This is a genomic window from Holophagales bacterium, assembly GCA_016699405.1.
Taxonomy (GTDB): Bacteria; Acidobacteriota; Thermoanaerobaculia; order Multivoradales; family JAGPDF01; genus JAAYLR01.
The window spans coordinates 2,834,622-2,892,292 of the sequence record CP064972.1 but is presented as its reverse complement, the minus strand read 5'-3'; the positions used below and the strand labels follow the sequence as shown (position 1 = coordinate 2,892,292).

44 protein-coding genes and 1 pseudogene (2 of these 45 cut by a window edge) are annotated in these 57,671 nt (G+C 70.1%); 24 read left to right on the top strand and 21 right to left on the bottom strand.

What is annotated here, in order from left to right; genetic code table 11:
- The 6 genes from IPJ17_11930 to IPJ17_11905 all read left to right on the top strand — a co-directional run.
- Window positions 1–1,355, top strand: the 3' portion of a protein-coding gene (locus tag IPJ17_11930; GenBank protein QQR72235.1) for an aminotransferase class V-fold PLP-dependent enzyme. Its footprint begins 106 nt before the window's first position; only the last 1,355 of its 1,461 coding nucleotides appear in the window; its start codon lies off the left edge, out of view; its stop codon occupies window positions 1,353–1,355.
- A gap of 112 nt (window positions 1,356–1,467) precedes the next feature.
- On the top strand, window positions 1,468–1,761 hold the full coding sequence (locus IPJ17_11925) for a rhodanese-like domain-containing protein (protein ID QQR72234.1): 294 nt from the start codon (window positions 1,468–1,470) through the stop codon (window positions 1,759–1,761).
- A 326-nt stretch (window positions 1,762–2,087) separates the two neighbouring features.
- The gene (locus IPJ17_11920) at window positions 2,088–5,048 is read left to right on the top strand and encodes a DUF11 domain-containing protein (GenBank protein QQR72233.1); all 2,961 of its coding nucleotides are present in this window, start codon (window positions 2,088–2,090) and stop codon (window positions 5,046–5,048) included.
- An 86-nt stretch (window positions 5,049–5,134) separates the two neighbouring features.
- Window positions 5,135–5,767, top strand: coding sequence for a 2-dehydro-3-deoxyphosphogluconate aldolase (locus tag IPJ17_11915; protein ID QQR72232.1), 633 nt, complete (start codon window positions 5,135–5,137; stop codon window positions 5,765–5,767).
- A 79-nt stretch (window positions 5,768–5,846) separates the two neighbouring features.
- Window positions 5,847–6,401 carry a MarR family transcriptional regulator gene (locus IPJ17_11910; protein QQR72231.1) on the top strand — a complete coding sequence of 185 codons (555 nt, stop codon included), beginning with the start codon at window positions 5,847–5,849 and terminating at the stop codon, window positions 6,399–6,401.
- Window positions 6,398–6,988 carry a YceI family protein gene (locus tag IPJ17_11905; GenBank protein QQR72230.1) on the top strand — a complete coding sequence of 197 codons (591 nt, stop codon included), beginning with the start codon at window positions 6,398–6,400 and terminating at the stop codon, window positions 6,986–6,988. Before IPJ17_11910 ends, IPJ17_11905 begins: the two co-directional genes overlap by 4 nt.
- A 65-nt stretch (window positions 6,989–7,053) precedes the next feature.
- On the opposite strand, the gene IPJ17_11900 is transcribed toward IPJ17_11905, so the two are convergent.
- Window positions 7,054–7,749: a Crp/Fnr family transcriptional regulator gene (locus IPJ17_11900; GenBank protein ID QQR72229.1), complete on the bottom strand. Its 696-nt coding sequence runs from the start codon at window positions 7,747–7,749 to the stop codon at window positions 7,054–7,056.
- A 188-nt stretch (window positions 7,750–7,937) separates the two neighbouring features.
- Between IPJ17_11900 and IPJ17_11895 the strand changes: the two genes are divergently transcribed.
- Window positions 7,938–8,330, top strand: coding sequence for a hypothetical protein (locus IPJ17_11895; protein QQR72228.1), 393 nt, complete (start codon window positions 7,938–7,940; stop codon window positions 8,328–8,330).
- 10 nt (window positions 8,331–8,340) lie between these two features.
- Here IPJ17_11895 and IPJ17_11890 read toward each other — a convergent pair whose 3' ends face one another.
- The 3 genes from IPJ17_11890 to IPJ17_11880 form a co-directional block, all read right to left on the bottom strand.
- The gene (locus IPJ17_11890) at window positions 8,341–11,028 is read right to left on the bottom strand and encodes a protein kinase (GenBank protein QQR72227.1); all 2,688 of its coding nucleotides are present in this window, start codon (window positions 11,026–11,028) and stop codon (window positions 8,341–8,343) included.
- Between the two features lie 233 nt (window positions 11,029–11,261).
- Complete coding sequence (locus tag IPJ17_11885; protein QQR72226.1) at window positions 11,262–13,865, bottom strand: protein kinase; 2,604 nt, start codon at window positions 13,863–13,865, stop codon at window positions 11,262–11,264.
- A gap of 175 nt (window positions 13,866–14,040) precedes the next feature.
- The gene (locus tag IPJ17_11880) at window positions 14,041–16,650 is read right to left on the bottom strand and encodes a protein kinase (protein ID QQR72225.1); all 2,610 of its coding nucleotides are present in this window, start codon (window positions 16,648–16,650) and stop codon (window positions 14,041–14,043) included.
- 145 nt (window positions 16,651–16,795) lie between these two features.
- Between IPJ17_11880 and IPJ17_11875 the strand changes: the two genes are divergently transcribed.
- On the top strand, window positions 16,796–17,128 hold the full coding sequence (locus IPJ17_11875; protein QQR72224.1) for a YbjQ family protein: 333 nt from the start codon (window positions 16,796–16,798) through the stop codon (window positions 17,126–17,128).
- A gap of 15 nt (window positions 17,129–17,143) precedes the next feature.
- Here IPJ17_11875 and IPJ17_11870 read toward each other — a convergent pair whose 3' ends face one another.
- The 6 genes from IPJ17_11870 to IPJ17_11845 all read right to left on the bottom strand — a co-directional run bounded on the left by IPJ17_11870 (window position 17,144) and on the right by IPJ17_11845 (window position 24,904).
- Complete coding sequence (locus tag IPJ17_11870) at window positions 17,144–18,901, bottom strand: patatin-like phospholipase family protein (GenBank protein ID QQR72223.1); 1,758 nt, start codon at window positions 18,899–18,901, stop codon at window positions 17,144–17,146.
- 149 nt (window positions 18,902–19,050) lie between these two features.
- Window positions 19,051–21,222, bottom strand: a complete 2,172-nt coding sequence (locus IPJ17_11865; protein QQR72222.1) for an amidohydrolase family protein — start codon at window positions 21,220–21,222, stop codon at window positions 19,051–19,053.
- A gap of 143 nt (window positions 21,223–21,365) precedes the next feature.
- Entirely contained in the window at window positions 21,366–21,971 is a 606-nt protein-coding gene (locus tag IPJ17_11860) for a response regulator transcription factor (protein ID QQR72221.1), read from the bottom strand.
- Entirely contained in the window at window positions 21,968–23,065 is a 1,098-nt protein-coding gene (locus IPJ17_11855; GenBank protein ID QQR72220.1) for a sensor histidine kinase, read from the bottom strand. Before IPJ17_11855 ends, IPJ17_11860 begins: the two co-directional genes overlap by 4 nt.
- 85 nt (window positions 23,066–23,150) lie before the next feature.
- Window positions 23,151–23,945: an ABC transporter permease gene (locus tag IPJ17_11850; protein QQR72219.1), complete on the bottom strand. Its 795-nt coding sequence runs from the start codon at window positions 23,943–23,945 to the stop codon at window positions 23,151–23,153.
- 23 nt (window positions 23,946–23,968) lie between these two features.
- On the bottom strand, window positions 23,969–24,904 hold the full coding sequence (locus IPJ17_11845) for an ABC transporter ATP-binding protein (protein ID QQR76151.1): 936 nt from the start codon (window positions 24,902–24,904) through the stop codon (window positions 23,969–23,971).
- Window positions 24,905–25,080: 176 nt separating this feature from the next.
- Here IPJ17_11845 and IPJ17_11840 point away from each other — a divergent pair, with 176 nt between their 5' ends.
- Complete coding sequence (locus IPJ17_11840; GenBank protein ID QQR72218.1) at window positions 25,081–28,125, top strand: methyltransferase domain-containing protein; 3,045 nt, start codon at window positions 25,081–25,083, stop codon at window positions 28,123–28,125.
- A complete protein-coding gene (locus IPJ17_11835; protein ID QQR72217.1) occupies window positions 28,122–29,510 on the top strand; it encodes a glycosyltransferase in 1,389 nt (462 codons plus the stop codon). The genes IPJ17_11840 and IPJ17_11835 overlap by 4 nt, the downstream gene beginning before the upstream one ends.
- Here the strand turns inward: IPJ17_11835 and IPJ17_11830 are convergent.
- From IPJ17_11830 to IPJ17_11820, 3 genes are read right to left on the bottom strand one after another with little or no spacing between them, the layout of a single operon-like run.
- Window positions 29,507–30,835 carry a glycosyltransferase family 39 protein gene (locus tag IPJ17_11830; GenBank protein QQR72216.1) on the bottom strand — a complete coding sequence of 443 codons (1,329 nt, stop codon included), beginning with the start codon at window positions 30,833–30,835 and terminating at the stop codon, window positions 29,507–29,509. The genes IPJ17_11835 and IPJ17_11830 overlap by 4 nt on opposite strands.
- Window positions 30,832–31,296 (bottom strand): hypothetical protein, encoded by a 465-nt coding sequence (locus tag IPJ17_11825; protein QQR72215.1) that lies wholly within the window; start codon window positions 31,294–31,296, stop codon window positions 30,832–30,834. The genes IPJ17_11830 and IPJ17_11825 overlap by 4 nt, the downstream gene beginning before the upstream one ends.
- Window positions 31,289–33,964: a hypothetical protein gene (locus IPJ17_11820; protein ID QQR72214.1), complete on the bottom strand. Its 2,676-nt coding sequence runs from the start codon at window positions 33,962–33,964 to the stop codon at window positions 31,289–31,291. The genes IPJ17_11825 and IPJ17_11820 overlap by 8 nt, the downstream gene beginning before the upstream one ends.
- A gap of 74 nt (window positions 33,965–34,038) precedes the next feature.
- Here IPJ17_11820 and IPJ17_11815 point away from each other — a divergent pair, with 74 nt between their 5' ends.
- From IPJ17_11815 to IPJ17_11805, 3 genes are all read left to right on the top strand, one after another.
- Window positions 34,039–34,542, top strand: a complete 504-nt coding sequence (locus tag IPJ17_11815; GenBank protein ID QQR72213.1) for a hypothetical protein — start codon at window positions 34,039–34,041, stop codon at window positions 34,540–34,542.
- Complete coding sequence (locus IPJ17_11810; GenBank protein ID QQR72212.1) at window positions 34,539–35,957, top strand: hypothetical protein; 1,419 nt, start codon at window positions 34,539–34,541, stop codon at window positions 35,955–35,957. Before IPJ17_11815 ends, IPJ17_11810 begins: the two co-directional genes overlap by 4 nt.
- Window positions 35,958–36,107: 150 nt before the next feature.
- On the top strand, window positions 36,108–37,475 hold the full coding sequence (locus tag IPJ17_11805; protein QQR72211.1) for a glycosyltransferase: 1,368 nt from the start codon (window positions 36,108–36,110) through the stop codon (window positions 37,473–37,475).
- Window positions 37,476–37,490: 15 nt separating this feature from the next.
- On the opposite strand, the gene IPJ17_11800 is transcribed toward IPJ17_11805, so the two are convergent.
- The 3 genes from IPJ17_11800 to IPJ17_11790 form a co-directional block, all read right to left on the bottom strand.
- Window positions 37,491–38,729 (bottom strand): hypothetical protein, encoded by a 1,239-nt coding sequence (locus IPJ17_11800; protein ID QQR72210.1) that lies wholly within the window; start codon window positions 38,727–38,729, stop codon window positions 37,491–37,493.
- Between the two features lie 22 nt (window positions 38,730–38,751).
- The gene (locus tag IPJ17_11795; protein ID QQR72209.1) at window positions 38,752–39,240 is read right to left on the bottom strand and encodes an Rrf2 family transcriptional regulator; all 489 of its coding nucleotides are present in this window, start codon (window positions 39,238–39,240) and stop codon (window positions 38,752–38,754) included.
- Between the two features lie 71 nt (window positions 39,241–39,311).
- Entirely contained in the window at window positions 39,312–39,731 is a 420-nt protein-coding gene (locus IPJ17_11790; GenBank protein QQR72208.1) for a cytochrome c, read from the bottom strand.
- Window positions 39,732–39,815: 84 nt separating this feature from the next.
- Here IPJ17_11790 and IPJ17_11785 point away from each other — a divergent pair, with 84 nt between their 5' ends.
- Window positions 39,816–41,102 carry a cation:proton antiporter gene (locus IPJ17_11785; protein ID QQR72207.1) on the top strand — a complete coding sequence of 429 codons (1,287 nt, stop codon included), beginning with the start codon at window positions 39,816–39,818 and terminating at the stop codon, window positions 41,100–41,102.
- A 31-nt stretch (window positions 41,103–41,133) separates the two neighbouring features.
- Here the strand turns inward: IPJ17_11785 and IPJ17_11780 are convergent, their stop codons facing one another.
- From IPJ17_11780 to IPJ17_11770, 3 genes are all read right to left on the bottom strand, one after another.
- Window positions 41,134–42,945 carry an AMP-binding protein gene (locus tag IPJ17_11780; protein QQR72206.1) on the bottom strand — a complete coding sequence of 604 codons (1,812 nt, stop codon included), beginning with the start codon at window positions 42,943–42,945 and terminating at the stop codon, window positions 41,134–41,136.
- Between the two features lie 119 nt (window positions 42,946–43,064).
- A complete protein-coding gene (locus IPJ17_11775) occupies window positions 43,065–44,486 on the bottom strand; it encodes a 2-oxoacid:acceptor oxidoreductase family protein (protein ID QQR72205.1) in 1,422 nt (473 codons plus the stop codon).
- Window positions 44,483–45,883: a 4Fe-4S binding protein gene (locus IPJ17_11770; GenBank protein ID QQR72204.1), complete on the bottom strand. Its 1,401-nt coding sequence runs from the start codon at window positions 45,881–45,883 to the stop codon at window positions 44,483–44,485. The genes IPJ17_11775 and IPJ17_11770 overlap by 4 nt, the downstream gene beginning before the upstream one ends.
- Before the next feature lie 149 nt (window positions 45,884–46,032).
- Between IPJ17_11770 and IPJ17_11765 the strand changes: the two genes are divergently transcribed.
- Window positions 46,033–46,503: an Rrf2 family transcriptional regulator gene (locus IPJ17_11765; protein ID QQR72203.1), complete on the top strand. Its 471-nt coding sequence runs from the start codon at window positions 46,033–46,035 to the stop codon at window positions 46,501–46,503.
- 50 nt (window positions 46,504–46,553) lie between these two features.
- Here IPJ17_11765 and IPJ17_11760 read toward each other — a convergent pair whose 3' ends face one another.
- Together IPJ17_11760 and IPJ17_11755 are read right to left on the bottom strand one after the other, a co-directional pair.
- Complete coding sequence (locus IPJ17_11760; protein ID QQR72202.1) at window positions 46,554–47,696, bottom strand: site-2 protease family protein; 1,143 nt, start codon at window positions 47,694–47,696, stop codon at window positions 46,554–46,556.
- Between the two features lie 72 nt (window positions 47,697–47,768).
- A complete protein-coding gene (locus IPJ17_11755) occupies window positions 47,769–48,950 on the bottom strand; it encodes a pyridoxal phosphate-dependent aminotransferase (protein ID QQR72201.1) in 1,182 nt (393 codons plus the stop codon).
- 212 nt (window positions 48,951–49,162) lie between these two features.
- Here IPJ17_11755 and IPJ17_11750 point away from each other — a divergent pair, with 212 nt between their 5' ends.
- The 9 genes and pseudogenes from IPJ17_11750 to IPJ17_11710 all read left to right on the top strand — a co-directional run.
- Window positions 49,163–49,951 (top strand): thioredoxin family protein, encoded by a 789-nt coding sequence (locus tag IPJ17_11750; protein ID QQR72200.1) that lies wholly within the window; start codon window positions 49,163–49,165, stop codon window positions 49,949–49,951.
- A gap of 26 nt (window positions 49,952–49,977) precedes the next feature.
- Window positions 49,978–51,780 (top strand): thioredoxin family protein, encoded by a 1,803-nt coding sequence (locus IPJ17_11745; GenBank protein QQR72199.1) that lies wholly within the window; start codon window positions 49,978–49,980, stop codon window positions 51,778–51,780.
- 135 nt (window positions 51,781–51,915) lie between these two features.
- The gene (locus IPJ17_11740) at window positions 51,916–53,466 is read left to right on the top strand and encodes an acyl-CoA carboxylase subunit beta (GenBank protein ID QQR72198.1); all 1,551 of its coding nucleotides are present in this window, start codon (window positions 51,916–51,918) and stop codon (window positions 53,464–53,466) included.
- Between the two features lie 11 nt (window positions 53,467–53,477).
- The gene (locus tag IPJ17_11735) at window positions 53,478–53,828 is read left to right on the top strand and encodes a hypothetical protein (protein QQR72197.1); all 351 of its coding nucleotides are present in this window, start codon (window positions 53,478–53,480) and stop codon (window positions 53,826–53,828) included.
- Between the two features lie 24 nt (window positions 53,829–53,852).
- Window positions 53,853–54,248 carry an acetyl-CoA carboxylase biotin carboxyl carrier protein subunit gene (locus IPJ17_11730; GenBank protein QQR72196.1) on the top strand — a complete coding sequence of 132 codons (396 nt, stop codon included), beginning with the start codon at window positions 53,853–53,855 and terminating at the stop codon, window positions 54,246–54,248.
- A 162-nt stretch (window positions 54,249–54,410) separates the two neighbouring features.
- Window positions 54,411–55,628: a sodium ion-translocating decarboxylase subunit beta gene (locus tag IPJ17_11725; GenBank protein QQR72195.1), complete on the top strand. Its 1,218-nt coding sequence runs from the start codon at window positions 54,411–54,413 to the stop codon at window positions 55,626–55,628.
- Window positions 55,625–55,822, top strand: a complete 198-nt coding sequence (locus IPJ17_11720) for a hypothetical protein (GenBank protein QQR72194.1) — start codon at window positions 55,625–55,627, stop codon at window positions 55,820–55,822. Before IPJ17_11725 ends, IPJ17_11720 begins: the two co-directional genes overlap by 4 nt.
- Before the next feature lie 58 nt (window positions 55,823–55,880).
- On the top strand, window positions 55,881–56,753 hold the full coding sequence (locus tag IPJ17_11715; protein ID QQR72193.1) for a hypothetical protein: 873 nt from the start codon (window positions 55,881–55,883) through the stop codon (window positions 56,751–56,753).
- A 73-nt stretch (window positions 56,754–56,826) separates the two neighbouring features.
- Window positions 56,827–57,671, top strand: a pseudogene (locus IPJ17_11710) (heavy metal translocating P-type ATPase) (it continues 1,672 nt past the right edge of the window).

The window sequence follows — 57,671 nt, the reverse complement described above, 5'->3', positions numbered from 1 at the left end:
TCGACCGCGAGCAGCACGTCTATCTCGACTACACCGGAGGCGGCCTCTACGCCGACTCGCAGATCCGCCGGCACATGGAGCTGCTCCTCACGCAGGTGCTCGGCAACCCGCACTCGTCGAACCCGACGTCCGCCGCGGCGACCATGCTGATCGAGAGCTGCCGGGCCCGCATCCTGCGCTTTTTCAACGCACCCGAAGAGGAGTACGCGGTGGTGTTCACCGCCAACGCCAGCCACGCGCTCAAGCTGGTCGGCGAGTCCTACCCGTTCCAGCCCGGCGACCGCTTCCTGCTGACCTTCGACAACCACAACTCGGTCAACGGCATCCGGGAGTTCGACCGCGCCCGCGGAGCCCACACCACCTACATCCCGGTGCTGCCTCCCGATCTGCGCGCCGACGACGCCGCGGTCGCCGACGCGCTCGAACGCCACCGCACGGGCCGACATCACCTCTTCGCCTTCCCGGCGCAGAGCAACTTCTCCGGCGTGCAGCATCCTCTCGAGTGGGTCGGGCTCGCCAAGAGCCTGGGGTGGGACGTGCTGCTCGACGCCGCAGCGTTCGTGCCGAGCAACCGGCTCGATCTGACCGCGATCAAGCCCGACTTCGTCGCCATGTCGTTCTACAAGATGTTCGGCTATCCGACCGGTGTCGGCGCCCTGATCGCTCGCCGCGAAGCGCTTGCCAAGCTTCACCGTCCCTGGTTCGCCGGCGGCACGATCACCGTCGTGTCGGTGCAGGCCGACCGCTTCACTCCGGCGACCGGCGAGGCGGCGTTCGAGGACGGCACGCTCAACTACGCCATCCTGCCAGCCGTCGAGCACGGGCTCGAGCTGCTCGAACAGGTCGGGGTCGAACGGATCCACCAGCGCGTCGCCTGCCTCACCGGCTGGCTGATCGAGGAGCTTGTCGCCCTTCGCCACCGCAATGGCGAGCCGCTCGTCCATCTCTACGGGCCGACGACCACCGAGCGCCGCGGCGGCACGGTGACGATGAACTTCTACGACCCGGCAGGGCACTTCATCGATCACGCGCTGATCGAGGAGGAGGCGAACCGGCGCCGGATCTCGCTGCGCACCGGCTGCTTCTGCAACCCCGGCGCCGGCGAGCTGGCACTGGGACTGTCGAAGGGCGAGATCGTCAGCTGCTTCCGTCGCACCCACCAGGCGATGACCTACGAGGAGTTCCGGCGCTGCATCGACGACAAGTCGACCGGCGCGGTCCGCGTTTCGCTCGGACTCGCCAGCACCTTCGCCGATGTCGAGGCCTTCCTCGACTTCGCCCGCGGCTTCTGCGACTGCCCGCGAGCCGACGAGCTCAGCCGGCGCCTGGCCGAGTCGGCGGCGGCGGCCGGCTGAGCCGCACGCTCGGCGAGAGCGATTCGCGTCCGCCTCGGCGACCGGCTAGGATCGCCGCTCAGAACGGGACGGACCGGCCCCCGCCGACTCCACCGTCCCCACGGAGGTGTCGATGACGCGAAGGTTTGCCGTTGCCGCGATGCTGTCGCTCTTGGGGGCGACTGTCGCGCTGGCCCAGGATGCACCTCGCCCGCGACCGAAGAGCCCGGACGACATCGAACGGCTCTCGACCGACCAGGTCAAGCAGGCGCTCGCTTCCGGCGATGCGGTCCTCGTCGACGTGCGCGACCCCGGGGTCTACGACCAGGAGCACGCCAAGGGAGCCCTCTCCTACTATCGGTACAACAGCGGGAAGGCCGGCCCCGAGCTTCCGAAGTCGAAGCTCATCATTACCTACTGCACTTGACCCGCCGAGAACTCGAGCGCCCGGGTGGCGCTCCTGCTGCTCGACCAGGGTTTCCCGCGTGTCGCCGCCCTCCGCGGCGGGCTCGCCGCATGGAAGAGTGCCGGTCTCGCCGTCGAGGCGAGTCCGCCGGCCAACCCGTAGCGGCCTCGTTCGTCCTCGGGACGGCGGCACCGCATCGGCGGTCGCTGCCGTCCTGAGTCCTCCCCTCCCGCGAAATGACGTGAGTTCCGATGAACGGCTCATCCAGCCGGCCAGGGTGACTCGCGTCGGCGACCACGCGCACCAGTCCCTCGAGGTCCGGCTCAACGTCGAGGGAGGAACACCTCATGCCGGGTGCTCGCAGGGTCTTGCTTGGTCTCGCTGCTTGGCTCCTCGCCGCCGGATCGACACGCGCCGCCGCACCGCCGGTCGAGCTCGCTCCGGGAATCGACCTCCTCGTCCCGGCAGGCTGGAGCGTCGCCCCCCGCTTCTACTCCAACGCGGTCGAGCTCCTCGGGCTGCCCGAGCAGCGAGCCTCCGAATACCGCTCCGCCTGGGACACTCCGGGGCTCGACACCTGGACCGCGCGTGCCGTGGCGATGGTCGAAGTCCGGCGCGATGCCGCCGACGCCGAGAGCCGCCTTCTCGCCCTGGCCGGGAGCGGCCGCGGCGAGGTCGTCTGGAGCAGCGTCGGCGGCTGGCCCGCGATGCAGCGGACGACCGACGGCACGCTCTCGCCGAAGCCTCGCCTCGAGCGCGTCCGCGAGGTGCCAGCCACCTTCGTGAGCGTCGCCGTGGCCGTCGGCGCGCGGATCGTCCATCTCGAGATCACCCTCCCGCGGGGCGACGCGGAGCGGCTCGCCGATGCCCAGGCGATCGCCGCCGGCCTGCGCTTCGCCGCGCCGGGATCCGGTGACGCCACAGCGGCCGCTCTCGAGCGTCTGCGCCGCGCGCCGGTCGACGACGGACCGCGACCCGCCGGCTTCGCCGCCTCGGCGGCCCCGCAGCAGGCGTCGTCGGACCTGGGCACCAACGTCTACGCCCAAGGCGGCGCCGAAACGGAGATCGTCGCCTCGGCCGACGGCGTCCACGTCGTCGTCGCCTCGCAGAACAACCTGCGCACCTCGCACGACGGCGGGCAGAGCTTCACCGTCTCGAATTCCATGCCGTTCTCGAACTTCGGCGACCCGTCGCTCGCGCTCGGCCAGAGCGGCGCTTTCTACCTCGCCGGCATCAACAACACGGCCGGCTGCGGCAATTTCGGCTGCGCCACCGGGATCGCCCGCTCCACCGACAATGGCCAGTCGTTCCCTTTTCGCGCCAACGCCGTCACCTGCCCGACGTCCGGCGGCGGCGCCTGCTTCCCCGATCAGGAGCACCTCGCCGCCGACCGGTGGAACGCCGCACCGGGCGGCGACCAGGTCTATTCCGTCTGGCGCAACTTCACCAGCGGCGAGTTGCCGACGATCGTCTGCTCGCAGGACGGCGGCCTCAACTGGACCGCACCGGCCACCGTCGACGCCGCCGGAAAGTGGGCGCGCGTGGCGGTGGGCGGGGACGGATTCGTCTACGTCGTCTACGCCGACGACCCCAACGGCTCCGGCGACATCCGCCTGCACAAGTACAGCTCGTGCGCCAGCGGCCTCGTGCCGCAGGCCGGCTTTCCGGTGACGGTCTTCGCCAACTACGACGGCGTCGCCTGCCCCGTCCCCGGCCTCGACCGCTGCAACCGCCGCAACACGCTCGCCAGCTATACGCTCGCGGCCGACGACACCAACCCCTCCCACCTCTATCTCGCCTTCGCCGAGAACGACGGCTCCGGCGAGGACGTGCTGGTGCTGGACTCGACCGACGGCGGCGCCACCTGGCCGCGCTCGGTCGCTGTCAACGCCGCATCCAACGCGCCGCGGTTCATGCCCTGGCTCTGCGCGATGAACGGCACGGCGCACGTCGGCTGGTACGACCGGCGGAGCGCGACGGTCGCCAACAACGACCTCACCGCCTACTTCCGCGGCAGCGCCTCGGTGATCGGCGGCAACCTCGTCGCCGGAGCGGAGGTCAACGTCTCCGGGGTCGGCGACGCCTCGTGCGGAGCCGGCTGGCCCTGCGCCACCGACCAACAGAGCGACGCGGAGAGCTGTTCGATCCAGCCGCAGCTCGCCGGGATCTGCCAGGACGGCTCGGGCGTCAGCTCGACCAACCAGCGTTGCGACTTCACCACCGGCCCGGCCTGTCCCTCCGGAGAGTCGTGCAGCATTCGCCGCGGCTGCCCCAAGTACGGCGACTACACCGGCATCGCCTGCGGCGGCGGCTACGTCTTCGTGACCTGGGCATCCGCGACGCCACCGGCCGGCGTCACGGCGCCGGGAGGGATCAACACCTTCGTCGGCGTCGACCGCATCGGGGCCGCTCCCGACCTGCAGCTCACGCTGACCGACGCTCCCGATCCGGTGATCGCGTTGCAGACCTACGCTTACACCCTGTCGGCGAACAACCTCGGCCCGACGCTCGCCGCGGGCGTCACCCTGGCCGATCCGCTGCCGCCCGGCGTGACCTTCGTGTCGATCGCCGCGCCGGGTTGGAGCTGCAACACACCGGCGGTCGGCGCCAACGGCCTGGTGAGCTGCTCGCTCGGCGCCCTGGCCAGCAACACCGCCGCCTCGCCGATCACGCTGACGGTGCGCGCACCGGATGCCATCACCACCGTCTCCAACACGGCCACGCTGGCCGCGTCGACGACCGACCCGACACCGGCCGACAACGTCCGCAACGTCACCACCACCGTGATCTCACCCGCCGTGCTTTCGGCGACCAAGGAGCTGACCAGCTCGGGTCCCTATGCGCAGTACGCGGCGGTCCGCTACCTCGTCACGATGAGCAACGCCGGACCCGGGGCGCAGTTCGACAACCCCGGCGACGAGTTCGTCGACACCCTGCCGGGGACCCTCGACCTGCTCGCCGCCAACGCATCCGCCGGCACGGCATCGACCGGCGGCGGCACGGTCCACTGGAACGGCAAGATTCCGGCGGGTGGGTCGGTGGCGATCACCATCGATGCGGCCGTTGCCGTGGCCTCGCACCAGACGATCGCCAACCAGGGACAGGTCTCCTTCGACGCGACCGGCGACGGGGCCAACGACAGCACGGCACCTTCCGACGACCCGACCGTGGGTGGGACGAGCGATCCCACCGTCTTCGAGTCGCTCTCCGTCATCGAAGTCCCGACACTCGGCGGCGCCGGGCGCCTGCTGCTGGGAATGCTCCTGCTCGCCGGAGCGGCCTGGGTCCTGGCGCGACAGCGGGGCTGAGCCCGCCGCGACGATCCGGGAGCTCGCTGCCGTGCGAGCTCCCGGATCGCTATGATCGCCGGCGGACCGACCGACGGGAGCGCACCGTGAACCCAGACGACTTTCTCGCCGACCTCGCCGTCGAACGTTCGGTGGCCATCCTCCGCACCGGCGATCGCGACGTCGCCGCCGAGGCGATGGAAGCCGCCGTCCGCGGCGGTTTCCGGATCCTCGAGTTCACGCTCGGCATCCCCGGCGCGTTCGACCTCGTGCGCCGTTTCTCGCAGCGTCCCGGGCTCGTCGTCGGAGTCGGCACCGTGCTGACGGTCGCCGAGGTCGCCGAGGCCGCGGGCGCCGGCGCACGCTTCGTCGTCTCGCCGGTGGTCGACCCGGCGGTCGTGCGCTCAGCGGTCGAGCGTGGCCTCGCGGCGATGCCGGGGACGCAGACGCCCACCGAGATGCTCACCGCCTATCGCGCCGGTGCACCGCTGCAGAAGCTCTTCCCGGCTCCCGGGACCGGTCCGGCCTACGTCAGCGCCTGCCTCGCACCGCTGCCGTTCCTGCGACTGGTGCCGACGAACGGCGCCGACCGCGACAACTGCGCCGCCTACCTGCGGGCCGGAGCCTTCGCCGTCGGCTTCACCTCGCCGCTCTTCGACGCAAAGGAACTGGCAACCGGCCGCTTCGACCGGGTCGAGGCTCGCGCCCGCGAGTTGCGCGCCGCGGTCGCGGCAGCATAAGTGCTCAGAAAAAAGGCTCTTGAAGGCTTTCTTGCCAAGATGCTTGACTAATCATTTATTGTCCGATAATCTTCTTCCCGTGGAAAGGTCACCGACCCCTTTGCAGCAGGAGATCCGACAGAACCGCCCCTTCCGTTCGGTGGGCCACGCGGCGGCCGTCGGCCTGCTGCGCACCGCCGACCATCTCCGGCGCCAGCTCGCCGCGACGCTCGAGCCGCACGGCGTGACAGGTCAGCAGTACAACGTGCTGCGGATCCTGCGCGGCGCCGGGGAGGCCGGCCTGCCGACCCTCGAGATCGCGCAGCGGATGATCGAGCAGGCGCCGGGAATCACCCGCCTGCTCGATCGGCTCGAGGCCAAAGGGTGGGTCGAGCGCTGGCGCTGCCGGGAGGACCGCCGCCAGGTGCTCTGCCGCATCTCGAGCGCCGGCCTCGACCTGCTCGCCGCCCTCGACGCGCCGGTCGCTCGGGTCGACGAGCAGTGCGTCGCCGCGCTCTCCGCCGCCGAACGAACGCAACTCGTGGACCTTCTCGATGCCGTGCGCGGACACCGCCGCGGCACCGCGCCCGCCGACACGCCGACACCCGGGGCCACCGCCCCGAATCCAAACCCCGAGAGGAGAACCTCGTCATGAGAGCTCATCGCATCGCCGCCGCCACCATCCTCGCCCTCGCCGCCCTCGCCGCCCGACCGGCCGCCGCCACGACCTACGGTATCGACAAGGGGCACTCGAACGTCGACTTCAGCATCCGCCATCTGGTGGGCAACGTTCGCGGCGCCTTCAGCGACTTCGACGGCACCATCGTCATGGACGCCGATCCGACCAAGTCGTCGGTGGAATTCACCATCCAGGCCAAGAGTATCGACACCGGCAACGAGCAGCGGGACAACCACCTGCGCTCGGCCGACTTCTTCGATGTCGAGAAGTTCCCGACGCTGACCTTCAAGTCGAGCGCGATCAAGAAGACCGGCGACAACGCCTACCAGGTGACCGGCACGCTCACCATGCGCGGCGTCGCCAAGGAGATCACCCTGCCGGTGACCTACCTCGGCGAGGTCAAGGATCCGTGGGGCAACACCAAGGCCGGTTTCTCGACCACGACCAGCCTCAATCGCAAGGACTTCGGTGTGAGCTGGAACAAGACGCTCGACCAGGGCGGCTTCCTCCTCGGCGACGACGTCAAGGTCGAGATCAATCTCGAGGTCGGCGCCAAGAAGTAACCGCGTTCCGACGCGGGTGCGGGAACGAGGCCGGCGAGATCGCCGGCCTCGTCGTTTTTCTGGGCTCAGCTCTCGCCCGCGCCGATCGCTTCGAGCGCCGGCCGGTCGACGAGGAGGAAGCCGTCGCGCCGCGTCCGGACGATGCCGCCCTTGCTCCAGCGGCTCATGATGCGGATGGCGGTCTCCACCGTCGTGCCGACGAAGTCGGCCAACTCCTGACGCTTCAAGCGCAAGGGAATGAACGTCCCCCCGGCCGTCGGAGTGCCGACCTCCCCGGCGAGCTTCAACAGCAGGCGCGCCAGTCGCGACTCGACACGTCCGCTGCCGAGCTCGGCGAGACGATTGGTGAGCTGGATCTGCCGCAAGGTGAGGCCGGCCAGCAGACCGCGCACCATCGACGGATGCTCCTCGAGAAGCGCGTAGAAGGCGTCGCGCGGCAGCAGCAGGCAGGTCGTCGGCTCGGTGGCGACCGCGGTGGCCGGGAACGGGTGACCCTCGTAGGCGGCGAGCACGCCGAGCGGCTCGCCAGCGCCGAAGAGCTCGAGGATGACCTCCTTGCCGGCGGCGGTGTTCTTGACGACCTTGACGTGGCCCTGGACGATGGTGATGAAGTGGCTCGACGGATCGCCTTCGGCGAAGATCGTCCGCCCTTCTCCGTAGCTCCGCACCTGCGCCAGCTTCGCCAGGCGTGCTCGGTCCTCGAGCTTCAACCGCCGGTAGATCTCGCTTCGCGCGAGCCAGTCGTCGACGCTGCCGAGCATGCACGCATGCTAGCGCGCCTCCCCGGCCACCGCTCCCTGGACAGCCCACCGCGCCGATGCGACAATACAGAAGTCATTCGTCGGCGTTGCGCGCTCCCCACCGACGACGCCTCCTCGCGTCGTCGCTCGGCTGTCGGGGCCGCGGGCGAGCTCCGGGACGCCGGCACCTTTCATCAGGAGGGTGAGGCATGGGCAACGCCCAGACGAACGGCTCGACCCCTTGCGGCGACGAGCGCGCCGTCCAGGTCACGGTCACCGTCATTCGCAAGGAAGGGGCGATCTCGGTCGTTCCGGACACCGTGACGATCTACAAGGATGGGGGTCCCGGAAGGTACCTGCGGGTCTGCTGGACGATCACCGGGATGGTCGAGGGCGACACGCTGACCTTCGAAGACAAGGGGACGGAACAGCCGGACTACTTCCCCGCCATGCCGCGAACCGTCGCGTACCCGGAGAGCGCCGTCAGCAGCGGGAATCCTGCGCTGACGGGTACGTGGACCTACTCAGTCGTTGTCAAGGACAAGACCGGCAAGACAGTCGCTATCAAGGACCCCAAAACGATTACAGTGCCAGGACCTTGATACCGAACACCTAGCTTCCACTTCGAGCTCTCAGCGAATCAGAAGCTACTAGCTCTCGGAACTCAGGGAAGCCGCGAAGGCTGGAAAGCTCGCTCTCTTGACGAACGATGTCCCGCGAAAAGCCCAGATCTACGGCTTTGCGAAGGACATCCAGCGCTTCCGTGGGGTGAGCGCAGAGGGCGTATCCGATCGCTAGGCTGTGTAGTTCCTGGGCGGCAGGAGGAACCTCCCGTCCAATCCTCGTCGCTTCGTCAATCGCGAGATCACAGCGGTTGGCCTTGGCTGCGATCAAGACCCGATTGACTCTCAGGTCGATGTCGCGAGGTGAGCCAACCAGCCCTGCGTCAATTCGCGCCAGGGCATTTGAGTACGCAGCTCGAGCTTCTCGCTCTCTTCCTACTTCGAGCAGCAGATCGCCGAGGTTGGTCCAGTTGTTGTAGCTTTCAGAGTCCAGCTCAATGGCTCGCCGAAAGAGCCCCTCTGCTTTCACCCATTTGTCTTTTCGGTTGGAAAAGAAGTACGCAGTTCCGATGTTCCCCGCAAGCGTCGCATCCTCCACGGGCGAGTCAAGCGCTTCGAATGCAGCGATGGCCTGATCAAACCGACCCTGTTGGGAGTACATCGCGATTAGGTTGATGTGCGGCAGGGTGACCTGGCCTGGAGCCCGCGCAACTCCCTGTCGAAACGCCTCCTCAGCCTCGGCGTAACGCCCGATCCGTGACAGGAGGTTCCCGAGCCAGTTCCAGTTCGCCCAGTCGCTCCCGCCGATGGCGACCGCAGCTCGCAGGCAGCGCTCCGCCTCGACCAGATTGCCGGCTTGCACCCAGCTCGCCGAGAGCTCGCGCTGGACGACGTCGGGCTTCGGGTGGTGCGACAGCGACTCCTGGAGGAGCGCGATCGAGCCCTGGACGTCGCCCTTCGACCGCAGCACGCGCGCCAGGGCGACCTGGGCACCCGGCAGATCCGGATCGAGCTCGAGCGCGCGCCGCGCAGACGCTTCCGCCTCTTCGAGATCACCCTTCTTCCGGCCGCCTTCGGCATAGCTCCGATAGAGCATGTCCGAGAGCCCGACCTGCGCCAGCGCAAACGCCGGATCGACCCGCAGCGACTGGCGGTACATCTCGATCGCCTTGGGGATCGCCTTCGGGTCGTTCGGCGCACGCGACTGCCGGAAGCCCCGGAGGAAGTAGTCGTAGGCCTGCAGCGATCGCGTCAACTGCCGCGCCATCCGCTCGCGCTCGCGCTGCGAGAGCGGCACGGCCAGGATCTCCGAGACCTGACGCGTCATGTCGCTCTCGAGCTCGCCGAGCTCTTCGCCTTCGGTCTCGAAGCTCCCGGACCAGAGGATCATCCCCAGCGCCGTGTCGGTCAGCCGGAGATCGATCCGCACCTTCGGCGCCGCGCTCTGCATCTCGCCGGAGAGCAGGGCGGTGGCTCCCAGCCGGCGTGCCGCCTCGAGCGTCTCCTGCGGGTCGCCACCCGTCGGCATCGTCCCCTGGTCGAGCACCTGGACCCCGGTGAACTCCGAGAGCCGCGTCAGCAGGCCGGAGCGCAAGCCCTTGGCGAGATAGTCCTTGGCGGGGTTCCCGGTGAGGTTGGCGAACGGCTGGATCGCCAGCACACTCACCCCGGAGGCGGAGGGCGACTCGCCGCGTTCCTGCCAGGCGCGCCAACCCTGCCAGCCCCCCCAACCGAGCCCGGCAATCGCGGCTAGCGCAGCCACCACGACTCCCGCACGCAGGAGACTCCGCGTCGGGAGCCGCAGCTTCGGGCGAACCCTCTCGGCCTTGCCGGGTTTCTCGGCCTTCGCCAGCCCGCGTGCGCCGAGCTGGTCGCCCCAACCGCGGAGCGCCGCCGCCACCTCCGAGGCGCTGGCGTAGCGCTCGTCCACCGACTTGGCCAGGCAACGCCCGAGGATCGCGCGCAGCGGGCGCGGCAGCTCCTCGCGCTCGAGATCCGGCGTGTCCCGCAGGATCGAGGCGATCTGCGCCCCCAGGCTGTCGCCGCCGAACGGCCGCTTCCCCACCGCCAGCTCGAACAGCAGCACGCCGAGCGAGAACAGGTCCGTCCGGTGGTCCACCGGCTGCCCCTCGAGCTGCTCCGGAGACATGTACGGCAGCGTCCCCAGCACCATCCCCGTCTGCGTCATCGACTCGCCCGCCGTCGCCAGACGCGACCCGTCCCGCGACTCGCCGCTCGCCGCTTTCGCCAGACCGAAGTCGAGGATCTTCACCTGACCCTCGTCGGTCAGCATCACGTTGCTCGGCTTCAGGTCGCGGTGGATGATCCCCTGTGCGTGCGCCGCCGCCAGCGCCTCGGCCAAGGGCACGGCGATCGACACCAGACGCTCCGGACCCAGCCCGCCCGGCGCGATCAGCCGATCGAGCGGACGCCCGCGCACCAGCTCCAGCGTCAGGAAGTGGAGGCCGTCCACCTCCTCCACCGAGTGGATCGTCACGATGTTCGGATGGTGCAGCGCCGCCACCGAGCGCGCCTCGCGACGAAACCGCTCGAGCCGCTCCGGTGCCGTCGCCAGCTCCGGCGGCAACACCTTCAGCGCCACCTTCCGACCCAGTCGCTCGTCACGCGCCACGTACACCTGACCCATCCCGCCCTGGCCCAACAGCTCCAGCACGGTGTAGTGGCCCACTCGACGACCGATCAGATCCGACACCCGTTCCCCCAGCTCGTCAGCCACGCGGTTCGCCCCGTGATGCTATGCCATGCCGATGCCAGAGCGCTGCGCCCGACGCACCCTGGCCGAGGAATGGAGCACGTGGCGAAGGTGAAGGGTGCCTCGAACCCCGCGGACGGAGATGCACGAGACCGCCGGCTCCGGGAGCGTGGAGGACATGAGCTCTCCTCTTGAATGGCTAGCGTTGCTTGGCAGCGCCTGTCTCGGGGGAGCCTGAGGTCCTGGGCGTCATGAGCTCACGAAAACTCGGCGAGCTCCCGAAGGCTTGCCAACTCCGACTCGCGGCGCACGATCTCCGCGGAGAAACCCAGAGCCACAGCTTGCCTCAGCATCTCGATCGCATCTTTGGATCGGCCGCAAAGCGCATAACCGATCCCGAGGATGTGGAGCTCCTCCGCCATCGGACGGGACGCCTTACGTGCCTCGACGGCCTGTTCGAGTGCGACCCCACATCGCCCGGCCTTCGCCGCGTACTCGACGCGAAGGACTCGTAGCCCGTGATCGGTCGGGGCTCCCGCCAGCGCGGCCTCCACCTGCTCGAGCGCCTTTCCATAAGCCGCCTGGGCCTCCGATCGCCGACCGACCTCGACGAGGAGGTCGCCGAGATTCATCCAGACACCATCATTCTCCGGAGCGAGCTCGGTCGCGCGGCGGAAGTAGTGCTCAGCCTTCTCCCACTTGTCACCGCGATTCGAGAAGAAGTATGCCGTACCGATGTTTCCCGCGGTCGTCGCATCCTCGATTGGGGCTTTGATCTGTTGAAAGGCGACGAGAGCATCTTCGAAGCGTCCCTGTTGGCTGAGTGTTGCGATCAGGTTCTTCGCCGGCAGCGACATCTGACCCGGCGCACAGGCGGCGCCCTGGCGAAACGCTCGCTCGGCCTCGGGGTATCGCCCGACCCTGAACAAGAAGCTCCCGAGCCAGTTCCAGTTCGCCCAATCGCTCCCGCCGATGGCGACCGCAGCTCGCAGGCAGCGCTCCGCCTCGACCAGATTGCCGGCCTCCACCCAGCTCGTCGAGAGCTCGCGCTGGACGACGTCGGGCTTCGGGTGATGTGACAAGGATTCCTGCAGGAGCGCGATCGAGCCCTGGACGTCGCCCTTCGACCGCAGCACGCGCGCCAAGGCGACCTGGGCACCCGGCAGATCCGGGTCGAGCTCGAGCGCCCGCCGCGCGGACGCTTCCGCCTCTTCGAGATCGCCCTTTTTCCGGCGGCCTTCGGCATAGCTCCGATAGAGCATGTCCGAGAGCCCGACCTGCGCCAGCGCGAACTCCGGATCGACTCGCAGCGCCTGACGGTACATCTCGATCGCCTTGGGGATCGCCTGCGGGTCGCTCGGCGCACGCGACTGCCGGAAGCCCCGGAGGAAGTCGTCGTACGCCTGCAGCGACCGCGTCAACTGCCGCGCCATCCGCTCGCGCTCGCGCTGCGAGAGCGGCACGGCCAGGATCTCCGAAACCTGACGCGTCATGTCGCTCTCGAGCTCGCCGAGCTCTTCGCCTGCGGTCTCGAAGCTCCCGGACCAGAGGATCATCCCCAGCGCGGTGTCGGTCAGCCGGAGATCGATCCGCACCTTCGGTGCCGCGCTCTGCATCTCGCCGGAGAGCAGAGCGGTGGCTCCCAGCCGGCGTGCCACCTCGAGCGTCTCCTGTGGGTCACCGCCCGTCGGCATCGCCCCGGGGTCGAGCACCTGCAGCCCGGTGAACTCCGAGAGCCGCGTCTGGAGCGCAGAGCGCAACGTTCCAGCGAGTCCCGCTCGCGCCGGATTCCCCGTGAGATTGGCGAACGGCTGGATCGCCAGCACGCTGACGCCGGTGGCCACCGGCGACGGCGCGCGGCCCGGTCCGACGCGCCAAGCCTGCCAGCCGACGAGCGCGGCGAGAGCGAGGCCCGCGACGCCGACGCCGACGCGGAAGAGCGCCTTGCGTGCGTGCCCAGGCTTGCCAGGCCCCGGCTCGTTTTCCCCGCGCGCCGAGGGCTCGCGCACCGCGATCTCTGCGCCCCACTGACGCAGCGCCGTGACCACTGCCGACGCGTCGGCGTAGCGTGCCTCTGCCGACTTGGCGAGACAGCGACGGAGAATGTCCCGCAGCGAGCGCGGCAGCTCGGCACGGTCGAGGTCCGGCTCGTCCCGCAGGATCGAGGCGACCTGTGCCCCGACGCTGTCGCCCCGGAACGGACGCCTCCCCACCGCCAGCTCGAACAGCAGCACCCCGAACGAGAACAGGTCCGTCCGGTGGTCCACCGCCCGGCCCTCGAGCTGCTCCGGAGACATGTACGGCAGCGTCCCCACCAGCCGTCCGGTCGCCGTCATCGAATCGCCAGAGCTCGCCGACGGCAGGTCGTCGCCCAACTCCCCGGCGAGCGCCTTGGCCAGACCGAAGTCGAGGATCTTGACCTGACCCTCGTCGGTCAGCATCACGTTGCTCGGCTTCAGGTCGCGGTGGATGATCCCCTGCGCGTGCGCCGCCGCCAGCGCCTCGGCCAGCGGCACGGCGATCGACAGCAGGCGCTCCGGCGGCAATCCGCCCGGCGGGATCACCCGGTCGAGGGGACGCCCCCGCACCAGCTCGAGCGTCAGGAAGTGGAGGCCGTCCACCTCCTCCACCGAGTGGATCGTCACGATGCTCGGATGGTGCAGCGCCGCCACGGCACGCGCCTCGCGGCGGAAACGCTCCAACCGCTCCGGCGACATCGCCAGCTCCGGCGGCAGCACCTTCAGCGCCACGCTCCGACCGAGCTGCTCGTCCTGCGCCGCGTACACCTGACCCATCCCGCCCTGGCCCAACAGCTCCACCACGGCGTAGTGGCCCAGTCGATGCCCGATCAGCTCCGACACGCTGTCCTCCTGACACCCGGTCGCACGATTCGACGCGTCATGCTATGCGATCGAGGTGACCTCCTGTTGGATTGGAAGGACCTGCGGAGGGTCGTGCCGAAGGCGAGCTCTCGTGTCGGCCCCGCCACCCGTCGGCGCTCGCGGCTCACCATCGGACGACGCGGTTCGACCGGCTTCAGCGCGGGAGCGGGCTCGCAGCCGTCAGCCGGCGGAGCTCGGCGCGCTCGCGCAGGCTGGAGAGCTCTCTTTCCTGCGACAGCATCTCGGGGGGCAGGCCGAGATTCACCGCCTCGCGCAGGACCGCGAGGGCGTCGTTTGCCTTGCCGCACAGCGCATAACCGCGGCCGAGGCGGTGGAAGTCTCGCGCCGTGCGCGGTTCTTCGCGTCGCCGGCGCGCTGCCTGCTCGAGCGCCAGGTCGCAGCGCCCGGCCTTCGCCGCGAGCTCGACGCGCCAGGCCGACAGCTCGGGATCGCGTGGCCGGTCGGCAAGGCGAGCCTCCACCACCTCGAGGGCTCGAGCATGATCGGCGCGAGCCTCGGCCTCGCGTCCAACCTCCAGCAACAGGTCGCCCAGGCGTTGCCAGTGCGCAGCGTCGCCCGGAGCGAGCTCCACCGCTCGCCGATAGGCCCTCTCCGCCTGTTCCTGCCGATCGGGGCGCCGCGAACCGAGATAGGCCGCGCCGAGGTCGGCAGCCAGGGCGTCGTCCTCGAGCGGTGCGGCGATCGACCCGCCGACGAGGAGCGCCTCGTCGCATCGCCCCTGGCGGACGAGCAGGGCGATCAGTGCCGCTCTCGGCCGGGTCACGGCGGCCGGAGCTCGGTCGATCGCCTGGCGAAAGGCCTCTTCCGCTTCGACGTCCCGCCCCAGCCGGGCGAGGAGCGCGCCGAGCTCCTGCCAGCTCACCCAGTCGCTCCCGCCGCTGGCGATCGCGCCTCGCAAGCAGCGCTCCGCTTCGACGACGTGGTCGACCTCGAGCCATCCGGCCGCCAGCTCGCGTTGCGCCAGCGCAGGCTTCGGGTGCTTCGACAGCACCTCGTCCATCCGGGCGCTCGAGCTCTCGACGTCCCCACTCGACCGCAGCACGCGCGCCAGGGCCACCCGGGCATCCGGGAGCTCGGGATCCAGCTCGAGCGCCCGGCGCGCAGCCGCTTCGGCCGCCTGGAGGTCGCCCGGATTACGCCCCTGCCGGACGGATCGGCGCCAGAGCATCTCCGACAGGCCGACCTCGGCGAGCGCCAACGACGAGTCGATGCGCAAAGCCTGACGGAACATCTCGATCGCCTTGTCGGTCGCCGGCGCGTCGTGGGGCAGTCGGGATTGCTGCAGACCGCGCAGGAAGTAGTCGTAGGCCGGGAGTGACCGCGTCGGCTGCCGCGACGTCCGGTTGCGCTCGCGCGACGAGAGCGGCACCGCCAGGATCTCCGCGACTCGACGGGCCATCTTGCCCTCGAGGTCGACCAGCTCCTCCCCGGCGGCCTCGAAGCTCTCGGACCAGAGGACCTTGCCGAGCGCCGTGTCGGTCAGCCGGAGATCGATCCGCACCTTCGGCGCCGCGCTCTGCATCTCGCCGGAGAGAAGCGCCGTCGCGCCGAATTGGCGAGCGCTCGCGAGCGTCCGCTGCGGCTCGGGCCCGGGCGGCACGGTCGCCGGATCGAGCACCCCGAGGCCGGCGAGCTCCGACAACCTGCGGAGGACGCCGGCTCGCAGGCCGCTCGCCAGGTACTCCTTGGCAGGATTTCCGGTGAGATTGGCAAACGGCTCGATCGCCAGGACCCCGGCCGGGGAGATCGCCGGTGCCGACGACCGCTCCTGCCATGCTCTCCAGCCCCGCCAGCCGGCCAGGCCGATCCCGGCGATCGCCACAGCGACGACCGCGAGGCGCCACCGACGGCTCGTCGCCTGCCGGGCGGTGGCGATCGGTGGCTCGCGCTCGACCGCTCTCGTCGAGGCACGAACGCCGATCGCTGCTCCCCAACCGCGGAGCGCCGCCGCCACCTCCGAGGCGCTGGCGTAGCGCTCGTCCACCGACTTGGCCAGGCAACGCCCGAGGATCGCGCGCAGCGGGCGCGGCAGCTCCTCGCGCTCGAGATCCGGCGTGTCCCGCAGGATCGAGGCGATCTGCGCCCCCAGGCTGTCGCCGCCGAACGGCCGCTTCCCCACCGCCAGCTCGAACAGCAGCACGCCGAGCGAGAACAGGTCCGTCCGGTGGTCCACCGGCTGCCCCTCGAGCTGCTCCGGAGACATGTACGGCAGCGTCCCCAGCACCATCCCCGTCTGCGTCATCGACTCGCCCGCCGTCGCCAGACGCGACCCGTCCCGCGACTCGCCGCTCGCCGCCTTCGCCAGGCCGAAGTCGAGGATCTTCACCTGACCCTCGTCGGTCAGCATCACGTTGCTCGGCTTCAGGTCGCGGTGGATGATCCCCTGTGCGTGCGCCGCCGCCAGCGCCTCGGCCAACGGCACGGCGATCGACACCAGACGCTCCGGACCCAGCCCGCCCGGCGCGATCAGCCGATCGAGCGGACGCCCGCGCACCAGCTCCAGCGTCAGGAAGTGGAGGCCGTCCACCTCCTCCACCGAGTGGATCGTCACGATGTTCGGATGGTGCAGCGCCGCCACCGAGCGCGCCTCGCGACGAAACCGCTCGAGCCGCTCCGGTGCCGTCGCCAGCTCCGGCGGCAACACCTTCAGCGCCACCTTCCGACCCAGTCGCTCGTCACGCGCCACGTACACCTGACCCATCCCGCCCTGGCCCAACAGCTCCAGCACGGTGTAGTGGCCCACTCGACGACCGATCAGATCCGACACCCGTTCCCCCGGAGCTCTCACCACGCAGCGCTGCGACGGATGCTACGCCAGGCGCGGCCCACCCGAGCCGCACTCCGACGGACCTGCGATACTGGTACGCATCATCCAGGGAGACTGTCCGATGACCAGCACGATGACCTCCACCACCTTCGACCTGCCCGGCCACCGCATCGTCCGCAACCTCGGCGTCGTGCGCGGCATCACCGTACGCTCACGCTCGATACTCGGCACGATCGGCGGCTCGTTGCAGACACTGATCGGCGGCAACATCACGCTGTTCACCGAGCTTTGCGAGCGCACGCGCGCCGAGGCATTCGACATGCTCCTGCGGCACGCCGCCGAGCTCGGTGCCAACGCGGTCGTCGGCATCCGCTATGACGCCACCGAGGTTCTGCAAGGCGTCAGCGAGGTGCTCTGCTACGGCACCGCCGTGGTCGTCGAACGCGAGCCCTGAGCCGCGCGCCGGCCGTCACGCCGCACTGCCGGCCAGCGCCGCCCGCCGCGACGAGCGCCGCACCGGACGCAGCGGTGCGAGCGGCGCGGGGATCCGCACCTCCACACGACCCTCCGGAAAGAAGTCGGCGAGCTTCGGCTTGCGCGTCGCCTGCAGGCGCTCGGCGACCGCATCCGCCGCCGAGGTGTCGAAGCCGATGCCGTGCGCCGCGAGGTCGCCGCGCATGCGGTAGCCCAACGTGTGGATCCGCCGCAAGGTGCTGATGTAGGCGCCGCGCCAGATCTCCAGATAGAGCCGGTGATCCATCGGGTTGACCGACAGCGTCCGCCGGAGCTGGTTGGCCGGCAGGAAGGTATAGAGACTGACTTCGGGGTGGCTGCGCAGCACCGAGTTGCGCGTGTTCTCGTAGCGCGTGTAGGAGACGGTGCGGATGTCCTGGTCGGCGTTGTAGAAGACGCCGCGGCCGCGCGCGAAACCGGGCCGCTTCGAGACGTAGGGCACCAGCGGGTCGAGGGCGAAGATCAGGTTCGCACCCTTGCGGATCGCGTCGCCGAAGTTCGAGGTCCGGGTCACCGCTCCGTCCTCGTAGTAGCGGCCGTCGATCTCGGTCGAGGAGAAGACCGGGTTGAGGCTCATCGACGCCTGGATCGCCCGGCTGATCGGCACGTGGTCGTGCGGCGCCTCGCCGAAGAGCACGTGCTCCTTGAGGTCCTGGTCGGTCGCGCCGACGAAGAGGCGCCGCGGCAGCTCGCGGAAGTCGTTGGTGCAACCCGGGCGCGAGAAGCTCCGCCGGATCAGGTCCTCGAACCCGTCGGTGCAGAACGGCGGATGGATCAGGTCCCCGTACTCGAAGACGAGCGATTCGAGCGAGAACGGCAGCCGGCCACGCAGCAGCTCGGCGGCGCCGTGACCGGCGATGGTGAAGAGCTGGCGCAACGGCGCCGTCAGGCCGCGCACGTCGAGGTGCGAGGTGTCGAGCAGGTTCAGGTCGACCTGCGGGATCCTGCCTCCGGGCTCGCCCGAGATCGCCGCCATGAACTCGCCCACCGCGTAGCCGTTCGCCAGCATGCCGACGGCGACGCTCCCGGCGCTGATGCCGAAGTAGAGATCGAAGGCGTTGAGCGCCCCGGGCGAGCAGCAGTCCTCCAGGCACTTGAGCACACCGAGCTCGAAGTAGAGCCCGGTGATGCCGCCGCCCGAAGCACAGAGCGCCAGCTTGCCCGGCCGTCGATTGGCCAGGATCCGCTCGAGCTCGCCGATCACGCGGCGGGCGAACTCCTGCCGCTTCGGCAGCCGGTCGCAGGCGGGATTCAGGTAGCAGGAGGAGAGATCGCGCAACACCCGTCCGACACCCCGCGCACCGAGCGCGGCGATGCGGTCGTCGACCTCTTCGGGGTCGGCGCCGGCAACCAGCGCGACGATGCGGTGAAAGGCATAGCGACGCTCGATGTCCGGCTCGCCGTCCATCGCTTCGAGCAGGGCGATCCCGCGCTCGTATTCGCGCGCCGCCTTGCCGGGCCCGTGGACCGGCTCGCGCAGGTCGAGCAGGACGAGGTTGAAGTAGCCACGGTGCAACGCCTCGTGCGCCGAGCGCACGTCGTGGTGCAGCTCGAGCTCGAAGGAGGTGGCTCCGCAGGTGACTGCGGCACGCCCGCGCTCCCGACGCACCGAGTACTCGGCTGCCCCGGTGAGGGCATCGAGGAAACTGTCTGCGAGCTTCCTGCTGCTGCCGAAATAGAGCACCCGCCGGACGATGGGCTGCACGCTCGTCATCGGTCTTCCCCCGTCGAATCTCGAGCCTGGCCGAAGCGCCGCGACCCCGCTCGAACCAGGAAGATTCTAGCCCGCTTTGCCGCATTGCGGCGACGCAGCCCTCGCATCGCGTCCCCTCGGCGCTCCTCCCGCAGCCCGGGGCCTCGTCGTCAAGGGAAAGCAGCGGACCAACCGGCCGGCGTTCCGCTCTCGAAACCGCCCGAGAACACGGCATTGAAGCGCACCCGGATGGCGAGCGCTGCCGTGTTGTCGGAGGGATCGGGGTCCCATTCGAGCTCGCCGACCTGGGCATGGGCGAGGACGAGCAGGTTCCCTTCGAGGCTTGGGTCGAGCGCCCCGTCGAGTTGCACGGTCACCGACTGGCCGGACGCGAGGTCGACCCAGAGATCGACCGCGCCGCTGCCGTTCGCCGCCGGGCACAGCGCGAGCGGCGAGCAGCTCCAGGTCAACCCGGAGAGCGCCGCCGGCGTGGCGACGAACAGACGGGCCTCCGCGGTCGGGCCGCCTCCGCCCGCCGTCAGGACCGAAGTCAGGTGAACGAGATCGCCCGGGTGCGCCGTCCCCGGACCGCTCAGCGCCACCGAGAGATCCGCCCCGGCAGTGAGCCCGCACTCGGCGGGATCGACGGCGGAGGGACAGGGGTCGCAGGCGTCGCCCCTGCCGTCACCGTCGAAGTCGGCCTGCAAGTTGCCGTTGAGCGGACGCGGCGGATCGAACACCACCGGGCAGAGATCGTCTCCGTTGGCCACTCCATCGCCGTCCCAGTCGGCGAGGGTTCGCTCGCCGCTGTACTGCACACCGTCCGGCTCGCCGCGCGACGGCCGGCAGGTCGGCTCACCCGCCGGGACGCCGCAGGAGACGAGGGTCGTCGCGTATCCGCTCGCCGAGCCGAGGAGCTGGGTGAGCGAAACGCCGAGGTCGCGCCGCGCACACTCCCGTTTGGCGCGCCCACAGACGACCAGATCGTCGCAGACGCTCGCGTCGCCACCGAGGGCGGTGACCAGAGCGGCGTCGCCGGTCATCGGCACGCCGCCGCGCAGGACCAGGGCGACCTCGCGCGGCTCGGCGGAGAGCACGGCGTCGAACGGTTGCTTGCCGGTTCCGTCCCAGATCACCACGTCGGCCACCCGCCCGCGGTCGAGCTCGCCGAGGCGCGCCGCGATGGCGGCGCCCGCTGCCGCCGCACCGTCGAGCGTCGCCGCCGTGAGCAACGCCTCCGGGTCGAAGAACCCGGCGAGGTAGTCCCGGTTGAAATCGGCGGCGCATCGCAGCTCGCGCAGCATGTCGCGGGAGCCCGTCGGGCTCCAGCCGGTGCCGAGCGCGACGTGCAGACCGAATCGCGCCAGCATGGTGACCGGCGTCGTCTGGCCGTAGAGCCGCAGATCGCTGCGCGGCGTCCACGCCACCGAGGCCGGTATCGTCTGTCCGGCGAGCTCGAAGACGTCGGGAGGGTTCAGCGCCAGGGCGTGAACCAGCGTCACCCCCGCCGGATGCGGAAGCACGTTGTGGCTGCCGGGAATCGACCCGCCGACGTCCGACAGGCAGACCAGCTCGTTGCGCGCCTCGGCGTCCGTCCCCTCGGCGACGGTCGCCCAGTACGGGCGGCCGGTCGTCGGTCCGTCGAAGCCCGGATAGCCGCAGGTGCCCGGAGGCGGAAAGGCGCCAGCCGAATCCGCCAGAGGAAACGACGTGAAGGTCACGGCGGCGGCACCCGGCAGGCCCGAATTGGCGGGGTCGTCGAGATTCCGCACCAGGCCGGAGACGCCGCTGCTGCCACCGACGACGCTCGTCACGCCGGAGAGCAACAGCCGCGCTTCTGCCAACCGCCTGGCGTCGAGCGACGCGGCGGCCGGCAGCGCGAGGGCCGTGTGACCGCGCGCCCCCGTCCGCCAGTCGTGCCGGTGGTCGTAGCGCTCCCCGGTGTCGGCAAGCGGCGGGACGTAGGAGCCGTCGAGCAGATCGAGCGCATCGACGAGCCCCGGTGTCGCGACGCCCTGGGCACAGTCGAGCTTGGCGGCTGCGGCGGCGAACGGCGAGGCCGAGCAGTCGCAGTCGACGCAGTCGACCGTGCCGTCGGGCGCGATCATCAGCTGCGCCCCGAGGTAGGTCTTCTTCGGCGTGATGATCGCGCCCCGATAGCGCAGCGCACCGTTGCTGCCGGCGGTGAAGTTGCAGAGGCCGCTCGTCGCTGGCGGGATCGTCACGCCGCAGTCGACGACACCGGCTCGCGACCCGCCGGCGAACCCGACGAGGCCCACGATCCACGTGCCGGCGACAGCTCGCCAGGGACGACTCGATCGGTTCGACGCGACTGCGGCCATGGCGACCTCCGGGGACGGGCTCTCGAACGGGAGCCGACCCAAGGGTCGAGCCTATCCGCTCTCGAGGTCCATCGCGCCCCGAGATCTCGACGTGTCGCGCTCGCCCACCCCCCGGCCGACCGCGACGCCCGCCGGGGTGTCCTCTAGAGCCAGCCCTGCCGCCGCGCCACGCGCGCGGCCTCGACGCGATTGCCGGCCCCGAGCTTGCCGATCGCCTCAGAGAGGTAGTTGCGGACCGTCCCTTCGGAGAGCCCGAGCTCGGCGGCGATCTCGGCGCTGCTGCGACCGTCGCCGGCCAGCCGGAGCACCTGCCGTTCCCGATCGGTGAGCGGATCGACCTCGGCGGCCCACGCTTCGGCGGCGAGCTCGGGGTCGATGGCGCGACCGCCCGCATGGACGCGGCGGATCGCGTCGGCAAGCCGCTCCGAGGGCGAGTCCTTGAGGAGATAGCCGGTCGCTCCGGCCTCGAGCGCACGCCGCAGGTAACCGGGACGAGCGAAGGTGGTGAGGATCACGACGCGAGACCGATGCCCCCTCCGCCGCAGCTCCGTCGCGAGCTCGAGCCCGGTCATCGTCGGCATCTCGATGTCGGCCACGACGACGTCGGGTCGCAGCCGTTCCGCCTCGGCGAGCGCGGCGGCGCCGTCGGGCGCCCGCCCGACGACCTCGAGATCGGGCTCGATCTCGAGCAGCGCGGCGAGGGCTCCCAGCACCATCGCCTGGTCTTCGGCAAGGAGGACGCGGATCATGAGGTCTGCGCCACCGGCAGGGCGGGCGAGGACGCCGCGGCCGAAGACGATGGCCCCCGTTCGAGCGGCAGCCGCGCCCGCAGACAGGTGCCCGCGCTTCCGTCGCGCTCGAGCCGGCCGCCCAGCTTCTCCAGCCGAGCACGCATCCCGGAGAGGCCCCGCCCCTCGCCGGCGAGCCCGCCGCAGCCGTCGTCGCGGACTTCGAGACAGACACCGTCCTCGTCTGCCCGCACGGAGACCCGGCAGTGCCGGGCTCCGGCGTGTCGGACGACGTTCGTCACCGCCTCCCGCAACGCCATGGCGAGCACACTCTCGGCCGCGGTCGTCAGGGGCGGCGGGGCGAGCTCCGCCTCGAGGACGACGCCCGCCGCGCGACAGGCCGCCCGGGCCGCGGCCAGCTCTTCGATCAAGGTTCGTGAACGATAGCCTTCGACCGCGGCGCGGACTTCCGCCAGCGCCTCGCGCGCGATGCGTTCGACGTCCCGGATCTCGGCACGCGAGCGCTCCGGGTCACGATCGGCGAGCTTGGCGGCGAGCTCCGACTTGAGCGCCACGAGCGAGAGCGTGTGCCCGAGCAGGTCGTGCAGGTCGCGTCCGATGCGCTCCCGCTCGGCCACCTGCGCGAGGTGCTCGACTTCGGCCTGGGCACGCAGAAGCCGGTCCTTGGCGCGGCGCGAGTCGGCGTAGTGCACGTTCGTCGCCCCGATCAGAAGCGGCATCACGGCCGCCGGAAGCCAGGTCCACGGCGTGGCGTTCAAGGCGATCGAGGCGGCGGCGCCGGCCGCGGCGATCGCCACCACCCAGCGCAGCGCGACACGGACCGGTTCGATCTCGCCGGCGAAGGCCGCCGCGTAGATGAAAAAGCCGGCCGCTCCGGAGTTGAACGGCATCAGGGCCGCACCGAGCGCCGCGATGGCCCAGGCGTAAGGCAGAACGCGGCGTCCGTGAACCCAGTAGGCGCGAAAGTAGAGAACCAGGAAGAGGGCGAGCGCGGCGAGCGTCACCGCCCACTGCGCGAGCGTCGCGTGCCCGAGCACCGGCGGGATGACGAAGAACGCCAGGTAGACGAGGTAGCCGTAGGGCGCCCAGCCCATCGGGTGTCCTGCGGGAAGCAGCCGGATTCGCATCGACTCGACCGAGCTTACCGCCAGTTCGATCCGCCTCGTCTACCGGCGCCGCTCAACCGTAGGTCTTCCCTTCGCTCCGGCGCCAACTCCATCCGGCCAGGGCGAGACAGACGAGCGTGAACACGAGCAGAAAAATGACGTGGCCGGCGATCGGCTCGTCGGGACGCAGCCCGACCGCCGCAAGCGCCAGCTCGCCGAGATGAAAGGCCGGAAGGCCGTCGGCGATCCACCGCACCGACGACGGAAGCATCCGGATCGGAATCCACAGACCGGAGAAGAAGCCCATCGGCAGGTAGATGAGATTGACGATCGGCGGGGCGGAGTTCGGCCCGGCGGTGAGCCCGATGACCAGGCCAAGGGCGCCGAACGGCAGCGCGCCGGCGAGCAGTGTGGGAGCGAGGAGAGCCCATCGCGCGAGCGGCAGCTCGACGCCGCCGAGGGTGACGGCGAGCAGCGACAGGAGCGCCACGACCATCGCGCCGAAGGCGAGCGAGGTGGCCAGCTTCGCCGCGAAGTAGGCGCCGAGTGGCATCGGGCTGGCGCGTTTGACCTCTAGCCAGCCCTGGCCGCGTTCGATGGCGATCGAGGCGCCGAAGCCGAAGAGGGCGGCTCCCATCACTCCGAAGGCGCCGTAGGTGGCCAGCAGGTAGGTCGCCGCTCCTGCCATCTTGCCGCCGTTGCCCTGGCGGAAGACGACGCCGAAGAGCATGTAGAAGATCGCCGGGAAGCTCAGCGTCGGCACGACGAAGGCGGACAAGCGCAGGGTCTTGAGCAGCTCGGTCCAGGCCTCGAGCGCATAGAGACGCGGCAGGCCGGGGGCCGCCGCACGGGTCATGGGTCGGTTCATCACGTCCTCCGGAATCGATTCGGTCAGGCCACTTGCGTGAGCGCGAGAAACGCCTCTTCGAGCCCGGCGCTCGTCACTTCGAGGCCGGACAAGTGGGGATCGGCGGCCAGCAGGGCTCGCACCACCGGATCGGCGTTTTCGGCGAGCAGCTCGGCCGCGCCCTGCTTGAGCGCCACCGAGCGCACGCCGGGCAGGGCGGAGAGCTCGCGCTCGTCGAGCCGCGTGAAGCAGCGCACCCGTCGACCGGCAGCACGCCGCTTCACCCCGCTCGGGGTGTCGTCGGCCAGCACACGGCCGCGATGCAACACGACGACGCGATCGGCGAGCGCGTCGGCCTCTTCGAGGTAGTGGGTCGTCAGGACGATCCCCACCCCTTCGCTCGACAGCCGGCGGATCTGCCCCCAGAGGGCGCGGCGCGTCTCGACGTCGAGGCCGACCGTCGGCTCGTCGAGGAAGAGCAACTCCGGGGCACCGCAGATCGCCAGGGCGAAGAGCACGCGCTGGCGCTCGCCGCCGGAGAGCTCGCCGAACCGGCGGTCGGCGAGCTGTTCGAGGCCGGCGACGGCGAGCGTCTCCGGCTCCGGGCGCGGCGCCGGATAGTAGCTCGAGAAGAGCTTGACGTGCTCACGCACCGTGAGCGTCTCCGGCACCTTGCCGGTCTGGAGCATGGCACCGCGCCGCTGTCGCGCCGCCGGGTCGCGAGGATCGGTCCCGAAGAGACGAGCAACCCCGGACGTCGGCCAGGCGAGCCCCAGCAGCAGCCGTACGGCGGTCGTCTTGCCGGCACCGTTCGGACCGAGGAGCGCCGTCACCTGCCCTGGAAAAAAGGCGAGGTCGAGCGCGTCGAGCGCCACCACCTCGCCGTTGCGCCCGAAGCGCTTCGTCACCCCGCGCAGCTCGGCCGCCGGCCAACCTTCGTCGGCGCGAACCCCGCGGGTCGCACCGTGTCTTTCCGCCATCACGTTGTTTCCGGTCTCCATCGCTCGTCCTCCATCGTCGCGACGAGCCTCGCTCGCGAAGCCAGCCCCTCACCAGTGCGGGTCGTCAGATCCCGCGGGTGACATTCGTCAGGGGCTCGGCGAGCCGGCGGGCGGCGTGCTACCGTTGCGGGCCCGGCAGTCGTCCTGACGAGCTCATGTCCGAGACCTATTCCGACGGCGCGACCTTCGAGCGCGAGGCGGTGGAGCGGATCCGTGCCGCGACCGATCGGTCGGCGCTCGCCGACCTGACCGGCGGCGAGTCCGGGCTCGCCTGGCCGGTCCGCTACCACCTCGACGCGAGTCGCGCCAACCTGCTGCGCCCCTTCGACTTCCGCGACCTGAGCGTCCTCGACCTGGGAGCCGGCATGGGCGCGGCGACGCGCATCGCCGCCGAAGGAGCCCGCGAGCTCGTCGCGGTCGAAGCGAGCCCGCAGCGTGCCGCCGGGCTCACGGCTCGGCTCGCCGACCTGCCGCACTGCCGCATCGTCGTGTCGACGATCGAGCAACTCGAGCTTGCCGGGCGATTCGACGTGGTCTCGCTCGTCGGTGTCCTGGAACATGCCGAGCGCTGGGTGCGCCCTCCCGCGGACCACCTCGGCGATCCGTTCGGCTACCTGCTGGAGCGTGCTGCCGGCTGGCTCGCGCCCGGTGGGGTCTTGCTGCTCGCCATCGAGAACCGCCTCGGCCTCAAGTTCTGGACGGGAGCGGCCGAGGAGCACACCGGACAGCTCTTCGACGGCATCGCCGGTTACCGGATCGGGCGCTCCGAGCGCACCTTCTCCCGCCGCGAGCTCGGCCGGTTGCTCGCCCGCACCGGCTGGCAGGCGCGCGAGTGGCTCTTCCCGTTCCCCGACTACAAGCTGCCCTCGTCGGTTCTCTCCGAGTCGCTCGTCGACCGCGAGCCCGAGCTGGCGGCAGACCTCGCCGCCTCCCGCCCCTTCCTCGACCCGGCGCAGATCCGCCTCGATCTCGTCCCGGATGCCCTGGCGCTCGACGGCGTCGCTCGCGCGGGCCTGCTCGCCGAGCTCGCCAACTCCTTCCTCGTGCTCGCCGGCCGCGAGAGCGAGCCGGCGACCTGGAACCGGCTGCGCGGCGGCGGAGGCGAGATCGCCTGGCACTTCCCTTCCGACCGGCTCGTTCCCGTGCGCACGACATTCCACGGCGGCGTGACCGGCGTCGAGGTCGAGAAGCGACTCGAGGCCGGCGGCATCGGTCCGCTGGAGCTCGACCGCCGACTCGCCGGGCTGTTGTGGGAAGGACACGAACGGCGACCGGTCGTGCGCGGCGAACCGCTGCGCCAGCGCCTGCTGCGCCGCCTCGCCTTCGGCGAGGAGCGCGACGCGCTCGACGAGCTCACCGCCTACCTCGGCCGCACCCTCGAGCGGTTCGGCTTCGCTGCGGGCACGGTCGACGGCCGGGCCCTCGACGCGACGGTCGCCAACGCGCTCCTCGACCCGTCGGGCGAACCGCACCATTTCGACCTCGAGTGGCGGCTCGCCCGGCGATTCCCGGCGAGCTGGCTGGTCTTGCGCAACGTTCTGGCGCTCCACGGCCTTCAGGGGCGACTGCCGCTCGCCTCCGCCGCCACGCTGCGGGAGCTTCATCGGCTGTTGCTCGAACGCCTCGCGCTACGCCACGCGCCCGAAGAGGACCGGGCACTGGAGCTCGACTTCTCGGCCGCCGTTCGGCGCTCGCCCCGCCGCCAGCTCGAGATCGAGCTCGAGGTGGCGCTCGACGCCTCGTTCCCGGCTCCGACCTGCCTCACCGCCGCCCCGGCGGACGCAGCGATCGCGGCCGGCCAGGTCGAGCGCCTCGAGCTCGACTACCGCCGGCTCGAAGCGTGGAATCGTGAGATCGCCGACCTCGCCGCGACCCGCGGGCAGCGCTCCGAGCAGCTCGAGACCCTTCTCGAGGGGCGTCGCCTCGAGCTCCTCGCTGCCGAAGCCGAGATGACGGCCCGCGGCCTGCTGCTGGAGGAATCGCGGCAGCGAGTCGCCGAGCTCGAAACCCGAGCGGGCTCGCTCGCCGAGCTCGAGCTTCGCCAGCGGCTCGAGTACGGCCGGCTCGAAGAGCACGCTCGCTCCCTCGAGCGGCTGGTCGCGACCCAGCTGTCGAGCTACCGCCAACTCGAGGCCTATGCCCGTTCGCTCGAGGGCCGCCCTCTGCCGCGCGTGCTGACGATCATCGTCCACCCACGACAGACACCGCAGCTCGACCCTTGCCTGCGCGCGGCACTGGCGAGCGAGGGGGTCGACCACACGATCGTTCTCGCGCTCAACGGCTGTGAGGATCCGCTCCCCGAGTGGATCGCCGCCGAGCCGCGCATCGAGGTCTGCCGGCTCGACGAACCGCTCGGCTTCGGCGCCGCCAACAACCGCGCCGTGGCGCAGGCGCTGGCGCACCGACCCTTCCCGGACTTCCTCTTCTTCCTCAACAACGACGCGGCGCTCCGTCCGGACGCGCTGCAGCGGATGATCGAGGCCCTGGCAAGCGATCCGGTCGCCGGCGCCGCTGGTCCGACGCTCCTCGTCTGGGGGGCCGAGGACCACCTCAACAGTCTGGGCTTGAACCTCACCCGCACCGCCGAAGCCTGGGACGAAGGAATCGGGATCGCCGAGCCGGCCTACGGCCCGCGACCCGGGCGACGCGAGGTCCTGGCGGTCACCGGAGCCGCGCTCTTGGTGCGCGGCGAGGTGTGGAAGAGCCTCGGTGGATGGAGCGAGATCTTCGGCTTTTACATGGAGGATCTCGATCTCTGCCTGCGCGTGCAGGCTCTCGGGCGCACGGTGCTGCACGTCGCCGACGCCGAGGCGGCGCATGCCGTGTCGGCCACCGCGGGGGCATTCTCGGAGTTCAAGGTGCGACTCTTCTGGCGCAATCGCTGGGTTCTTCTCCTGCTCCACTGGCCGACGACGCTTCTCGTCACCGTCCTGCCGCGCGTCCTCGCCAGTGAGCTTTCGCTCTACCGGCGGCGCCTCGCCGTGGGAGCGCTCGACGACGCCCGGCGCCAGCGCCAGAGCTGGCGCGAGGTCCTCCGTCTGCTGCCCCGCATCCTTCGCGAACGCCGTCGCCTCGGCACCCGACGAGCCTGGACCCGGTTTCTCCGCCCGGCCGGCTCGGTGCCGGTGATCTCTCTGCCTTCCGTCGACCAGAGCGGACCGCCATGGGCGGCGCTCCACCGCCAGGAGCCTGCCGAATGACCCGAGTGCTGATCGCCGGCATCGCACCCCTCCCGTTCGAGGAGGTCGACAAGAACTACGGGCCCGGCATCCGCACCTGGCAGCTCGCGCGAGGCCTCGCCGATTCCGGCCACGACGTCCGGGTGCTCGCGATGACCCTCGACGACGCGTACGCCGGACGCACTCCTCGCGCACGCGAAGAGTTCGACGGCGTGGTCATCGAGCGCTGCACACCGCACGAGCTCCTGGTCAGCGATCGGCCCCAACGGCTGATGGCCGATTTGCGACCCGAGGCAGTCGTCGGATCGACCGTCTACGGCGCGTATGCGATCGCCCGCTTCCGGCCCGAGCAACCCTTCTGGGCCGACCAGTTCGGTCATGTCATGGCCGAGGCGCAGGCCAAGGCGTTTCTCGACCGCGACAACCGCGCCGTCGGGTTCTTCTGGCGTGCGCTCCGACCGGTGCTCGCGTGGGCCGACCACTTCTCCGTGGTCTCCGAGCGACAGCGCTGGGCGGCGATCGGCGAGCTCGGCGCCGCCGGACGGCTGCTGGCCGAAACGACCGGGCACGAGCTGGTGTCGGTGATGCCCTGCGCCCACATGCCGTCGAATGCCGCCGCTCCCCCCACGACGACGCCACGGCGCCGCGAGGACCCCTTCGTCGTCTTGTGGAGCGGCAGCTTCAACACCTGGAGCGACGTCGACACGCTCGCCACGGCCGTCGAGGAGGCGATGCGACGCGACACTCGCATCCGGTTCCTCGCCACCGGAGGATCGATCCCCGGCCACGACGAGTCGACCTATCGCCGCTTCGTCGAGCGCGTCGAAGCCTCACCGTTCCGAGAGCGGTTCGAGCTCCGCGGGTGGGTTCCGACCTCCGATCTTCCGCGGATCGTCGGTCAGGCCCACCTCGGTGTCCTCTGCGAGCGGCCGATCTACGAAGGGGCGCTCGGCAGCAAGAATCGGGTGGTCCAGTGGCTCGCCCAGGGCCTGCCGGTCGCCTACAACCGGATCGGCGATCTCGGCGAGCACCTGGCGAACGAGGCGATCGGGCTCACCTTCCCGCCCGGCGACGCCGCCGCGCTCGCCGCAGCCATTCGCGACGCCGCCGATCGACCGGAGGAGATGGTGGCCATGGCCCAGCGCGCCACGGCGTGGGTGAACGATCACGGGTCGATCGGCGCGACCACGGCGCCGCTCGTCGCCTGGGCCGAGTCCCCGCGTCCGGCCCCGGACGCGAGCGTCAAGGGTCGATTCGCCAGTCCGGACGCCTGGGAACACGCCGATTCGGATGCGACGCCGGACGCCGCTCCGCCGGCCGCACCGCCGCCGGGAACCGGATCGAGCGCGTGGGGACGACGGGCGGTCCGCCGCATCCTCCGTCGCCTGCGACTGAACGGACGCTAGCCCAACAGGCCGGCGCCGAAGCCGAAAACCAGGAGGAGCGCGCCGCCGATCGCTCCGGCGGCCCAGCGGGCGGACGACCACCCCTCCGCCCGGCGGTCGCGACATCGGTCCGCGAGCTGCACGAGCGCCAGCGCCGCCGTCAGGTCGAGCACCGGCAGCAGCGGCAGTCGATAGCGGGCCTTCACGTGGAGAAAGAAGAAGAGCGCGACCTGATAGCCGACGAACGCGAGCGGGAGCCAGGCGCGGCGATCTCTCTTCGTCAGTAGCAGGAGCCCGCCGAACGGTGCAGCGATGAGGACCACGCCGTAGAGCAGTGCGCCGAGCAGGCCGAGTGTGGCGGCTAGAGCGGCTGGTGGATCGCGAAAACCCTGGCCGATCGCCGCCAACGCGCCGCTGCCAGGCAACATCGCCGCGAAGTACGACTCGCGATCGAACAGGCGGAAGTACTGACGTCCGAGCTGGGCGGCGAGAATCGCCGCGGCCCCGCGCCGCTCGAGCTCGCCACGGATCCGCTGCCCTAGCGCCCGCTGCCGTTCGGCGAAGGTGGCGCCGCTCGCCTGGTATTCGAGCAGGAAGGCATAGGCGCCGTCGTCCCGCAGCGAGCGCGGCGACCGATCGGCGAGGCCGAGCGCCAGGTTGAACCGCGTGCTGTCGGCGACGCCCCAGAATCCGTGGCGCCGATGGTTGCTCCAGACGGCCGGTGCCAGCAGAAGCGCCATGACGCCAGCCGCCAGCGCGGCGCGCCGCCAACGCGCCCTCGGCAGACCGCCGAGGAGCGCCGAGAAGAGCAGCACCGGCACGAAGGGGGTCAGCAGGCTCTTGAGCAGCAGAGCCGCGCCGAGTCCCGCCCCGAAGGCCACGGCGCCGCGATCGCTCTCGATCCCTTCGGTCGCCGCGACGAGAAGCGCCACGACGAGCGCGAGATGGAGCGTCTCGGGCCAGTAGGTCTGAGCGAACGCCGCCACCTGCGGGTCGATCGCCAGAAACGACGCAGCCAGTGTGGCGACACGCCAGTCGCCGGTGAGACACCAGGCGAGTCGAGCGAGCAGCGCCGCCGCGACGAGGTGGGCGAGAACCTGCAGGGCGAAGAAGCCGAGCAGACTGCCAGTGAGGCTCACCCAGGCGCCGAGGAGGACGGGATAGCCCGGCGGCCAGAGCGGGTCGAGCTCGACCGCCCGTCCGGCCGCCAGTTCGCCGGCCACCCGGACGTACATCTGCTCGTCGCCGGCCAGGCCACGGCCAGCCGGTGGCACTCCGAGCGCCGCGATGGCGCCCTGCATCACCACCCCGGCGAGCAGGATGCCGACCGCCGCGCGCCGGTTCACGGGGCGCTCGGTGCGGAGGCGGGCGGAGCTTTCGCCGCGGCGCGAATCACCGGGGTGAACCGCTCGCGCACCCCGGCGAGCGAGATGCTCTCGACGAAGTAGTAGTAGACCTTGCCCGCCGCGATGGTGTCGTCGACGTACTTGTAGGCGTGCGGCTCGTCGGACGTTCCGGCACCGGCGATGGGGCGCGGGGTCAGGCGGGTGAACGGACCCTCTTCGGCGTCGCCGCGGTAGACGTCGAATCCGAAGTTGTCGACCTCGCTGGCCGTCGACCAGCGAATCGCATTCGAGAGCGTTGGCACCGGCGTGGGCGCCGTGACCGGCGGAGTGGCAGGCGTCTGCGGGGACGCCGTCGTCGGATGGGTCGCCGTTGCCGGCTTCGCGGCTCCCTCTCTGGCGGCACAACCCGTGGCAGCCAGGAGCACGGCGAGACCGGCAACGAGCGCGTGCTGTCTAATCATGCTTCGTCTCCTTCTCACCTGCCTGGCCATTCTCCTCGCCTTCGGCTGCCGGCGCCATCGCCGCCAACGCCGCGCCGCCCAGAGCGTCTCGTCCGCGGCCGTCGTCCCAGGCGTAGAGCCGCAAGGCGATGGCACCCCGCAGGGGCGAGCCGAGATCGTCCGGCTGCAGCTCGAGCACGGGCGCCTCGATCGCCCGCTCGTCGGCGGTGATCCGGTTGCCCACCCCATCGACCCACTCGACGGCGATCCGGCCCGCGAAGCCGTCCGGGAGTCGGACGTGAGCGCGGGGCAACCCGTCGGCCGAACGGCTCAGCGAGACGTCGATCGTTTCCTTCGGCAGCGCCAGCTCGAGCGCCGGGTCCCCGAGAAGGTTGTACTGGCGGACGAAGTCGTCTCCTCGCAGCGCCCGCTTGACGCGCATCAGCGCCTCCCCCACGGTGCCGGGTGCCAGCAACTCGTCGACGAGCCGTCGACTCCAGACCTCCGAGGGCGAATTCCGCCACGACGCCGCGAAGACCCCGACCGCGCCGCGACCCGGCTGGCGCAGGAGCTTCTCGCCGATCGAGTCGGCGGTCGGGTGGTCGAACGGCGCCGAATAGCAGGTCAGCGACATGACCAGCGGCAGTCGCCGGTTCGGCGCCAACTGCTCGACGTCCTTGAGATCGAAGAGGTCGCGCTGGGTGGCGAGGTCGGGCGGTCCCGTTCGCCAGATGTAGCGGCCGCCGTGGCCGACGAAGTGCACCAGCAAGGCCCCCTCGTCGAACGCGGCACGCAGCTTGGCTTGGTCCTGCCCGGCCGGCGGGATCTCCGGCGGAGGGTAGACCTTGCGCGAGCCGAAGCCGTGCGCCGCCACCTCTGCGGCGATCGCGTCGCTCGACTGCTGCCAGTAACGCTCCTCGTTGGTGACCCAGAGCACGCGGCTCCGCCAGTCACCGAGCGGGGGCGCCTCCAGGTAGGCGACCGTCTTGGCGACGATCGCCTCGACCTCGGCGGGCTCGGTCACCGGGAACCGACCGACGGCGAGATCGGGAAGCTCGTCCTCGCCGTCGACGGCGACGAAGCCGTTGTCCCCGGCCGCATGCCCTTCGTGGGTCCCGTAGTCCCAGGCCGGAAGCAGGTTGCGGGCCACGGCGTTGCCGTAGGGAGTGCTGCCGTTCTTGATGAAGCCAGCGCGATCGGTGAGCCGAAAGGCCCAGTCCGGCGACTCGTCGAAGGCCCGATCGTTCTTGCCGTCCCAGCTGGCGTCGCCGACCAGCAGGAGGAAACGCGGCGCCGGCCGACGCCACGAGTGGAAGGCGAAGGCGACGAAGTCGCGAATCGCCCGCGGGCTGAGAATGCCGTCGTTCCACTCGTCGTAGATGTCGCGAACGTCGACGAGCTCGACGTGCAGCCCGCGCCGGCGGTGCGCCTCGACCAGGGGGCGCACCGCCTCGAGCAACTTCGGGTGAGCGACCACGAGGTAGTCGGCCTGCCGCTCGGTGGAACGAAGCGACGAAGGCGTGTCCACCTCGACGCCGTCGACGCGGCCGTAGTCGCCCGGCGACACGGCCCAGATCGGGCTCGCGTCGCTCGACGGGAGATCGAAGGGGCGATCGCCTGCCGGCGGTGCCTTCAGGCGCGCCGCACCTCCCGACGCCGAAAAGAGATCGACCTCCGACCCCGCCGCGACGGTCACCCGGCGAGGGCTGCCCCCCTCGCTTCGTGGGGCATCCGGCATCCAACCGAGAGGTTCCAGTCGGCGAGCCGGGCCCGCCTCGAGTCGACTCCGAACCGGAGCAACGATCTCGATCCAGTTCAGCACGGCGACGTCGACGAACGCATCTCCGCTGGCACCCGCCGACCGATTGGGAACTCGCAGGCCGACCCGGTGCCGCCCCGGGCTCGCCGCGCCGGCCGGAAGGTCTGTGACGACGAGGTGGAATGGCTGTTCGTAGCCGTTCCACTCCCCCGCCGCCAGCAAGGTCCCGTCCCAGAGCAACTCGACGCGATGGTCGGCGAAGTCCGCCGTGGGCTTCTGCGCTGGCCGCGACCAGCCTCGCAACTCGACGGTAATTCGCAGCGGAGCGCCGGCCCCGCTCTCGAGATCGGCAAGATCGACCTCCGTCTCGAACGGCGCCGGGTCAAGCGGCGAGAGCTTCGTCCAGTACCAGAGATCGTCGTCGGCGATGCCCTGATTCGGATAGCGCAACAGAAGGGCATCCTGCTCGATGCGGATCCGGCGCTGCCATGGCGAGGAGAGACCGACCGGCGGCGCCTCGACCGCAGCCAGAGGGGTGAATCGGCGCCCCGATGTCCCCGCCGTCGCTGTCAGTCGATAGACATTGAATGCCGAGTACTCGTTGAAGTAGCCATGCTCTCCGGCCAGCCGGTCGGCGACGAAAACCAGCGCGTCGCCCGGGTCGAAGCGACCATCGCCACCGTCTTCGATCGCGATCGGCACCTCCACTCCGCGCAGGGTCAAGACGATCGAAGACGAGGGCAGTCCGGCCGGCCAGCCGAGCGGACCGATCGTTTCGAAGGTCACCCGACAGGGTCCGGGATCCCGAACGAAGAGCTTCACCGCCATCGGAGGGGACGGCACAGCCGAGGGAACGGCAGAGCTGACCGCGGCCGCGAGCGAGACGACCGGGGCGAGGGCCAGGAACACGGAACGAAAGGCGAGCCGCATCGGCATGATCCAGCGGACGGCGGAGCCTAGCACGGCGAACGGGAGGCTCGTCTTCGGTAATAGGATCCGTGGCAATGACCGAGAGCTCAGGCTTGCTGGCGCGGGCCCGTCGAATCTGGGACCGGCGTGGTGCGCCGATCGCCCTCGCGGGCTGGGCGGCGCTGACGCTTGCGCTCGGCGCCGCGCGCGCCCCTCGCTTCTGGCCGGAGTTGCGGTCCGAGCTCGTGCGACCGGCGATGTGCAGCACCGAGTCGGACTTCGCGGCCTTCGCGGCGGTCCTCCCGCTCACCGCGCGCGCCGTCCTGGTCACCGACCGGACACCGGAGGCTTCGACCGAAGCGATGTTCTGCGCCCAGCGAGCGCTTTCGCCCCGGGTCGTCGAGCGACGCTTCACGGCCCACTTCGACGCCACCGCCGAACCCGCCACCCCGCTTCTCGTCGACATCGGAGACGAGACGGTGCGGACGCACCTCGTCGAGCAGCGGCTGCTGGCGGCGAAACAGGCCGGGATCACACTGGACCGGGGGCCGACCGCGAGTCGCGTCCTTCTCCTCATGCCGCAGGTCTCCGCCCCGTGAGCGCCACGACGCTTGCTCTGGCCGGCACTCTCGGCGTCGGCTTCGCTCTTGCCCGGGCACTGCTGGCCGACACGCCGCTCGATCCCCGACGGCGTCTTCTGTGGATCGCCGCCTGGTCCCCGGCGATCGGCTTCGGCACCCTCTCGCTCACGGTCTTCGCCTGGCGCTGCGCCGGACTGGCGCGACCGTCACCCTCGGCCTTGGCAGCCTTCGCGGCGCTCCTCGTCGCTGTCGGCGGGAGTCGTCGCCCTGCAGCTTTCGCCGAGGTGACGCGCCCCGGGTGGCCGAGGCGACTCCCCGCGCCGTTGCGCTGGATGGCGTGGGCCGCTCTGGCGTTGACCGTCACCGATGGCGCGCGCGGGTTCGCCGCGCTCACCGAGCACGATCCCTCCGGCAGTTGGGACGCGGTGGCGATCTGGAATGTGCGGGCCGACATGCTCGATCGCGGCTGGGATCGTTTTCCCCAGCTCCTCGCCGGCGTCGACCGGAGCTCGCACCCGAACTACCCCCTGGGCCTGCCGGCAACGGTCGCTGGACTGCGACTGGCCGCTGGCGAGGATGCGGGGGACGCTCCTCGACTCGTCGCGGCGACTTGGTCCGCCAGTCTGTTGTTGCTCCTCTTCCTGTGTGTCGAGGCCGTCACCGCTCCCGAAGTGGCGGCGCTCACCACCGCCTGGGTCTTCGTCACACCGCTCGCTGTCATTTGGGCTACCGCGCAGGTGGCCGACATTCCGATGGCCGTCCTCTTCCTCGGGGCGTCGGTCGGCCTCGCTTCTCAGCTCCCCGGCTGGAACGGCGTGCGGCTCCCGCCAGCGCTCAGCGGCGTCGCTCTCGGCCTGCTCGCCTGGACCAAGAACGAAGGGCTGCCGATGGCGGTGATCGCCGCCGCCGGGTTCTTCCTGGTGGACCGTGGGTCACGGCGCCGTGCGCCGGCGGTGAACCAGAAGCTGGCGATCCAGCTCCTGGCGGGAGCCCTGCCGGGTCTCGCCGCGACGCTGCTGTTCAAGCTCCTCTGGTCGCCGGGATCCGGGCTCGAGACCTACCTTCAGGGAAGCTGGACATCTCGCATCACCGACCCGCACCGCTGGTGGCTTCCCGCGCGCGAGCTCGCGATCCGACTACTTGCTCCCACCTCCTCGTCGTGGTGGTCCCTGGTCTGGTGGGTCCCCGCCGCTGCCGTGATCCTCGGTCTCCTTCTCGGTGCCGGACGTCGTCCCTGTTGCGCCTTCGGAATCGGCCTCCTGGTTGCCGTGGCCGCCTCGTGGCTGCCGATCTACGCCGCGACCCCCTATCCGCTCGAGTGGCACGTCGCTTCGTCGCTCGACCGCCTCCTCCTCCAGATCCTCCCGGCCAGCCTGGCCGTCGGGGCGACAGCCCTCGCGGGCAACACGGTCGACGGACCGACGGGCGAGTAGGGGCTCGGCAGAATCGGGTCGTACGACTTTCCCGCATCTTGGCGGTATCCTTAGGCTCCCGCGACGGAGACTGGTTCTGATCCTTTCGTTGAGCACTCCCCTCTTCCCCTGCCATCCGGCCGCACCTCGGGGTGTGCACGAGGGGAACGCATGACCCGCGCGCTCGTCTGCGGTCTCTGCCCGCTCCCGGTCGAGAACACGCTCAAGAGCCACGGTCCCGGGCTCCGCTCCTGGCAGCTCGCACGCAGCCTGGCGCACGACGGGCATGAGGTCCGGCTGCTCGCCATGCGGATCTCCGACGGCTACCTTGCTGGCGAAGGTCCCTCCGAGGAGGAGATCGACGGCGTTCGCGTGATCCGGGTGTCGGAGTCCGAGCTTCTGCGTTCCAACCGCGTCTCCCACGAGATCTCCCGATGGGAGCCGGACGCCGTCGTCGGCGCCACGATCTACGGCTCCTATGCTCTGGCCCGCGCCAAGCCACGACAGCCGTTCTGGGCCGACCAGTTCGGCCATGTCATGGCGGAAGCCCAGGCGAAGGCGGCACTCGACGGCAACAATCGCGTCCTGCCCTACTTCTGGCAGCTCGTCCAACCGGTCCTCGCCCGCTGCGACAAGCTCTCGGTGGTGTCGGAGCACCAACGATTCGCGGCGATCGGCGAGCTCGGCACCACCGGACGCCTGTCGGCCGAGACCTGCGGCTACGAGTTCACGGAAGTCATTCCGTGCGCCCAGGTGCCCTTCCCCGACCCACACCCCGCCCTCCCGGCACTGCGCGGAACGCAGGTGCCCGCCGATGCCTTTCTCGCGATCTGGAGCGGCAGCTACAACGTCTGGAGCGACGTGCAGACGCTCTTCTCCGGCATCGAGTCGGCGATGCAGGAGGATCCTTCGATCCACTTCGTCTCCACCGGCGGCGAGATCCACGGACAGGACGAGACGACCTACCGCGACTTCCGCTCGCTGGTCGAGCGCTCTGCGATGCGGAGTCGCTTCCACCTCGAAGGATGGGTCCGTGCTGCCCGGGTCCCTGACTACTGGGCCGAGGCCGACCTGGGCATCCTCGCCGAGCGCCCGATCTACGAAGGCTGGCTGGGGAGCAAGAACCGCGTCGTGCAGTGGATGGGATTCGGTCTGCCGGTGCTCTACAACCGTGTCGGAACCCTCGGCGACCTGCTCGAAGCCGAAGAGCTCGGCCTGACGTTCGAGGCCGGTGACGTCGCCGGGCTGCGACAGCAGCTCCTCTGGGCCGCCCGGCGGCCGGCCGAGCTTCGACGCCGCGCCGAGCGTGCCCGCACGCACGTACGCGAGTCGCTCTCGCTCGCCGCGTCCGCGCTTCCCCTGCGCACGTGGATGCGCAACCCGTCACGCGCCCCGGACGCCATGGCGACCAGGAAGACCGCGACGCCGAACCGCCATCGGACATGGCATCGGTCGCTCCTCGCGCCGGTCGGCGAGTCGCTGGGGCCGTCCTCGGCACCCCTCATCGCTCTCTGGCGACGCCTCAACGGGCGTCGCTGAGACGTTCCCGCCGGGTCAGGCGGCCCGGGTCGCCATCCGGCCCGCCAGTCGACGTTCGAAGATCCGGCCGAATACCTTCGCCATCGCCTTGAGCTTGAGGGTCTGGAAACGGAAGCGCCGTGTCGAGAACGCCCGGCACTCCTCCGGCAGCATCACCAGGCTGACGTGGATGTTCGGGGCCACGCCGATCGGCAGTCCCTTCTCCATGCACGCTTCGTAGAGCCGGCGGAAGACCGGGATCATCGCCTCGGTTTCCGGGGGCGCCGTGTCCGCCATGTCGGTGCCGACGAGCGGCCGGAAGACGCAAACCGTCGGGATCGCACCGACCGAGGTGATCCAGTCGATCGCCCGAATCGACGATTCCGGCGGCTCCAGGCCGGCGATGATCTCGCCGTTGGTGACCCACGGCTCGTGGCGTGGGCCCTTCGATACCAGCGTCGCGCAATAGCGGATGGCCTCGAGGTAGTAGTCCAGACCGTACTCGGCATGCTTACCGGGGCAGACGTCGGCGAACATCTGGCGATCGAAGATCTCGAAGCAGAACGACACCCGGTTGACGCCCATCTCGCGCAGCCGGTCGTAGCGCGACAGGTCGCGATGCGGCGGCGTCTGGACGCCGATCAGCAGCCCGAGCTCGTCCTTGATCCGCCGGATGTAGGGCTCGAGGATGTCGAGGTAGGTGTCCCCTTCGTAGTGACCGGTATTGAAGTCGACGTAGGTGATGCCGGACTCGGCACGCGCCGCGCGGACCACCTCGAGCACTTCGCCGACCGACTTCTCGTCGGCGTCGTCGACGCCGAGGTTCAGCCCGACGGAGCAGAACTTGCAGTTGACCTTGACCGGCTTCTCGGTCCAGTACTCGCAGACTTTCGCCGGATAGATTCCGAGATAGGTCCCCTGCAAGGTACCGATGCGCGTCATCGCCTTGCCGGTCGACGTCTGACGGTCGTACCACGCCGGACGCGGTGACAGGTCGACGTCGTGCACCGCCTCGCCGTTCCAGCGCAACTGGTATCGGCCCTGCGCCTTGTGGAGCGTGTACGGCGAATGCTGGGCGAACGGCTCGGTCACCGGAGCGTTGGTCCAGAGTCCGCCGGGGAGGATCAGTTCGAGGCCGCTGCCGAGACCGGCGCGGGTGCGGAGGATCTTGCGGCCGCCGTCCTCTTCGATGAAGCAGGACTCATCGAGTCGCAGCCCCTTGCAGTAGAGGTCGAGCTTGACGAGAGCAGGATTATTGCGAAGCTCAGCGATCATCACGATTCCGGATCGGTCCGTGTCAATGGCGAGTGTGGCGAGCCGCGGAGCGCATCGCCCCGCTGGCGCTCGAAAGCGTCGGGTGCAAGGCTGCAGGCGCCCTCCCGCACAGTGCTTCGAAGGCAGCCATGTCAGCCAGCGTGGTCTCGCGCAGGAAGCTCCAGATCGCCTCGCGGTGCGACTTCCAGAACTGGTGTGCCGGGCAGGCCCGCTCGTCCGAGCAGCCTTCGAGGGCGAGCAGGCAGCGCGCCTCGACCGCCGGATCGTCGAGCGCCTTGCAGATGTCCCAGAGCGAGAGGCTCGCCGACGCCTGGGCGAGCGCGACGCCTCCGCCGATGCCACGTTGCGTGACGACGATCCGGCGTCGCGACAGGGCGTTGACGATCTTGGCGAGATACGGCGTCGGCTGATCCAGTGCTTCGGCGATCTCCCGCACGAGCACCGAGCGTTCACCCGCGCCGGCGAGATAGGCCAGGGCGGAGATCGCGTAGCCGGTGGTCTGGCTGATCATGGCGGGACGATGTTAGGAGTTCGCGACCTGCTTGTCCAGAATTAGCACGCCCGGACGAAGCGCGATCGGATTCAACCGGGCCGGTGGATCGCCCGCAGGTGAGCCACCAACGCCTGGACCTCCGCCTCCCCGATCTCCGGCAGCACCTCGATCCCCGGCATCTGACGACCGGTGCGGTTGTCCGGGTCGTCGGGCGCCCGACCGCGGCGCAAGAAGGCCCCGAGCGCAGCGTCCGATTGCCGCGCGACGAAACGGCTGGTGGTGAGGTCGATGCCGAGACTCTGCAGACCCCGACCATCGACCGAATGGCAGGAGATGCAGTACGCCCGGAAGAGCTTTCGTCCTCGTTGTTCCTGCGCAGAAACCGCCGGAGCGATCTCGACGTGCGCCGTCGGAGCCGGTCCGCCGTCCGAGGGACGGTCGTGGGACCCGCCGCACCCGACCCACGGCAGGCAGCCCACGAAGACGCACAGCAACGCACGGCAAGGCACTCCCGATCTCACCAGTCGAGTCTAGCGCGCTGCATCGACGATTCCGCCAGGCCGCGAGCGCGCGCGTTGCTACAATCGCGCGCCGTGACTCCCTTCGAGCTCTCGATCCTCTTCTTCCTCGCGCTGGCGGCGATTCTCACCGCGTGTCGCCTCGTCGGCTATCTCGCCCGCTACCTTGGTCAGCCGCAGGTCGTCGGCGAGATGATCGCCGGCGTCCTCATCGGCCCGTCGCTCCTCGGCTGGCTCGCGCCGGACCTGCAGGCGACGCTGTTCCCCAAGGCGACGATGCCGATCCTCTATGCGGTCGCGCAGCTCGGGCTGGTGCTCTACATGTTCCTCGTCGGCCTCGACTTCGACGTCTCGCTGCTGCGCCGCCGGGCGCGCAGCGCGATGCTCGTCTCCTGGGCCGGCATCCTCACCCCGTTCACGCTCGGTGCGGGAATCGCCTGGGCCTTTCACGGCCAGCTCGGGCTCTTCGCCGCGAAGGTGTCGATCGGCGAAGCCGCGCTCTTCATGGGCGCCGCCATGTCGATCACCGCCTTCCCGATGCTGGCGCGCATCATCTACGAGCGCGGACTCTCGGGCACGTCGATGGGAACGCTGGCACTCGCCGCCGGCTCGGCCGACGACGCTGCCGCGTGGTGCATCCTCGCCGTCGTGCTGGCCAGCTTCAAAGACCAGCCGCAGATCGCCTTCTGGGCCATCGGCGGCGGCATCGCCTTCGCCGTCGTCGCCTTCGCGGTCCTGCGGCCGCTCCTCGCTCGCGCCGGCGGCTGGATCGTCCGCAACGACGCCTACGAGCGCGTCGCTCTCCCCGGAGCGCTGACCCTGTTGATGCTGGCCGCCTGGTACACCGACAAGGTGGGCATCTACGCCGTCTTCGGGGCCTTCGTCCTCGGCGCCTCGATGCCGCGGGGGGAGATCGCCGAACGGCTCGAGAAGCAGATCCAGCCGCTGACGGTGAATCTCCTGCTGCCGCTGTTCTTCGTCTACTCCGGGCTCAACACCCGCATCGGCCTCGTCGACACGCCGATTCTCTGGTTCTTCGCCCTCCTCGTGCTGCTCGCTGCCTGCCTGGGCAAGGGGGTCGCCTGCTACCTCGCCGCGCGCTGGAACGGCGAGCCGCCACGCGAGGCGGTCGGCATCGGCGCCCTGATGAACGCCCGCGGCCTGATGGAGCTGATCATTCTCAACATCGGCCTCGAGCGGGGCGTCATCACCCCGACGCTCTTCTCGATCATGGTCGTCATGGCGATCGCCACCACACTCATGGCGCTGCCGGTCTTCAACCTCGCCTTCGGCAAGCGCGCCCTCGGCGAAGCCGCGCTCGAACGACCTGCCGCCGCACCGGGCCCGCTCGTCGACGACTAGGAATCCCGCGGCGCGCGAGGCGACGCGACGGCTACCCGAGCCCCATCCGCGGGGAAAGGTGCGACTCCTCGCCGTAGAGGACTGCGATCGACTCGCCGAGCCAAGCCACCACCGCCTCCCGCCGGAGCTTGAAGCTCGGCGTCAGCATCGCCGGATAGTCGTCGGGCGCTCCGGGAACGACGAGAAGCCGCTTGGGAACCTCGTACTCGCTGAACGCCGAAAGTGCAGCCCGGACGCGCGGCAACAGCGCGGTTGCAGCATCTTCTCCGCTCGCCTCGAGCCGCGCGAGCTCGCCGCGCTCGACGAACACCGCGGCGGCGACATAGGGACGCCCTTCACCGAGGAGCATCGCGGCATGAAACGGCGGAACCCCGCCGATCGCCTGTTCGACCGGTTCGGGCGAGAGCTTCTTGCCAGTCGAGAGCACGAGCAGATTGCGCCTCCGACCCTCGACGTAGAGGTAGCCGTCGCGGTCGGCGCGGGCAAGATCGCCGGTACGGAAGAAGCCATCAGCCGTCCAGGCCTCCTGGTCGTCCTCCGCGTCGAGGTAGCTCGAGAGCAGCAACGGGCCGCGGAGCTGAAGCTCGCCGTCCGGCGCCAGGCGCGCTTCATGATCCGGCGAGATCAACCCGACGGCACCTGGCCGACGCGGCTCCGAGATCGGATTGGCCGAGATCATCCCGGCCGTTTCGCTCATGCCGTAAAGCTCGATGAAGGGCAGAGCGAGCCCTTCGAAGAACCGGAGCAGCTCGATCGTGGCGGGAGCCCCCCCCGAATAGACCGCCCGCACCGCACCACCGAGCCGGCGCCGCACCGCTCGCCCGATCAGGAGGTCGGAGACGACCGCGAGCCCGCGATCGCGCCAGCGACGCGAACCGTCGACCCGCATCCGTTCCGCCGCAGCGAGAGCTGCTTCGACCAGCGCGGCGAGCGGCCCGGGAAGCGCGCCCAACTTGCGCATGGCGCCTTCGCGAATCCGGTCGTAGACCAACGGCACGGAAAAGAGGTACGTCGGGCTCAGCGCCAGCGCGGCGTCCAGGTCGTCCCGGCGAGCGGTCATCACCAACTGGTGCCCCTGGGCGAGCGCCAGATTGAACTGGTCATGGCCCGCGACGTGGCCGAACGGCAAGAAGTGCAGACCGACGTCGGCGGCGGAGATCCCGACCGAGCTCGCTCCCGCTTCGAGCGCCCGGACGATCGCCCGCTGCGGCAGGCGCACGCCCTTCGGGCGACCGGTCGTGCCGCTGGTGAAAAGAAGAAGGAACGGGTCTTCCTCGCCGACCGCCGCCGCGGCAGCGCCGAGCTCGTCGAAACTCGCCCCCCCGGACGCCGCGACGGTCGCCTCCTCCAGCGAGAGGACGCCCACCTCTCGCGGCAAGGTCGCGGACGGAAGAGGCTCACCGGCGATGACGGCGGTGAGACCGCACCGCACGAGCTCGGGGACGGCAGACACCAACTTGGCCCACTGGGCAGCGGACGAGACGAACACGACCGTCGGGCGAACGCGTCGAGCGATCGCCGCTGCGGGTTCCGCCGAGAGGCTGGCGAAGAGGGCCGCCGGCTCGGCTCGTCGCAATTGGGCGCCGAAGGAGATCGCCATCCACTCGGGCGAGTTCTCCGCCAGCAGGAGGACGCGCGAGCCCGCCCCGACGCCCTGTGCGGCCAGCACCTTCGCCGCGCGGAGAGAAGCGAGCCCCAGCTGCCCGAAGGTCACCTCGCGGATCCCCGCTCGAGGGTCGAGGAAGCGCAGGAATCGGCGCTCGCTCCAGCGGGTCGCCGAGGCGGCGAGGAGCGCGGTCAGCGTCCGCTGCGGGAAGCGGGAAAGCGACAGGTGGGACGGCACCTCAGACCCTGACATCCCCCTCAGGGTACCGCCCCGTCGGGCGGCCGAGCGTCACAGTTCCGTCAGAAACAGCACGGCGGAGGCGATCGTGATCGCCTCCGCCGCTCCCGGGTTCGAGCTCAGTTGCCGCGGACCGCTCGCGCGCCCCAGGCGAAGGCCTCTTCGTTGAGGGGGATCATCGCGCACTTCTCCTTGAGCGCCTGGCGGATCGCGGTGAGGAAGGTCTCCTTGGGGAAGAGCTTCGTCGCCTCCTGAAGCGCTCCGAGGGCCACCACGTTCTTGACCACCGTGCGACCGAGATCGGCAGCGATCTGGGTGAACGGCACGCCGTAGGTGACGACCCGGTCCGGCAAGGCGGGGACCTCGTGGATCACCGAGCTGTCGTAGATCACCACGCCGCCCGGCTGCACCGTGGGACCGAACTTGGCGAGACTCGGTGCATTGAAGGCGACGAGCACGTGGGGCTTCGGCGCCGCCGGCGAGAGCACTTCGCGCTCGGCCACGTGCACGTCGGCGTAGGAGGTGCCGCCCCGCGACTCGGGTCCGTAGCTCGGGATGTGGGTGGAGTCGAACCCTTCGTTGATCGCCGCGCGGCAGAGCAGCATCGCCGCCGTCTGCGCTCCGTCGCCCCCAGAACCGGCGAGCTTGAGCGCCACGTCGCTCTTGGCGAGATGGGACGGGAAGCCCTCGGCATGGCGGACGATCTCCTCGGCCGAGCCGCCCACCGCCTGCAGGAAGCGGTCAGCGTCGAAGCTCGGCGTGGGCATCTCGGGGAACTTCGCGTCGGTCACGTCCTTCTTCAGGCCGAGCGGAAAGACCTTCGTCATCTCGCTCTCGACCCACTTCTCCGTCGCCTGCGGGTCCATTCCGAGGTGCGTCGGGCACTCGGCGAGAACCTCGACGAACGAGAATCCCTTGCCCTGGACCTGGCACTCGAGGGCCTTCTTGATCGCCTTCTTCGCCTTGGTGCGCTGCTTGGCGTCGTACAGCGCGACGCGCTCGACGTAGACCGGGCCTTCGAGGCCGGCGATCAGCTCGGCCATGCGCATCGGCTGCCCCATCAGCGGCTGGCGGCCGTAAGGCGAAGTCGAGCTCTTCTGACCCATCAGCGTCGTCGGCGCCATCTGGCCGCCGGTCATGCCGTAGATGGCGTTGTTGATGAAGATCACCGAGATGGGGATGCCGAGCTGCGCGGTCGAGACGATCTCGGCGAGGCCGATCGAGGCGAGGTCACCATCGCCCTGGTAGGAGATGACGATCGACTCGGGGTTGGCCGTCTTGTGGCCGATCGCTACCGCCGGAGCACGGCCGTGCGCCGCCTGGGAGTTGCCGACGTCGAAGTAGTAGTAGAGGAAGACCGAGCAGCCGACGGGTGAGACGGCGATCGTGCGATCCTGGATTCCCAGCTCGTCGATCGCCTCGGCAAGGAACTTGTGGGCCAGCCCGTGGCCGCAGCCCGGGCAGTAGTGGGTCGAATGCGCCTTCAGCCCTTGGGCATGGGCATGGCGCTCGAAGCGGTCGTAGAAGACGCTCGTGGTCATGAGGCCACCTCTTCAGCGGCGAGCACCTGGTGGACGATCTCGGACTGGGACGGGAGCATGCCGCCGTAGTGGCGCACGTGCTCGATCAGCGGCGGCCGGAAGACACCGGCGTTGGAGAGGGCAAGGCGCAGCTCGTCCTCGAGCTGACCGTGACTCGCCTCGACGACGACGATCCGCTCGACGCGCTTGAGCAGCGGCAGCAGGTGCTGGATGGGGAACGGCCAGAGGGTGATCGGACGGAAGAGCCCCGCCTTGATCCCCATCTGCCGCAGCTCCTGCACCGCACCCTTGGCCATCTGGGCGGGCGTCGTGCAGGCGATGACCAGGGTCTCGGCGTCGCCGCAGTGGAAGAGGTCGGCCCGCTGTTCGGCGGCGGTGATCCGAGCGTACTTGTCGATCAGGTGACGGTTGTGCTCTTCGAGCTCGGCTTCCGAGAGGTAGATCGAGCAGATGAGGTTGCCGCGGTGCATCTTGTCCCCGTACACCGCCCAGGCCGGGAGCCCCGGACGCACCATCTTCTTCGGCAGATTCACCCGCCCGGTCATCTGACCGAGATAGCCGTCGCTCGCGATGACCACCGGGTTGCGGTACTTGAACGAGAGCTCGAAGGCGAGCATCGACAGGTCGAGCATCTCCTGCGGCGTCGCCGGGGCGAGCGTGATGGCGTGGGTGTTGCCGTGGCCGAGCCCGCGGCAGGCGAGCTTGATGTCCGACTGCTCCGGCGCGATGTTGCCGAGGCCCGGACCGCCGCGCATGACGTTGACGAAGACCCCCGGGACCTCCGCACCGATCATGTAGGAGATGCCTTCGAGCATCAGGCTGAAGCCCGGCGACGAGGTGAAGGTCAGGCAGGGAAGCCCGGCACCGCCGCAGCCGTACATGATGTTCACGGTCGCCACTTCCGAAACCGCCTGCAGGAAGACGCCGTCGAGCTTGGGCAGGAGCTTGGCCATCAGCTCGGCGCCTTCCGTCGACGGCGTGATCGGGTAGCCATAGACGTGCCGGCAACCGGCGAGAAGGGCGCCGATCGCCGCCGCGTAGTTGCCCTTGACCACCAGCGGGGCGACCTCCGGCACGGGCACCCATTCGGCCGGCAGGTCGACCGGTTGCGGCGCCTCGTGGTGTCGTGCACCGAAGAGCGCCGCGGGGTCCTGCAGCTCGTAGTCTTCGCCGGGCGCCTGCGCCTGGAGCCCGAACGGCTCCGGACAGGCGGTGATGCAGAGGCCGCACCCGTTGCACGCCTCGAGGTCGAGGACGATCGGGATCAGGCCGGTTTGCGGGTTGATTTCGCTGCCGAGCGAAATGCAGTGCTTCGAGCAAACGTCGATGCAGCGTCCGCATCCCTTGCAGTACTCAGGGAAGACGAACGGCTTGGGACGTTCTGCGAGTTGGGACATCGGTTCCGCCTCCTTTCGGGCTCCGCCGGGACGAGAGGCTCTGCGGCGGTGGGCCCGCCTGTGCGAAAAGAGGATACCACTAATCCGATAAACGGATATAAATTTCTTTTTTTAGGTTTAGGGTAGGATGACCGCAGGAGGATCCTGCCATGCTCTCACGTAGCTCGGAGTACGCCATCCGTGCCCTTGCCTACCTTGGTCAGCGCGAGGACCGCGCCCCGTGGGTGCTCGCGCGGCAGATCGCCGCCGACCTCGACATCCCGTTCCCGTTCCTCGCCAAGATCCTGCAGACCCTCGCCGGAGAGGGCGTGCTCGAGAGCCAGCGTGGCCGCAACGGCGGCTTTCGTCTGGCGCGCAATCCCGAGCGCCTTTCGCTCTTCGAGATCGTCGAGCCGTTCGACAAGCTCGGCGCGCGGCGGCTCTGCGTCCTCGGTCAGAAGGTCTGCTCGGACGAGACGGCCTGCCCGCTCCACCACACCTGGAAGCACTCGCTGAACTCGTTCCTCCACCGACTGCGGACGACGTCGCTCGAGGATCTCAAGAGTCACCCCACGGCCATCGGCTTTCCGAGCCGGCGCGAACGGCCGAAGACGCCGCCGCCGGCGATTCCCGAGGCCTGAGGCGGAGCGGGCGGTCCGGACTTCACCGGAGCGCCGCGAGCGAGGCACGCCTAGGAGGGACGCGGCGTGTGGAGACGGCGCGAGATCTCGATGAGCTCGGCGAGATTCTCGAACGTCACCATGCCGAGCAACCGCCCCTCCTCGAAGACGAGGATCGGACCGGACGGGCGCGACTGGAGGAGCTTGAGCACCTCCTCGAGCGGCGCGTCCGGCGGCACGGCGACCACCTCGCGCTCCATCACGTCGAGCACCGCCGACTCGCGCCCAGCGCGCGCCAAGGCCTCGAGGAGACCGCCGCGCGAGAGGATCCCGGCGACGCGACCCCAGGCGTCGACCACCGGAAAGTCGTGCTGGTGCGTCGCCAACAGCAGCTCGGCGGCGCGGCCGAGGGAATCCTGCGGCGCGAGGACTTCGAAACGCGTCACCATCGCGTCGCGCGCCGTCAGTCCGGCGACGGCCGCGCGACTCCGGTGAAACGCCGCCTCCTGCGCGGCTCCCAGGAAGACGAAGAAGGCGACGAACAGCAGCATGAAGTTGCCGGAAAACAGGCCGATCGCGCCAAAGAGGATGGCAAAGCCCTGCCCGACGAGCGCGGCGATCGCCGTCGACTTCTCCTCCGGCATGAAGAGGGTGAGCGTCGCCCGCAGGATACGACCGCCGTCCATCGGGAAGGCCGGGACGAGATTGAAGAAGCAGAGGACGAGGTTGAGGATCCACAGCTCGACGACCACCGAGCTGCCCGACAGCATCTCCGCCGCGCTCGCCGGCATGGCGATCTGCATGGAGATCATCACGCCGAAGAGCATTCCAGCCAGAGCGAGGTTGACTGCGGGGCCAGCTACGGCGATGAGCAGCTCGGCCTTGCCCGACGGCATGCTCTCCATCCGCGCCACGCCGCCGATCGGATAGAGCACGATCTCGCGCGTCTTCACGCCGTAGATTCGCGCCACCGCGGCATGCCCGAGCTCGTGGAGCAGGACGCAGCCGAACAGCATGGCGGCGAAGGCAAGGCCGGAGAGGAACGTCTCTCCCTGTTGCATCGACCGCACGCCGAACCAGACCAGGATCAGCAGGAAGGTGAAGTGCAGACGGATCGGGATTCCCAGCGCGGTCCCGATCCGCAGGGCCCAGGCCGAGGCAGGATCTGCGCCGTCGCGGCGCCCTGCTCGGTTCGACAACGGTTCATTCGCCAAGGCGGGATCTCCTTCCGGGGAGGTCGAGAGCCCCCACGACCCGCCGTGCGAGCCGCAGGCGGCGGGGACTCATCATCGGGCGCGGGAGGTGACGAACTCGGCCAGCCGCGTCAGGCCGGTCGCCAGCCGCTCGCGCGAGCAGGCGTACGAAATGCGAATGTGACGGTCGTCGCCGAACGCCTCGCCGGGCACGACCGCGACGCCCTCCTCCTCGAGCAGGCGCTCGGCGAACGCCGCCGAGCCGCACAGACCCTCGCCGTAGATCGCCGAGACGTCCGGGAAGACCAGGAACGCCCCGTCGGGAGGAGTGCAGCGTACGCCGGGAAGGGCGCAGAGCCGCTCGGCCACCAGGTCGCGACGTCCGCGATACTCGGCGATCATCGCCGCGACGTGCGGCTCGCCGTGCTCGAGCGCCGCCAGAGCTCCTCGCATGGCGAAGGAGTTCGGGTTCGACGACGCGTGGCTCTGGATACGCACGACGGCCTTGGCGATCGGCCGTGGCGCCAGGCAATAGCCGAGACGCCATCCGGTCATCGCGTAGCTCTTCGAGAACGAGCCGACCACCACCACGGTCTCCGGGAACTCGGCGGCGAGCCGCGCCGCGCTCGCATGCCCATCGGCGTGATACACGAAGCGCTCGTAGGTCTCGTCGGCGATCACCACCACGCCACGAGAGGCACAACCCTCGACGATGCGGCGCAGTTCGTCGCCCGTGACGATGCCACCGGTCGGATTGCCCGGCGAATTGAGGATCACCGCCCGCGTGCGCTCGCCGAGCGCCGCGAGGATCGGCCCGGCGTGAATCCGAAAGCCATCCCCTCCGTCGAGCGGTACCGAGACGACGCGGGACCCGGCGAAGCGGACCTGCTCGGGGAAGCTCACCCAGCAGGGCGTGTTGAGCACCACGTCGTGCTCGTCGTCGAACAGCGCCAGGGCGAGCTCGAAGAGCGCCTGCTTGGCGCCGGCGGTGACGACGACCTGATCGAGATCCCAGGGCGCCCCGTGCTGGGCGTGATAGCGCTCGGCGAGAGCGCGGCGCAGCTCGGGAATTCCGTCCGCCGCGGTGTAGCGGGTGAACCCGGCGGCGAGCGCAGCGGCGGCCTCCTCCACTGCCGAAGGTGGCGACGGAAAGTCGGGCTCACCCGGTCCGAAGTCGACGATGTCGTGTCCCTGGGCGCGCAGCTCGGCAGCCCGGCGCGCCACGCGCATCGTCGCCGACTCGCCGAGACGCATCGCTCTTGCGGTAAGCCGCATCGCCGAAATGCTATCATCGCGCGCCGAACGCGCCGTGTCGCGGCGCACCTCTCGAGACCTTCGGCGCGATGCATCCACGAGTCCGCCGCACCCTCCGCAATCTGCTCGCCGCGCTTGCCTTGTCCGCTTCGGCGTCGCCCGGCGTCGCCGCGTCGCCGACCCCGGCCACGGCGCAATCGGCGCCGGCTCCGACGCCCGCTCCGACGGCGCCCGTGAGCTGGGTTCGCCAGATCGCTCCGGCCTTCGAGCTCGCCGAGAAGAGCGGCAAGCTGGTGATCGTCGATCTCTTTGCCGACTGGTGCTCCTGGTGCCACACGATGGACGAGCAGGTCTTCTCGACCGCTCGCTTCCGCGAGCTCTCGTCGCGCTTCGTGCTGCTGCGTGTCGACGTCGAGGACGGCGGCGAAGGAAGCGCGTTTCGCGACCGCTTCAACGCACCGAACCTGCCGACGATCCTCGTGCTCGACTCTCACCAGGCGCGGGTCGGCGCCATCGAGGGATACCTCACGGCCGATGCGCTCGTCGAGCGGATCGAGCGGGAAGTCGAGACCTGGCGCGGACTGGTCTCCGCCTTCGAGGCGGGCTCGTTCCGCTCCGATCGCGAGCTGTTCCAGAAGCTGGTCGGCGAGTTCCACGAGCGCGGCGACGGCCGCCGGGCAGCGCTCCTCTATCGCGAGCTGCTCGCCGCCGATCCGCCGGAGTCGGCCCGACGGTGGACGCGCTACATGCTCGCCGACGCGCTGAGGCTGGCTGGCGATTTCGCCGCCGCCGACCGCGAGCTCGGCGACGCGAGGAAGGAAGCGACCGCAGGGTCGGACCGCGAGCTGCTCGAACGCATCGATCTGCTCCGCTTCTACCTCGAACAGGATCGTGGCGCGTGTGCGGCCGCCAAGTCCGTCCTGGAGAGCTTCCTGCGCGACTACCCGGAGAGCGCCGACACGACGAAGGCGCGGAATCTGTTGCGCCTCCTGCGCCTGGACGGCCGCCCACACTGCGTCTAGCCCGCCTTGCTTCCCGAGGTTCAGCCATGTTCGATCGCACGCGCCGCTCGTTGCTCGGAGGCCTGCTCGGCCTCGTTCTGGTCGCTCCCGTCAGCGCCGCCCCCACACCCAAAGCGAGCCTCCGGCTGGCGGCGCAACGCACCGCCTATCGGCCCGGCGAGACCGCGCGCATCGTGGCCCGAGTGACGATCGAGCACGGCTGGCACGTCCAGTCGAACCGCCCGACGTTCGACTATCTGATTCCGACCGTGCTTACGGTTCGTCTGCCCGCCGGATGGTCCGCGCCGACGGTGAGCTACCCGGAGCCGAAGCTCTGGAAGGCCGGCTTCGTCGAGCAGCCGATCGCCGTCTACGAGGGCGAGGCGCGAATCCTTGCCGAGCTCGTCGTGCCGGCGGATGCGGCGGGAGAGATCCCCGTGACCGCGACGCTCGAGTACCAGGCCTGCGACGACCGCACCTGCATCCAACCGCTCGAGGCCGAGGCGTCGTTGACCCTGCGGATCGGCGAAGGAGGAGCGACGGATCCGGCCTTCTCCTCCAGCCAGCCGATCTCGCCGGGCGGCGAGACCCCGGCGGTCGCCGTGCCGAAGGTCGGACTCGCGGGGATGCTCTTCGCCGCGCTGCTCGGCGGGCTGATCCTCAACGCGATGCCGTGCGTGTTGCCGGTGCTCTCGCTCAAGCTCTTCGGTCTGGTGCGCAGCGCGAGCGCCGGACGGCGCGAGGTCGCCGCCGGCGGACTGGCCACGGCGCTCGGCATCCTGGCCTCCTTCTGGGCCCTGGCTCTCGCCGCGATCGCTGCGCGGGCCGCCGGCAGCGCCGTGGGCTGGGGGGTGCAGTTCCAGGAACCGGGCTTCGTCGCCTTCCTCGTCGCCGTGGTGGCGCTCTTCTCGCTCAACCTCTGGGGGCTCTTCGAAGTCCCCTTGCCACAGCGCCTCGCTCGGCTCGGCGAAGCCGGCGGAGGAGAGGGACCGGCGGGGCATTTCGTCTCGGGGCTCTTCGCGACCCTGATGGCGACGCCTTGCTCCGCCCCGTTCCTCGGCACGGCGGTGTCGTTCGCCCTGGCGCAGCCGGCGGGCGGCGTGCTCGCCATCTTCACGGCGGTCGGACTGGGAATGGCAGCACCCTATCTCTTGCTTGCCGTGGCACCCGGGACCGCCCGCTTCCTGCCGAAGCCCGGTGTCTGGATGGACACGCTCAAGGGCTTCATGGGATTCCTGCTCGCCGGCGCCGCCGTCTGGCTGCTCTACGTCCTGGCCGCACAGATCTCGCCGGAGCGGGTTCTCGCCGTCGAGCTGGTGCTGCTCGCCCTCGGGCTCGCAGCCTGGCTGCACTCGCGCACGCGCGCCGGCTCGCTCGGCCGGCGGCTCGCCGCCGTCGGCATGCTCGCCGCCTGCCTGTCGACGATCGCGCTCGCCGCGACGGCCACGCCCGCCTCGCGCACGGCGGTCGAAACCGGAGCAAGCGCTGCCGGTGGCCGCATCGCCTGGAAGAAGTTCGATCGCGCCGAGGCCGAGAAGCTGGCGGCCGCCGGACGGCTGGTGTTCGTCGACGTGACCGCCGACTGGTGCCTCACCTGCAAGGTGAACGAGCGCGTCGTCCTCGGTACCGCCGAGGTCGCCGACGCCTTCGCACGCCACGACGTCGTCGCGATGAAGGCCGACTGGACCAACCGTGACGCGGCGATCGGCGCCTTCCTCGCCGAGCACGGCCGCTACGGCATCCCGTTCTACCTGCTCTACCGACCCGGGCAGCCGCCGCATGTCTTCGGCGAGCTGCTGAGCCGCGAGAGCGTGGTGTCGGTCCTCGCGTCGTCGGCCGCCGCACGCTAGGCGAAATTTCGCTGAGCTGCGATCGGGGCGCGCTCCCACCCGATCGCGCGGGGCGACACCGCAAGGTGCCTGCTACCCTGGAAACGTGCGGCGGCCACCGAGCTGCCCACCTTCCGCTTCACCGCCTTGGAGCCCATGAACCACGAGACGATCCTCCAACTTCGCGAGGAGCGCTCCCGCCTTTATCTCGGCGGCGGGCGCGACCGCATCGAGAAACAGCATGCCGCGGGCAAGCTCACCGCCCGCGAGCGGCTCGCCATGCTCTTCGACCCCAACTCCTTCCAGGAGTGGAACCTCTATGTCCGCCACCGCTCGAACCACCCGGATCTCGCCGGCAGAGAGCTGCCGGGCGAAGGGGTGGTCACCGGCCTCGGTCTCACCGATGGCCGCCCGCTCTACGCGGCGAGCCAGGACTTCACCGTCGCCGGCGGCTCGATCGGCGAGGCCGGCGCCCGCAAAATCTGCGAGGTGATGGACGCCGCCCTCAAGACCGGCGATCCGTTCCTCTTCGTCAACGACGGGGCGGGCGCGCGCATCCAGGAGGGAGTCGACGCGCTCGACGGCTACGGCCATGTCTTCTATCGGAACGTCCTGCTCTCCGGCGTCGTGCCGCAGATCTCGATCGTCGCCGGTCCCTGTGCCGGTGGAGCCGCCTATTCGCCGGCGCTCACCGACTTCATCATCCAGGTCGAGCGACGCGGCCAGCTCTACATCACCGGCCCTTCGGTCATCAAGGAGGTCACCGGCGAAGAGACCACCGCCGACGAGCTCGGCGGAGTCGACACCCATTCGCGCGTCTCCGGGGTCGTCCATTTCGTCGCCGAAGACGACGCGGCGGCGGTGGCGCTGGCGCGACGCCTCCTCTCGTTCCTGCCAAGCAACAACACCGAGGATGCGCCGTTCCTGCGCGAGCAGCACAACGAGATGATCGTCGCCGACCCGGGCTTCGAGTCGGTGGTCCCGGACGATCCGCGCGAGCCGTACGACATGCGGCAGGTGATCCTCCGTGCCGTCGACCGCGGCGACTTCCTCGAGATCCAGGCAGACTACGCGTCGAATCTCGTCATCGGCCTGGGGCGGCTGATGGGTCGCAGCGTCGGCATCGTCGCCAACCAGCCGATGGTGCGCGCCGGCGCCCTCGACATCGACGCCTCCGACAAGGCTTCGCGCTTCATCCGCTTCTGCAACGCCTTCAATCTGCCGCTGGTGACCTTCGTCGACGTCCCCGGGTTCCTGCCGGGCATCCGCCAGGAGCTCGGCGGGATCATCCGCCACGGGGCGAAGATGCTCTTCGCCTACGCGGCGGCGACAGTGCCGAAGATGACGGTGGTCGTCCGCAAGGCCTACGGCGGCGCCTACCTGGCGATGTGCGCCAAGGCGATGGGAGCCGACCGCGCCTGCGCCTGGCCGACGGCCGAGATCGCCGTGATGGGCGCCGAAGGCGCGGTGCGCGTGCTCAACCGGCGTGAGATCGAACAGGCCGACGACCCACGCGCCGAGCTCGAGCGTCGTGTCGCCGAGTACCGCACCCAGTTTTCCGATCCGCGGGTGGCCGCCGGACGCGGCATGATCGACGAGATCATCGAGCCGGCCGAGACGCGGCTCTACCTGGCGAGCGCCCTCGAGGTCCTGCGTTCGAAGCGCGAGCTGCGGCCGCACAAGAAGCACGGCCTGATCCCGATGTAGGAGGGCGCGCCATGAACCTCAACGCCCTTCTCGGACCGGGCTTCGCGCTCGTGGCGTTCACCGCCGTCGGGCTCGTGCTGACGCTGCTGGCGGTCGCCGTGGTCTACGCCCTGCGGCTCCAGCCGCAGGGGGCCAGGACCCCCCGTGTCGCTTCGACCCCGGCCTCGGATTCCTCGTCCGGCCTGCCGGAGCATCTCGTCGTCCTCCTCGCCGCGGCGGCTACCGCCGCGGTCGGGCGCTCTCGCATCCGCCGTGTGCGCCGGTTGCCGGCCGCCGACCTGCCCTCCAGTCCCTGGTCGGTCACCGGCCGAGCCGTCCTGCAAGGCTCGCACGTCGTCCCCACTCACGCGCCGAAGCCCTGACGATCCGGGCCCGGAGAACTCATCATGAAGCTCAAGATCACCGTCAACGACGTCGCCTACGAGGTGGACGTCGAGATTCTCGACCCCGCCGACGGCGTCGGCGCTCCGGAAGCGCTGCCGACGCCACAGTCCTTCGTCTCGCCCGGCGCCGCCTACACCCCGCTGACCCCCGCGGCCGCCTCGCCGGCTCTCGCGCCACCGGCCCAGGCGGGAGCGCTCGCGTCGCCCGTCGCCGGCACCGTGCTGGAAGTCCGCTGCAAGCCCGGCGACGTCGTCGACGAGAACCAGCTCGTGTTCGTGCTCGAGACGATGAAGATGAAGACCTCGATCGCCGCACCCGGCAAGGGGCGCGTGTCGGCCGTGCTCGTCGCCGTCGGGGACTCGGTGCGCGAAGGCCAGCCGTTGCTGAGCTTCGCCTGACCGCACCGCGACCTCCCGACCGCTCCGGACGGACCACCCGATGAAATCCGCGGTTCTGCTGGCTCTGCTCGTCTACGGCATCGCGGCGGCGCTCTCGCTCTTCGTCGCCGTGCTGATCAAGGCGATCTACCTCACCGTTCAGTTGACCCGGAAGGAGGGCTCGTGAGCTTCGACCTCCTGCTGAGTCTCTTCCAGGGCATCCAGACCCTCGTCGCCTCGCGTCCCGCGGTGATCGTGGCGCGGATCGCCCTGATCCTCCTCGGCATGCTGCTCGTCTACCTCGGCAAGCGCGAGATTCTCGATCCGCTGCTGATGATCCCGATGGGCTTCGGCATGAGCGCCGTCAACGCCGGTGTGCTCTTCCTCGCACCGGGGGTCCAGGGGACGCTCTTCGTCGACCCGATCCTCAGCGAGCCGGCGCAGCTGATGAACATCCTGCAGATCGACTGGCTGCAGCCGATCTACACCTTCACCTTCAGCAACGGCCTGATCGCCTGTCTCGTCTTCATGGGCATCGGCGTGCTGCTCGACGTCAGCTACGTGCTGGCGAGGCCGTTCGAAAGCATGTTCCTGGCGCTCTGCGCCGAGCTCGGGACCATCGCCACCTTCCCCATCGCCATGGCTCTCGGGCTCAAGCCCGGAGAGGCCGCGTCGATTGCCATGGTCGGCGGTGCGGACGGTCCGATGGTCCTCTACACCTCGCTGACCCTCTCGAAGCACCTCTTCGTGCCGATCACCGTCGTGGCCTACCTCTACCTCGGGCTCACCTACGGCGGTTATCCGTACCTGATCAAGCTGCTCGTGCCACGCCGGTTGCGCGCGCTCAAGCCGGCTCCGCCGAAGAAGACCGTCGACATCACCTCGGGCGAAAAGCTGGCATTCTCCATCGTCTCCTGCAGCGTCCTCTGCCTGCTCTTCCCCGTCGCCGCGCCGCTCTTCCTCTCGCTCTTCGTCGGCGTCGCGGTCAAGGAGGCCGGGCTCAAGCACTTCGTCGACATCATCGGCGGTCCGATCCTCTACGGCTCGACCTTCTTTCTCGGCTTGCTGCTCGGCGTCCTCTGCGAGGCCAACACCATCCTCAACCCGCAGGTGTTGCTGCTCCTGTTGCTGGGCATCCTTTCGCTGCTGCTCTCCGGCATCGGCGGGATCGCCGGCGGCTACCTGATGCTGCTGTTCAAGCGCGGGCGCTACAACCCGGTGATCGGCATCGCCGCCGTGAGCTGCGTGCCGACGACGGCGAAGGTGGCCCAGAAGTCGGTCTGGGACGAGGCACCCGACGTGCTGATCCTCCCGGAGGCGCTCGGTGCCAACATCTGTGGCGTGATCACCACCGCGATCATCGCCGGGATCTACATCACGCTGGTGCCCTTCTTCCAGTGATCCCCCGCTCGCGGCGCGGCACCTGGGTCGGCGGCACGGCGCTGGCGTTCGGCGGCGTGCTGGTGGCGCGGCTCGGTGCGGACCTGGCGCCCGCGCCGTGGCCGCCGTGGGTCCGCACCGCCGGGATCCTGCTCGCCTTCGCCGGCCTGTTCGTCATCACCCTCGGGACACGGACGCGTCGCGACCCCTCCTAGCGGTCGCGACGCTCGGCGCGCCTCCCGCGCTCCGGCACCCCTCTGCTACGCTCGCCCCATGACCGTGCGCCCGCTTGCCGCCTGGACTCTTGCCCTCGCCTTCTGCCTGCCCCTCGCCGGTCACGCCGAGACCCCCGCCGAAGCGATTGCCCGCGGCGATGCCGCATGGGCGCGACGGGCCGAAGGACAGGTCGCCGGCAAGGCGGCTCCCCAGCCGATCGGCGAAGCGGTGACGGCCTACGAGGCGGCTCTGGCACTCGACGCCACGAGCCTCGAGGCGCACTGGAAGCTGATGCGCGCGCTCTGGTTCCAAGGCGACTACGCGACGACCGGCAACGAGCCGCGTCAGGCCGTCTTCGCGCGCGGGCGGGACGTCGGCGAACGGGCTCTCGACCTACTCTCGACTCGTTTCGGCGGACGCAAGAAGCTCGACGCGATGAAGCCGGCCGAGCGCGCGCGAGCGCTCGGCAGCGTCCCCGAGGCCCTGCCGATCTACTTCTGGGGCGCCGCCAACTGGGGTCTCTGGGGCGAGGAGTTCGGCACCATGGCCGCGGCACGCCAGGGAGTGGCGGGCCGGATCCGTGACGGCGCCGAGACGGTCATCGCTCTCGACGAACGCTTCGAGCAGGCCGGCGGCCATCGCATTCTCGGACGGCTCCATGACCGCGCGCCGTCGATCCCGTTCTTCACCGGCTGGATCGACCACAACCTCGGCGTCCGCGAGCTGCGACGCGCGGTCGAGCTCGCCCCCGACTACCTCTACAACCGGATCTACCTGATCGAGGCGCTGATCGAGCACGGCGACAAGGTCACGCGAGGCGAGATCGACGCCATCCTGCGCGATCTCCTGGCGCGGAGCGCCCACCCGGCGACCCTGACCGAAGACTCGCGCATCCTCGAACAGGCGCGCCAGCTCCTGGCGCGGCCCTGAGTCCGCCGGCCACCCGGCGGAATTCGGCCGCCCCGCGCGGCGTTGAACTAGAGTGCGCGCGAGGAGGCGTTCCATGCCCGAGAAGACCGTGATCGTCCCTGCCATCAACTGCGGCCATTGCGTGCGCACGATCGAGCGCGAGCTTGCCGAAGTCGAAGGGGTCACGACGGTGCGAGCCGACGCCGCGACCAAGCAGGTCGTGGTCGCCTGGGAGCCGCCGGCCGACTGGCCTCGCCTCGTCGGGGCGTTGACCGAGATCGGCTTTCCTCCCGCCGAGAGCTGAAGAGCGGTGACCGCCTCCTCCGGCGAGTCGCCCGCGGCCTCGGCCGCTCCGGACGACGTGACCCGCACCGAGCTTTCGATCTCCGGCATGACCTGCGCCAACTGCTCGTTGGCAGTCGAGCGGGCACTGATGCGCAAGGTCCCCGGGGTCCTCTCGGCCACGGTGAATCTGGCCACAGAGCGCGCCATGGTCGAGCACGACGCGAAACGCGCGCGGCGGGGCGACCTCGTCGCGGCGATCCGTCGTGCCGGCTACGACGTCGTGGAGGCCGCGGGCGCCCCGCTCGTCGACGCCGAGCGCGCCGCCCGCCTCGCCGAGGAGGGCCGAGAGCGTCGGCTCCTCGCCGTGGGCATCGCCTTCACCCTGCCGCTCTTCGCCCTCAGCATGGCCCGCGACCTGGGGTGGCTCGGCGCCTGGGCCGAGGCGATCTGGGTCTCCTGGCTCTTCTTCGCGCTCGCCACGCCGGTCCAGGCGATCGTCGGTCGCGATTTCGTCGTCGGGGCCTGGCGAGCGCTTCGCAACGGCGTGGCGAACATGGACGTGCTGGTGGCCCTCGGCTCGCTCACGGCGTTCCTCTTCTCGGTGGCCGTGGCGATCGCGCTGACCCTGGGCGATCACCGTCTGGGGCATCACGT

Bases quoted from the DNA above. Each gene is read 5' to 3' on its own strand.
- IPJ17_11925 (QQR72234.1), top strand. From the start codon at position 1,468: ATGACGCGAAGGTTTGCCGTTGCCGCGATGCTGTCGCTCTTGGGGGCG.
- IPJ17_11920 (QQR72233.1), top strand. From the start codon at position 2,088: ATGCCGGGTGCTCGCAGGGTCTTGCTTGGTCTCGCTGCTTGGCTCCTC.
- IPJ17_11905 (QQR72230.1), top strand. From the start codon at position 6,398: ATGAGAGCTCATCGCATCGCCGCCGCCACCATCCTCGCCCTCGCCGCC.
- IPJ17_11900 (QQR72229.1), bottom strand. From the start codon at position 7,749: ATGCTCGGCAGCGTCGACGACTGGCTCGCGCGAAGCGAGATCTACCGG.
- IPJ17_11895 (QQR72228.1), top strand. From the start codon at position 7,938: ATGGGCAACGCCCAGACGAACGGCTCGACCCCTTGCGGCGACGAGCGC.
- IPJ17_11875 (QQR72224.1), top strand. From the start codon at position 16,796: ATGACCAGCACGATGACCTCCACCACCTTCGACCTGCCCGGCCACCGC.
- IPJ17_11870 (QQR72223.1), bottom strand. From the start codon at position 18,901: ATGACGAGCGTGCAGCCCATCGTCCGGCGGGTGCTCTATTTCGGCAGC.
- IPJ17_11865 (QQR72222.1), bottom strand. From the start codon at position 21,222: ATGGCCGCAGTCGCGTCGAACCGATCGAGTCGTCCCTGGCGAGCTGTC.
- IPJ17_11860 (QQR72221.1), bottom strand. From the start codon at position 21,971: ATGATCCGCGTCCTCCTTGCCGAAGACCAGGCGATGGTGCTGGGAGCC.
- IPJ17_11855 (QQR72220.1), bottom strand. From the start codon at position 23,065: ATGGGCTGGGCGCCCTACGGCTACCTCGTCTACCTGGCGTTCTTCGTC.
- IPJ17_11850 (QQR72219.1), bottom strand. From the start codon at position 23,945: ATGAACCGACCCATGACCCGTGCGGCGGCCCCCGGCCTGCCGCGTCTC.
- IPJ17_11845 (QQR76151.1), bottom strand. From the start codon at position 24,904: ATGGCGGAAAGACACGGTGCGACCCGCGGGGTTCGCGCCGACGAAGGT.
- IPJ17_11840 (QQR72218.1), top strand. From the start codon at position 25,081: ATGTCCGAGACCTATTCCGACGGCGCGACCTTCGAGCGCGAGGCGGTG.
- IPJ17_11835 (QQR72217.1), top strand. From the start codon at position 28,122: ATGACCCGAGTGCTGATCGCCGGCATCGCACCCCTCCCGTTCGAGGAG.
- IPJ17_11825 (QQR72215.1), bottom strand. From the start codon at position 31,296: ATGATTAGACAGCACGCGCTCGTTGCCGGTCTCGCCGTGCTCCTGGCT.
- IPJ17_11820 (QQR72214.1), bottom strand. From the start codon at position 33,964: ATGCGGCTCGCCTTTCGTTCCGTGTTCCTGGCCCTCGCCCCGGTCGTC.
- IPJ17_11815 (QQR72213.1), top strand. From the start codon at position 34,039: ATGACCGAGAGCTCAGGCTTGCTGGCGCGGGCCCGTCGAATCTGGGAC.
- IPJ17_11805 (QQR72211.1), top strand. From the start codon at position 36,108: ATGACCCGCGCGCTCGTCTGCGGTCTCTGCCCGCTCCCGGTCGAGAAC.
- IPJ17_11800 (QQR72210.1), bottom strand. From the start codon at position 38,729: ATGATCGCTGAGCTTCGCAATAATCCTGCTCTCGTCAAGCTCGACCTC.
- IPJ17_11795 (QQR72209.1), bottom strand. From the start codon at position 39,240: ATGATCAGCCAGACCACCGGCTACGCGATCTCCGCCCTGGCCTATCTC.
- IPJ17_11775 (QQR72205.1), bottom strand. From the start codon at position 44,486: ATGACCACGAGCGTCTTCTACGACCGCTTCGAGCGCCATGCCCATGCC.
- IPJ17_11770 (QQR72204.1), bottom strand. From the start codon at position 45,883: ATGTCCCAACTCGCAGAACGTCCCAAGCCGTTCGTCTTCCCTGAGTAC.
- IPJ17_11765 (QQR72203.1), top strand. From the start codon at position 46,033: ATGCTCTCACGTAGCTCGGAGTACGCCATCCGTGCCCTTGCCTACCTT.
- IPJ17_11755 (QQR72201.1), bottom strand. From the start codon at position 48,950: ATGCGGCTTACCGCAAGAGCGATGCGTCTCGGCGAGTCGGCGACGATG.
- IPJ17_11745 (QQR72199.1), top strand. From the start codon at position 49,978: ATGTTCGATCGCACGCGCCGCTCGTTGCTCGGAGGCCTGCTCGGCCTC.
- IPJ17_11740 (QQR72198.1), top strand. From the start codon at position 51,916: ATGAACCACGAGACGATCCTCCAACTTCGCGAGGAGCGCTCCCGCCTT.
- IPJ17_11735 (QQR72197.1), top strand. From the start codon at position 53,478: ATGAACCTCAACGCCCTTCTCGGACCGGGCTTCGCGCTCGTGGCGTTC.
- IPJ17_11730 (QQR72196.1), top strand. From the start codon at position 53,853: ATGAAGCTCAAGATCACCGTCAACGACGTCGCCTACGAGGTGGACGTC.
- IPJ17_11715 (QQR72193.1), top strand. From the start codon at position 55,881: ATGACCGTGCGCCCGCTTGCCGCCTGGACTCTTGCCCTCGCCTTCTGC.